The following is a 56,498-nucleotide window of genomic DNA, read 5'->3' on the forward strand; positions in this document are numbered from 1 at the left end:
TCGATTTCATCCAGCATGATCTCCCAGGGAATCCAGCTATCTCTGACAGCGCCCCGGTCCGGCGCTGAGATATGAACGTAGTTTAGCCGGTTTTGCTGTGCTGCCCGGGCGACATTTTTCCTGAATATTGCCGGCCCCTGGCTTTCCATCACGACCTGAGCCGTATCGATCGTGACTCCACAGACCGGGATGTCGGCGCTTTCGAGAAAATCCAGCGCTTCCGAGACCATGGTCGGTCCGGGCGTTTCCCAATTCTTGACGGGTTCGATGGCGAGCTTCACCCTCTTCTCGGCAGAATATTGCGCCAATTCCTGGAAGATGGAGGCGGCCGCCGCATATCGTGGCTTCATCCAATCCTGAAGCGCGTCGCTCCAGATCCCTTCACCGGCATCCGTCAGCGGAAAGATCCCATAGGGGTACAGGAACGGCCCCGACATGATCGTATCTTCCCCGCCCAGCACAGAGGTAATGTCGACGCGGGATTTGAGATAGGACAAAGCCTGCTTACGCTGTTCCTCGTAGGGCGAGGTCGGATCGAAGGTTCGCGTGGTCCCCACATTGGTTGTGAACTTCACATCCCGGAAGCCTGCCTGATCGAACGCCCTCTTGAGGCTGATATAGCTTTCAACCTCAGCATGATGACCGACATGGGCCGGTCCTGGGGCGATATGCACATCGAAGCCGGTGTAGCCGATCTCGGTAAGAGCTTTCAGATGTCTGACGAGAACCTGGGTATAGCCCGCGTCATTCGGCCTCAAATCGGCTGTAAACATAAAGAAGCTGAAAAATATATCTCGCCTGCGTGCCTCTTCCATCTTCATCGCTCCAGCTGTGGCTATCCAGTAATGCGTGGTTCAGATGATGTCTCGACTGGCTTTGTAATGAGGCGGAGATCCGTCCCATCTCATTCACATTGCCGTAGGGCTGAAACAAACGGTCCGTCCGCGCAGGGCTACCATCCAAGCAGCTTGCGCAGATATTCGCGGCCCATCTTCGCGTATTGCAGCGGATTGGCCTTGGCCGGATCCTGCTCTGCCTCGACGCAGATCCACCCGGCGAAATCCGCCTCTGCTAACGCATCGAGTATTTCCGGAAAGGTTTCTATGGAGCCGTCGCCCGGCACGGTGAAGATCCCCGCCTCGATCCCTTGCTGGAAGGACAATTCTCCCCTGTGAATCTTCGTGACCACCTCGGCGCGAATGTCTTTCAGGTGAACATGCTTGATGCGGTGGGCGTATTTTCTGGCCAGCGCCAGCGGATCGACACCGGCGGCCGCCTGGTGCGCTGTATCGAGAAGCATGTTGACCAGGCGAGGATCCGTCTCGTCCATGAGCCGGTGGATCGCTTCCGTCTTCATCACCCCGGTTCCGAGATGCGGGTGATAGCAGAGCCGGCGGTTGCGGGCACTGGCTTTCTCTCCGGCTGCATGCAGGCCTTCGATCAGCTGTTTCCACTGGTCCTCGGAGAATTCGGGGCAATTGGGAAACAGGGCGACCGGAAGCGGATTGACCGCTCCGCCAAACTCGGCGACGACGAGATCGGCCCTGCGCGGATCGTCGCTGCCGCCTTCCATGGCTTCGAGGAAGTCGAGCTGAGCATCGACGCTTTCAAGCGTGTGACGATTCATCGCCTTGATGGTGAAGTAAGTGCTCACCCAAGGCTCGGAAATCCGCAATCCCCTGAGTTCGAGGACGGGGCGCAGGATTTTCGGATCCGTCGGATATTTATGGCCGACGCCGCACCCGACATAGCCGGCGAGCGCCATTTCACTCAGAGCCTGCTCATAGGGGATGCCAATGTCGATGTTGATGAAATCGTCATTCCACCAGAGCGTGGGGATGACGCCGAGCCAGACTTTGGCGGGCGTCAGTCGATGCAGATATTTCGTCATGGCAATGATCCAGTTCTTTGAAGACGAGCGGACGTGACGTCAGGTCAGGTTTTGGAAATCGAGAGCCGGAGCAAAAGCCGGAATCTTCGGCGGAAAGGCCCAGGAGCCGAAACCTTGCCCCTTGGCGCCTGCAGGGTGGGCTCCGATCGCCTTCCAGAGCAGCCCCTCGATGTAGGCATCGGGAGAAACGACGAAGGTGATATTCGCAGGCCTGGGGCCAAAGCGCTCCGACCAGGCGGAGGACAGCTCGAACCAGGTGCCGGAATACCAGAGCTTGATCAGCGCGCGGGCCACGTCTCCCAGCAATTCATTGCCGAGAATGGTCGTGCGAACTGCCTGGATACGCGCCTTACTTTCCGGCGGTGGCAGGGCGGTGAACGCGGCCAGCAGCGCGTCGGTGATCTCGCCGCCGACCACCTTGTCGAGCGTGGCGAGATAGGTTTCCGCCAGGCCGGTTCCCAGAAGATCGAAGTGGGAGAAGGCCGTCAATTCGGCGGAAAGACCCAGAAATGGCTCGAAACGGCTGGTCATGCGTTCACCTCCGCCTGCCGGGTGACGGCTGGTTGTTTGATGCCGCCGGGGATCTGATAGGTGGGGCTGCCGTTCTTACCGGGGTGCTTCGGCAGCGGATTGCGGATGAGTTCGAGGATCATGTTGCGGAATTCGAACATCATCGGAACGGCCTCCAGCAGCAGGCTGGGCTGGCCGTTAAAGGCTCGCGTCAAAAGCTGGAGAAATTCGCCATAGCGGGTGTTGAAGGCGATCGCCGCCTCACGCAGTTCCGAACCCTCGAATATGTCCTCCACTTTCAGGTTCTCTTTTATAGGATAGGCGCCCTCCCAATCGACCTGCAGGTGCGGACCCGTGGGCTGGCCGGGCTGGTCGCCCTTCTGGTAGTAACGGCCTTTGACCAGTTCCTCGAAACGATAGTAGTGGGCCAGTTCGTGGTCGTCATCTTCGTAGATACCGCCGCCGTCGCCCTCGCCCTGTTCGATGATGAGCTCGATGGCTTCCAAGGCGCTTTTCAGATCGGTCACGGGAAACAGCTCGCCGCCGCCGGAGTAATAATATTCCGAGGTGATCTGGCGCGACCCGTCGCCGGTAAAGATGGTTGTGCCCGCCCCATGCGCTTCCGCTTCCAGGTATTTGATGCCTTCCGCGATCGCCGAGTAGAACTCGCCGATACTGTAGAAATGGAAGTCCTCATGCCTCGGATGGCTGGCAAGCGCGGTGATATCAGGCGGAGTTTTGCGGTATATCAGGCCCTTGCCGACGAGATGTTCAGGACGTTGGGCCGGCCGCTCGATCTTCAGGAAGGTCGCTAGCGCCTCACGGCCGAAAGCCTGGATGCCGACCTTGAAATCGGTCTCGCCGTCCGGCAGGGCGGCGGGATATCTCGCTACGAAGTCCGGCCTGACAAGATCCGGCTTGCCGCCGATGGCATTGAGAATATTGGCCGCGATCGTCAGATGCAGCATTTCTTCCACGACGATCACGCGCAAAACCTGGGTTGCATCCTGGTTGGCGCCGGGCTTGATCGAGTAAAGCGCCGTCAGATACGGCGGAATCGTCGCATGTTCGAGCTGCATCGCCCGGTAGAGGAACTCTTTCAGCTCATCGAGCGTCTTGATACTGTAGGAATCCATGCTCATGCTCCGTGAAAGATAAGTTGGGTGCACCGGCCGGCTTCTTGTCGCTTGCATCGAACCATCGGTTCGTTTGCGCGCTGGATGCCGGCCTTCGTTCAATGCAGAGACTTGAGAATGTTGCGACCGCTTCGGAAGCAGATGGCGGCCAGCGTCAAGGTGACATTGGCCGTGCCGATCGTCGGCATGCTGCCGCCGCCCACAAGATAGAGATTTTCGTGGTCCCAGCTGCGCTGGTTCTTGTCCACGACGGAATTGGTCTTCGTCGTTCCCATGATATGGGTGCCGGCCAGATGATTGCCGCCGCGGATCGCATAGCCTTGTCCCTCATAGGCCACATAGCCGTAATCGTTGGGGTCGTAATGGGTATGGTCCCGCGCGCCGAGGCGCGCAAAGACGGTGCGCGCAAACTGGCGGCCATAGGCGGCACCCTTCATGGTATATTCCGGAACCGTGAAGGACAGGATGGGCCGCATATTGCCCAGAGCATCGGTATATTGCGGATCCACCGAGATGCGGTTGCTTTCGACGGGCATGACCTCGATCATGAACGCCAGCAGCAACTGCCGCGAAACCTGGTCGACCATGCCGCGCCGAAGATCCGCGCCATAGAGGTTGCGATCATCCACCAGTTCCAGAAGGTCGGAGGTCGGCGCACCCGTGGCCCAACCCCAGCCATCGTTATGGATATCGATGGCGAAGGCGGCCTGCTTTTCCCGGAAAGGGCCGTCCCGCAGGTCGACGATACCGCCCGTCGAACTCGTTCCGCGCATCGTGCCGCAGATCTCAGGCATCAGTGCCCAGTTCAGCAGGTAGGCGTGGTCCATCAGATTGCGTCCGACAAGACCGCTGGTGCTGCGCAGGCCGGAGGCCAGCATAAGACGCGCCGTTTCGATGGCGCCTGCCGCAAGCACGAAAATCTTGCCCTTCACGGTGATGGTCTCGTGGGCCGGTGAGGCCGGGTCCTTGTAAATCTTGACCGAGAGAGAGCGGACTTTCCCGCTATCCGGATCGATGTTGACTTTCGATGCGACCGCCTGCGGCAACAATTCGACAAGCCGCTCGCCCCTTTCCCCGCTTACAGCGAACGCCTTGGCAAGTGATTTGCCGGAGTGGTAGCGCGCTTGCACGGGACAGAGCGGTACGCAGTTGGTGTTGCCTTGGCAGCGACCACCCTCTTCGACCTGATGTGTATCGACTGCGCCGATTGGACGGTAGCCCTTCCCACCGTCATAGGCCGGGTTTGGTATGCCATTGCGCCCCTGCGGATAGGGCCTGACCTTCAGGGGATAGGTCTTGTCGTAAAGTTCGACGCTGGTGCCCTCGATGCCTTTGTTGACCTGCTGATCCAGATAGGAAAGCGGGATGCCGCGCATGGGAAAGACATAGTCGTCCGGGAACGTCTGCCCGAGATATTGCTGATCCTCGACATTTGCCGATACGCCGATTTCCCGCTCGGCCAGGCGGTAATCCTCCTCGACTTCCTCAAAGCTCAGCGGCCAGTCCAGCCCCTGGCCAAAAAGCGTGCGCGTTGTGAAATCCGAGCGAAGCAGACGGGGCGTTTTCGCCTCCCAGTGCATGGTCGTTCCGCCGAAAATACGGGTATATACCGTATCACTGACATAAGGGCCGGATTGAACGATATAGTTCGAGCTATCGGTTTCCCCCGCCTGCAGCTTGCGAAGTTGCGGGCTGCGGGGTATGGCCGCGTTCGCATTCAGCGGAAAGGGCGACTGGTTGTCCTTGGAGGCTGCCGAATAAAAAGTCGTCAGCAGATTGTCATAGCCTGCCAGAGTACTATTGGCACCGGTTCCGGCTTCAAGGATAAGGACACGTTTGCCCGCTTCCGCAGCCTGCTTGGCAATGATTGCTCCGGAAATGCCGCTGCCGACGATCACGATATCGTAGTCGCCAGACTCTGCGACGGTCTTGGCATCGGCTCTTATTGCCGATTCGAGGGGAAAAAGCACTTTGATCCTCCATTAATCCCAAGCCGCATCAGGGCTTTGCGAACGATGCCGTTCTGGACTCAATCGAGATTTCAGGCCCTAGGGCCTTCCATCGTCATGATTTCGCGCCGCGAGGGTTTCGGGGCTTGGACTTGGCGGCCGGCGCGACGGCGCGGGCTCTGACTGCCGAGAGAAAGGAGGCATAGCTCCAGGTCAGATTCCGGACGCTTTTCTCGTAGCCGAAGGTTCCATCGAACTGTTCGCTGAGCTCATAGTGATCGCTGTGATAGACGATGGCGCGCAGCATGGCGTCAGACGAAGCCCGCAGGGCAGCCGACGCTTCGGCGGCGCTGCTGGATGCGCCAAGTCCGAGTTCCGCGAAGAAGGGTTCGGAGAACTGATCGAGGGGGATGGCGCCGCTGGCATCGATGGCATTGGCAAGCCGATATTGAAACTCGGCGAAGTTGGCGGTGCACAGAGCCCAGGGATGCCCGCCGACCACTGGAGCTGCCACATCGCCATCGTAATGGTCACCTGGATAGCGCCCGAAGAGTGGTCCGAGCCCTTTGGCCGCGTCGGCGCCATTGACCGGGTAATAGTTCGAAGACGAAGGATCGGCCCACTGGCGCCGCAGAATGGCCGCCGTTGCCAGAAGCTTGGTATCGGTCGGCTCGATCCCGCCATAGCAGACCGAAGAGACGATATCGATGTTCGCGTCATAACCGGCTTGCTCCGCGGCATCCAGAATGCTGACATAGAGCTGCCCGTTCCAGTGGGTCGCCAGCTGGCTTTCCAGCCACGAGATGGCATCGGCCACCCCGGCAGGCACCGCAATACCGATCGTGTTTGTGGAAATTTCCCGGAAAAAGCGCAGCTGTACGGCTCTGGCGAAAAACGAATAGCCTTCATATTCCTCCCAGAGATTTGTGGTCTTGTTCTGGTAAACTTCGAGAAGATAAGCGAGGTTGGCCTCGACCAACTGTTTGGCGATCGTCTGCGTGGCGCCATCCAACTGATCGAACAGCGTCATGATCGCGATCGACTGAATGGCCGGCCCGTCATTCTGCTCCGACCACGGGCGAACCTCGCCGGCGATGGTGAAGCAGGCGCGGCCAAGTGTGACGGTCGCGGAATTCTTGGCATTCGCTTGGCAGAGCGCGGCGAAGTTTACATAGTCGACCAGGCTCGGCGAAACTCCGCCCGGGACGGGCAGCAATCCGGCTAGCGCGATCTCGATGGCCGTAATGGCGCCGTCGCGGACCCAGTTGAAAACATAGTCCTGGTCGACACCCGGCGTGTTCGCTGGATAGGAGGGTGCGGCGATGACGCAGCCGGGGGCCGAAAAGACGCCGGGCGATGTGGGATCCTCGATGACATAGCCATCGCTTGTGATGTTGCGCATCATAAGAAGAGAAAAATAGCGCGATAATGCGACCAGATCGGTCTGCGCGAAGGCAGGCCGCGGTTTTACCGTAGGCGCATTGGCGCCGATATGGGTCGGGTTCGCACCCGTCATTGACTGACTCCAAAGCGCAACTGTCATCGACTGACTCCAAAATCGGTTGAGACTTGCCGTGACCAGATCAAGGAAACGTTCCGGACCCGGATGAGAGAAATATTGCGGTCGAATGGGCGTTGAGAGTGAACACAAGGTCTCTGAGGAGGGCAGGGTGGCTGGCCGTCTACCCTCGCTTCAGTTGCACCTTTAACTGGAAAGATCGTCGACGTTTTGTATTTTGGCAACCTGAACGTGTTGATCTCAGGTCAAAAAATCTCAGGGAATTGCGCTTGGCTTTACGGGTGCTCCGGCGGGATGGATTCGACCAGCCCAACGAGATTGGACCGTGTTGCCGCAGACCGGTTGCGCAACGCCAGGATCATTTGCAGTTCCGCGGGGGAGATCGCGCTGTTCCTATGCCAGTCCATAGTGCCACGCCCGAGCAGCAGCCAGTCGAGGGAGACATCCAGCAGGTCAGCGAGCGCGCAGGCGCTCTCCAGCGAGGTATGACCGCCATTCTGCCAGCGTGAGACGGCGGCGACGGACACGTCTAATTCGGCCGCCAAGGCGTGAACTTTCCGGAACTTGCCCCGGGATATTGCCTCTCGAATACGTCTGCCGCGTGCCATGTCGTAGGTCATCAAGAATCCTCCCTCTTCTTGCTCGGGATAACCAAGAGCTTTCGATCGACGAACATCAGAAACTTCTTATGGAAGGGGAAGGCAAAGCCAGGCACTGGTCAACCTGGTGAAATATCCAGATTGCCCCCGCTCGGCCTCCTGTTGTGAAACGTCAGCACATCAGGAGGGACGGATATGTTGCGGATACTCACCAAAGACATGCTCGATACCGATCGACGTGCTTTCGATGAAATGTTTCGGGCTCGCGCCGCCGTTTTTCGCGATCGGCTGGGATGGCAGGTGGATGTCCGGGATCAATGGGAGAGGGACCGATACGACGAGGCCGAGGATCCCGTCTATCTCGTCACGCATCACCCTTCCGGCACGCTGACGGGTTCGCTGCGCCTGCTGCCGACCACCGGAGCGACGATGCTCAAAAGCGAGTTCCGGCATTTCTTCGATCAGCCCATCGACGTCGATAGCCCGACGACCTGGGAATGTACCCGCTTTTGCCTTCATCCGCATGTCGGGCAAATGGAGCAATCGCGCGCAGTCGCCACGGAGTTGCTCTCAGGGCTTTGCGATCTTGCGCTCGACACCGGTATCGAGAGCATTGTCGGCGTCTATGACGTCGCAATGATTGCTGTGTACCGCAAGATCGGCTGGAGGCCAACGGCGCTTGCCCGATCCCGGCCGGAGATCGGCAAGCTGTATGTTGGCCTGTGGGATGTGACGGCGGAGAACTGTCGAGCACTTCGGGCCAACCTGTCCCGACTTCTGGAGCAAGCCTCTCCCAATCCTGCCGGAGCCCTTGTCGATGGCGGCATGCGGTAAGCGCAGCCGCTGTCCCGCCGCCATCAAGTGGGATGGTCAGCCTTTAACCTGTTCTTCATGTCGCGCCATGGTTGCTAAAAAATACCCTGTTCTCGGCTCTCGCGAAATGTTACCAATGCGAGAAGTTCGGAAAACACACAACCACGAGTCCACTCATGCTGAGCAGTTCTCGTTTTTTCTATAGTTTGGACCGGATCTCCGCATCGCCCACAATGCGAGATCTGGAGGCAACGCTGGACGAAGTCCGCCACATCTACGCCATCTCGCATATGGTTCTGCATGTGACCCGCTCCTCGAGCGGCAATGCCACCATCCCGTTGCTGATGCTGACCTATCCGCCCGAATGGGTGAAACAATATCTTGAGCGGGACTATTTCAGCATCGATCCTGTCGTGCGTCTCGGCCGGTGCGGCTTCCTGCCTGTGGAATGGTCCGCTTCGAAATGGGATTCGGGCCGGGTGCACGGCTTCTTCAAGGAAGCCATGGCCTTCGGCGTCGGCCGGCAGGGTGTGACCCTCCCGGTGCGGGGCCCGCGGGGGGAGCGGTCGCTGTTTACCGTGACATCCACGCATCCTGATGCCTACTGGCGGCAGTTTCGGATGGACAGCATGCGGGACCTTCAGTATCTCGCCCACCACCTCCACGACCGGGCAATGGTCTTGTCGGGGATGCGTGAGGCTGCGGATGTTCCGCAATTGTCGCGCCGCGAGGTTCAATGCCTGGAGATGACCGCCAATGGCCTTCTGGCAAAGCAGATCGGCGCCCGATTGTCCATTTCGCTCAGCGCGGTGCAGCTCTATCTCGCCTCGGCGCGCCGGAAGCTGACGGTCGCCACGACGAGCGAAGCCGTCGCCAAGGCGATTGCGCTCGAACTGATATAAGCTTTCCTGGTCTCAGCGTTTGCCTCTGCCGCGCGTTGCCAGGACGTTTCGAATCGAGAAGCTGGAGTGAATCCTGAGGACGCCTGGCATGGCCGACAATATTTCCTTGTGGATCCGTTCGAATTCGCCGGCATTGGCGACTTCCACGCGCAGTAGATAGTCGGATCCTCCCGTCATCAGGAAACATTCGCGGATCTCCGGATGGCGGCGGACGGCCGCCTCGAAACGGTCGAGATAGTCCTCCGTCTGCCGTTCGAGAGTGATGTTGATTATAACGGCAATCATCGCATCCGCATTGCTGGTATCGAGAAGCGCCGTATAGCCCCGGATCACGCCAGTCGTTTCCATGATCTTGATGCGTCTGAGGCAGGCCGATGGCGAAAGGCCAACCTCAGCGGCAAGCTTGGCATTGCTCATCCGGGCGTCGAGGCGCAGCAGCCTCAGGATGTTGCGATCTGTCGTGTCAAGGGCGGGCATGATCGATTGTTCCAAATTTTCGTCAATCATGCGCATAAACTGCAAAGATTGCAATAAACGGTCACAGATTGACCGGCAATGTCGCTGATTCTTCCATACACTGTCTGGAAATAAGAGGGTGAACATGGACGGCGATATTTTGGATTCCCATGCACGGACTGCCATGATCGCGCAGGGAGCCTCAGGCTATCTTACGATTGATCTTGCCGCACTCGGCCGCAATTATCGGAAGCTCGTGTCGATGCTGGCTCCGGTTCGCGCTGGCGCCGTCGTCAAGGCCGATGCCTATGGCCTCGGCGCGGAACGGGTGGCGAAAACGCTATACGGCCAAGGTTGCCGGCATTTCTTCGTTGCCCAACTCGTCGAAGCCGCGAGGCTGCGGCCGGTGCTTGCACAGGACGCCCAGATTTTCGTGCTGAATGGCCTGCAGCCGGGCAATGAAATTGCCTGCGCCGAGATGGGCATTGTTCCGGTTCTCAATTCGCTCGCCCAGTGGCAGCAATGGTCGTCAGCGGCGTGCGCGCTGAAGCGCTGCCTGCCTGCTGTCCTGCAATTCGACACCGGCATGTCGCGGCTCGGCTTTCCCCCGGAAGAAAGGGCGGAACTGGCGACAGCCCTTCGCAACGGCACCAACATCGAAGTCCTGTTCATCATGAGCCACCTGGCTTCGGCAGATGACACCGAGGGCCAGCAGAACAGCGATCAACTGGCAGTAATGTCCCGCATCGCCGACGAATTTCCAGGCTTCGATATTTCCTTCGCCAATTCCGGCGGCGTTTTCCTTGGCAAAGCCTATCATGGCGTGCTCGCCCGGCCGGGCATCGCACTTTACGGCGGCGCTCCAGGCGCCGGCGCGATAAACCCGATGGAGCCGGTCGTCAGCCTCGATGTTGCCGTCGTACAGACGCGGACCGTATCATCAGGCACGAAGGTTGGTTACGGCGGCGCGCATGTCGCGCAACGGCAAATGCGTCTCGCCACCATTGCCGCCGGCTATGCCGACGGCCTGCCGCGCTGCCTCAGCGACCGCGGCGCCGTCTATTACGAGGGCACGCGCCTGCCGATCGTCGGCCGCGTTTCGATGGACAGCATCACCGTCGATATGTCGGCGCTGCCCGAAGGCGCGCTGACGCTCGGCAGTCTTGTCGAGGTGCTCGGTCCGCATCAGACGCTTGAGGATATTGCGCGCGATGCCGACACCATATCTTATGAAATTCTGACCGGTCTCGGCGATCGGTATCACAGGCAATATTGCTGAGAGCCGGCTGGCTCCATCCTTTTGGGGACATCATGAAAGTCATCGTTCTTGGTGCCGGCATCGTCGGTGTCACATCCGCATATCAGCTGGCCAAGGCAGGCCATGAGGTTACCGTCGTCGACCGGCAGTCTGCGCCGGCGCTGGAGACGAGCTTTGCCAATGCCGGCGAAGTCTCCTTCGGCTATTGCTCGCCATGGGCGGCCCCTGGCATTCCGATGAAGGCGATGAAGTGGCTGTTCATGAAACATGCGCCGCTCATCCTTCGCCCGAAATTCGATGTGGCCATGCTCTCCTGGATGGCGAGGATGTTGTCGAACTGCACCTCCGAACGCTACGCGATCAACAAGAGCCGCATGCTGCGCCTTGCCGACTACAGCCGTATCGCGCTCGCCGAGCTCCGCGCCGAAACCAGCATCGCCTATGACGAGCGCATGCAGGGAACCCTGCAGCTGTTTCGCACGCAGCAGCAGCTCGATGCCTCGGCTAAGGACGTCAAGGCGCTCGCTGCCGACGGCATTCCCTATGAGGTGCTGGACAGGGACGGCTGCATTCGCGTCGAACCGGCACTGAAGCTTGTACGCGACAAGATCGTCGGCGGCCTGCTGACGCCGAAGGATGAAACCGGTGACTGCTTCAAGTTCACCAATGCGCTCGCCGCCAAGGCCGAGGCGCTCGGCGTCCGTTTCACCTATGGGACGACGATCAAGGCGCTCGACGTCGAAGAGGGCCGCATGCGCGGGATTATCACCGACCGCGGGCGAATGGATGCGGAGGCGGTGGTGGTCGCGCTCGGCAGCTATTCGCCGCTGCTGCTCAAGCCCTTGGGCATCGGCCTGCCGGTCTATCCGGTCAAGGGCTACTCCCTCACCATCCCGATCAGCGATGTGTCACGCGCGCCGGAATCGACCGTCATGGACGAAACCTACAAGATTGCGATCACCCGGCTCGGCGACCGGATCCGCGTCGGCGGCATGGCTGAGATTTCAGGCTATACCAACGATCTCGGTCTCGCCCGCCGCAGCACGCTGGAGCATTCCGTCACCGATCTCTTCCCCGGCGGCGATGTTTCCAAGGCTTCCTTCTGGTCCGGCCTGCGTCCGATGACGCCGGACGGTACGCCGGTCATCGGTCCGACGAAGATCAAGGGCCTGTTCCTCAATACCGGTCACGGCACGCTTGGCTGGACCATGAGCACCGGTTCGGCCCGGCTGATCAGCGACCTCGTCGGCGGCCGCACGCCCGATATCGACGCCAGGGATCTTGCCGTTAGCCGATACGGCTGACGCGAAATGGACGACAGGAGGAATGAACGATATGGTACATGCTTGTCACTTGCGGGCATCACTGTAGGAGGTCACGAATGTCCGTTAGCCCCGATCGGCATGCCCCTGGCAGCGTGGTCCAATCGTCGGCCGTAGCGAATATGTCGTTTCGGGCAATGGTGCAGAACGGAACCGACGCGGATCAGCTCGCGGAAGCACTGTCGACGCCGAGATCCACGATAAGGGTCTCGACCGAAGGCACGATGCCCATTGCATATCGCTGCAATTTCATTTCGATGGAAGATGTCAGCGTGGCCGATTGCTCTTATGAAGGCACGATTTTCTGCAAGCGGGAAGGGGTGGCCGATAAACTGGCTATGTTCCTGCCGAAGCAGGGGATGATGTGGTTCGGCGGCAAGCAAGAGCCGATATATTCGGTACCCGGTCGCGGCGTGATCCTGGAACAGGGCAGCGTCAGTGGAACGAGGATCGTCGGCCCCCGCAGTCATTTCTGCCTCTTCATCGACCGCGGCAAGATCGCCGCGCAGCTCACCCATATGTGCGAGCGGACGATCAACGGCGATGTCGGCTTCCATACCGACATCGATCTGACGGCCGGTCCGGGATTCCTCCTGCAGCAACTCGTCTCGAACCTCCACAGCGGTCTCAGTGGCAACGGCTTGCTGCAACGCTCGCCACTGGCCGTCAGATCGCTCTGCGATGCGGCAGTGTACCTGCTTTTGGAGACATGCCCCCATCACTATTCGGAGGAACTGGCGCGTGCCGCTCCGCTCCCGGCCCCGCGCCATGTGAAATGGGCCATGGATTTCATGCAGGAACACATCGCGGAACCGATCTCGCTCAGCGAGATCGCCATGGCGGCCAAGGTAAGCGTTCGGACTTTGCAGCAAGGATTCCGTCAGTTCAGGAACACCACTCCGACCGCCTATCTGCATGAAATCAGGATGGTTGCCGCCCATCGCGAGCTGCTGGAATCAGACGGAACGCAGGCCATCGCCGAAATCGCGTTGAGATGGGGCTTCACCCATCTCGGGCGATTTGCAGCCGACTACAGGAAGCGCTTCGGCCAGTTGCCGTCGCAGACCGTGAAGCGCTAGAAGGGCCTTGAAGAGACATGCCGCGAGGGCGCGGTGAACCTATAGAGTAGTCGTGCGGCGGCTGGTTCACCACCGCGTCGGTTGGAGCAAATCCAGGAAAAGTGCGAAGCGGTTTTCCCAGGCAAAGCGCGAAGCGCTTTTGCCGGCAATTGCGTAAAGCTAGAGCGGTTCTGCGCTTCCTTGAAAAGCTGAACCGCTCCTATTGTCGGCAGACTATGCCGCGCGCTTCAGCGCATCGGCGATCGTCGAGACGATCGTGTCGATCTGGTCTTTCTCGATCATCAGCGGCGGTGACAGCGCAATGATATCACCGGTCACGCGGATCAGCAGGCCCTTCTTGAAGCAATCGACGAAGACGTCGTAGGCGCGGGTTCCCGGTGCTCCATCGCGAGGCGCCAGTTCGATCGCGCCGACCAGTCCGAGATTGCGGATGTCGATGACGCTAGGCAAGCCCTTCAGCGAGTGGAGCGCGTCCTGCCAATATTCGGCTAGGTCCGATGCACGCGTCAGCAGCCTTTCTTGCTCGTAGATTTCGAGGGTGGCGAGCCCCGCCGCGCAGGCGACCGGATGGCCTGAATAGGTATAGCCGTGGAAGAGCTCGATCGCATTGTCGGGTCCGATCATAAGTTCGTCATGAACTTTACGGCTGGCAAAGACCGCGCCCATGGGAATGGCGCCGTTGGTCAGGCCTTTTGCCGCGGTGACCAGATCGGGCACGACGCCGAAATAATCCACCGCGAAAGCTGTGCCGAGACGTCCGAAGCCGGTGATGACTTCGTCGAAGATCAGCAGGATGCCGTACTTGTCGGCGGTCGCGCGCAGCTTCTCCAGATAACCCTTCGGCGGCAGGATAACGCCCGCCGATCCCGACATCGGCTCGACGATGACAGCGGCGATGGTTTCGGCGCCGTGCAACTGCACCAGGCGCTCGAGATCATCGGCCAGTTCCACGCCATGCGCGGGAATCCCTCTCGAAAAAGCATTGCGCTCGACGTCGAGCGTGTGGCGCATGTGGTCGGCGGGTATATGGGGGAAGACCCGCCGATTATTGACCAGGCCGCCAACGGAAATGCCGCCGAAGCCGACGCCGTGATAGCCTTTTTCGCGCCCGATGATCCGTGTGCGTGTGCCCTGGCCGATGGCGCGCTGGTAGGCGATGGCGATTTTCAGAGCAGTATCGACCGATTCCGAGCCCGAGCCGGTGAAGAAGATCCTGTCGAGCTTGGCGTCAGCCCCGCCTGGCGCGGTTGCGGCGAGCTTCGCGGCGAAGTCGAAGGCGATCGGATGGCCCATCTGGAACGTCGGGGCATAGTCGAGGGTGGCAAGCTGCCGCTCGACCGCCTGGGCGATCTTCCTGCGGCCGTGACCGGCGTTGCAGCACCAGAGCCCGGCCGTCCCGTCCAGCACCCGGTTTCCATCGACGTCGGTGTAGTACATTCCCTCCGCCGCGGCCAAGAGGCGCGGCGCGGCCTTGAACTGCCGGTTCGCCGTGAACGGCATCCAGAAATTTTCGAGTACGGGCGCGTTCGTCTTGTTCAGCTGGTCCATTCTGGCCTCCCCGGGATGGACCGAGAATGATGATTTCCTCCTTGCAAACAAGTCCTTTTCTTACCCGCCGCAAACCATTGAAAGGTAGCAGCTCATCTGACAAGTTTTAGCTATTCTGGACAACGCAAACGGACGCATCATGTCAATAAACATCGGCAGCCGCCTTCGTCATCTTCGCCTCGCCCACAAGCTTTCCCAGCGTGAGCTCGCCAAACGCACCGGTGTGCCGAACTCGACGATCTCGCTGATTGAATCGAACGCCTCCAATCCGTCGGTAGGCGCCTTGAAACGAATTCTCGACGGCATTCCGATCGGTCTGGCGGAATTCTTCGCGTTCGAACCCGAGCGTCCGAAAAAGGCCTTCTACGCCGCCGAGGAGCTCGTGGAGATCGGCAAGGGTGCCATTTCTTACAAGCAGGTTGGCGAAACCCTGTTCGGGCGCAGCCTGCAAATGCTCAAGGAGTGCTACCAGCCGGGCGCCGATACCGGAAAAATCCCACTTGTTCACGAGGGAGAGGAGGGCGGGATCGTGCTCTCTGGAAGGCTCGAGGTCACGGTCGGCGACGAACGGCGCGTGCTGGGGCCAGGCGACGCTTACTATTTCGACAGCCGGCGCCCGCACCGGTTTCGCTGCGTGGGGCCGGTGCCCTGCGAGGTCATCAGCGCCTGCACGCCGCCTACTTTTTAGAGCAATTTCGGCAAAGTGCTTGCTGGTTTGGAAAGTTCGGGGCGGATCGACGAACGGCCCGCCTCCCGCAGTGGCGATTTGAAACGAATCCTGGGCTTAATCGTTCGCCGATACCTTGACGCCGAGACCAAAGGAATGGTGTTCGGCGCGCCCATGGCGGCGCCCACAATCATCGGAACGGGAACCGGTTTTTCCGGGGCGGCGCTGATCGTCAGGCTCTTCGGTCCGTCAAGCAGGTGCTGACGGCGGCCGATACCTGATTCTGCAGCTCCGGCATGTTGAGCTGCGCCATCAAGATCTGCACGAGCGCCTTCAGCGGTTGCGCCAGCTCGCTGCCCGTGACGCCCTGCCTCGAGCCGGCATAGTCGAGCGCCTTCTGGGTGATCGAGGCGTCATCGAAGCGGATTGAGGCGCTGTTGAACATCAACTGCGGCCGAAATGTTACGGTTGCACCGATAGCTAATTGGGGGTGATGAGATGGGGATAAGCCGGCACAAGCAGGCCGGAGGAAGATTGTCATTCTTCCGACCAATGGGCCGCAAGTTTTTCTCTATCAAGAGTAGTTTTCGACTATCGTCAGACCTGAATTGTGTTCCTTCGATTCTTGCAACCCGAGTCTGGAATGGGCAGAGCTAATCGCCCTTGCCGACAGCCCCGACGCATTCGAGAGTTGTCGTGCGCACACCCCCGCCTCCTTCTGCGGATGAGGTCGTGTGCGCCAGTTTTGGTAAGCGATGCGGAGTTCAATATTTTTGTAAAACTAGGTTGTGGCCTTACGGTTCTGGCGGCTCAGTTCCAAGGCATCCAGGCACGCGTTGAAAGCACGGCGCCGAAGATGATCATGGATGCGAGAAGCATGTTGCAGGACCTGTTTGCATCTATGAGCGCAATCTTAGGCATTTTCGCTGCGGATCGACGTTATTCAGCTGCTGCGGCCCTCGATGCGGGCGAGCACGCCATCAAGGGCGGCGGTCAGCGCGGCGATGCCGCCCTTCCTGCCGAAGTCGGAGAGAACTTGCTCGTTCAGGCCGCCCCTGGTCGCGAATTCGCGGCTCAGCGTGCTGAAGGGTTCGGCGCTAGGGCCGCTCGCCTTCTGCGCCAGGCTTGCAAAAAGCGGGGCAATGTAGGCGTGGCCCTTTGCTCTTTCGAGGCCGTTCCCTTCAAGCCAGCCGGCCACCGTCTCCATGATCCCGAAATAGGTCGACATCATCGAACTCGCGGCCGCGAGAAGATCGTATTCCTTTCTCGACTGGCATTGCACGGCCGTTCCAAGTGTGTCGAACAGCGCTGCGACTGAGTCATCAGGCGGATAGATTGCAGTCACGCCCTGGCGAGCTGCCACGAAGGGCAGGGGGATCGCCTGCACGAGGCGCACGTTCGCGCCGACCCAATCGATGAGGGCCTGGCGCTCCGTCGCCGCGACGACGCTGACGACCATCTGTCCGTCCGTGAACGAAAGCGCGCGCACGACCTCCTCGGCGATCTGTGGCCGTATTGCCAGGAACACCATGTCGCTGCGATCGACGACGTCCTGATTGTCCTTGGCAATCTTCACGGCGGCGAATTCCCCTGCCAGCGTTTCCGCGATGTGGGCGCTTCGTGGAGAGACGTGAATCTCCAAAGCATAGGTCGGTTCAGCGAGAAGCCCGCGAACCATCGCCTCGGTGATGACGCCGGTTCCGACAAATCCGATGCTTTTGATGTTCACCTGATCACTCCGTAGCTCTAAGCGGTCCTAGCGCGACATCCATTATGGTCGCGACAGGCAAGGAGCGGAAGCCCTGCTCCGCAAGATCGACGGAAACGGACTGATCGCTCAGGCCGATCTCTCCGGTTCGACGGCGCCTTGCGTTGTGGCGTGATGCGCTCGCAGCGGCGGGGCGCATCCACGCCGCGTCAACAATGCCGACATCCGCACCTCGGTCGATGCCGATCCCTCCGACTGTCTGGCCGCCTGCCGGGAGGAGCTCCAGGTAAATTTCATCGCGGCGGCTGACCTCTGGTATGAAGCGCTCATGCAGTTCCGGGAGAATGGCGGCGGGCGGATCGTCAATATGGCAAGCCGCGCCGGCCAACGCGGTTATGCCCTATAGCGCGACCAGGGCCGCCCTGATCTATGTTGCCAACTCGAGCTTTGGGCGCGACGGCGTCGTCGTCTCCATTGCGCCGGGATAAGAGTGCGGACCGACATGGCCGAGGACTTGGTTGCGAAGATCGGCGCATCCCCGATTGACGAGTCTGCCGGCGCAAAGCCGTTCTGCATGCGAAAGGCGAATTGCCGCTCAACCAGGACTTCCGGCATCAGGGAATCCAAGACCTGTGGCGGCGAGATCCCGCTTTCGTTCCGGGCGCCATATGTTTACAAGCGGAAGCTGTAAACAAAAACATCCGACCGAACGGAGGCATCGATCTTGCATATCCTGCGTCGCGCGCTTTTGGGGTCCCTATGGACCATGATCGGCTGGAAACCGTCTTTCGCCGGGCAAGCCAGTCCGGAAACGGTGACCCAGGAGGAGGCGTCGTCGGTGACGCCCCGGCATGTCCTGTGTTTTCTCGGGCGGGATCGCGACCTCAGCCGCTTGTCCGAAGCGGCAGGGCAAGCGATTCGTGACTTTGCCACCGGATTCAGCGTCGACGAGGATTATTCGCAAGGCGAGCCGGACGAGCGTATGGGAAGGTCATTCGACGTCTGCTGGGATCGGGTCGAACCCGATGCATGGAGCGAGACGGACGAGCATTCCGTCGCCGATCATCAGTCCGTCCTCTATGTCCTCGGGCCGAGCATGGCGAAGGCAGAAACTGTGAAGGTGTCGATGACGGCGCTGCGTCTCGTCGAGCGGCTGATCGAGGCGGGAGCGGTTGCCGTCAAGGGAGAAAGTGCGGGCATCGCGCATGGGCTGGATCGATGGAGAGAGCTGATCCGGCAGGGAGCCGAAGCGCACGGTGCCGGCGATCTGCTCGCCCAGCGGCGCATCGGCCGCCTGGCCTTTGCGAAGCGGCCGCTCTCGGCGCGCGGATATCTGGAGAGCGTCGGCTTCCACCTGGTGGGGCTGCCGGAGGTCTATGTCCCGGTGACGGCCGGCAGCGAAAGGCAGGTCGTTGCCATCATGGATGCAGTTGCCGACGAAATCGGCAAGAAAGGTCTCGATCCGACGCTCACGGCGCGCGGCGCAAGCCTCTCCTTCGATTCCGTCTATGAAGTAGACGAGTTCAAATTCAATCCCTACGGCATCGTCAAGCTCGCTGGGTGAACCGGTTCGTTCTCGGCGGGCAGCTCAATAGAGGCCGTGGTGATAGTCGTAGCTGCGCAGCCGGAGCTGGGGCTTTTTCGGTCCGGCGAAATTGAGCTGCAGCAGTTTCCGCGGGTGAGCGGTATCGATGATCAGCTCGTCCCCGGTCTCGAGGCTGCCGGCCTGCGAGAGGGCGAAGCGCTGGAACGCGAGGCGCGCCCACTTCCACCAGTCCGGATTGTTCGGCAAAAGCGCGCACCCATTATATCAGCGGTCGCGACCGGTCATCGAGCGGAGCGGAAATCGGGCCCATGTCGCGCACGGTCCATCTTTTCGAAAACGATCCGAGGATTCGAGCTAAGCCAACTGATCGTTGAGGGTAGATAACCGACAATATTGCCGGCCAGATCTTATCGGTTCCGCCGCTTGCCTCATCCAGGCGAATTCCCGGCAAGGCGAAGCGGAATGCAAAGCGGTCTGCCATGGACGGGATCGGTGATGATCCTCGCCTGTACGCTGAAAACCTCGGCGACCCTCTCTTCGGTAACGAGATCGGCCGGCGCGCCGGCGGCGACGATCTCCCCGCCTTTGAGAAAGACCAGCCTATCGCCGTAGCGTGCCGCGAGATTGAGATCGTGCAGGACGAGCACGACGGTTCTGCCGAATTGTTCCTTGAGACGATGAACCAGTTCCAGGCATTCGAGCTGGTGGGCGAGGTCGAGATGGTTGACCGGCTCATCCAGGCAGATGATGTCGGTCTCCTGCGCCAGCACCATCGCAATCCATGCTCGCTGCAGCTGTCCTCCCGAGAGCGAGCCTAGCCTGCGATCGCTGAGATGCCCGACGCCAGTGCCGGCCATCGCCCGCTCGATCGCCTCTCCATCGCCGGCACTCCAGGGCTGCAGCAGCGTCTGGTGCGGATAGCGGCCGAGGCGGACGAGCTCCTGCACCGTCATGTCTTCGGGTGCCGAAGGGCTCTGGGTCAGCAGCCCGATTTTCCTGGCGAGCGCCTTTTCGCCGAGGCTGTGAAGGTTCAACTCCTCGAGGAGGATATGGCCCTTGCTCGGTTTGTGAAGTCTGCGGATTGCTCGGAGCAAAGTGGATTTGCCGCAGCCGTTTGCGCCCGCAAGCACCGTGATCTTGCCCCTGGGGATGGCAAGAGATAGGGAGTGGAGGACGTTGAGCTTGCCGTAGTCGAGGCTGAGCTCCTCGATTGAGATCACGTTGTCGATGGCGGCGGCGTCAGTCATGGCGCTGGTTTCTCATCAGGAGATAAAGGAAGTAGGGGGCGCCGATAACGGCCGGAACCGTTCCGGCGGGTACTTCGGTCGGCGAAAAGAGCACTCGCACGAGGAGATCCGCGCCGACCAGCATCGAGGCCCCGATGAAGAAGCTGCCGATAAGACCGAAATGGACGGTTCGCCCGATCAGCCGGCGCGCGAGATGCGGCGCTATCAGGCCGATGAAGCCGACACCGCCGACGAAGGCAGCGGAAAGCGCGGTCATGGCCGCCGCAAGGACGAAGATCTGGATGCGGAAGCTCGGCAGGTCGAGACCGACGCTTCTCGCTGATGTCTCGTCGAGATCGGCCGGCGGCAGCCTGCGGGCCACGATCAGCACGATCAGCACGAGCGGAAGCATACCGACCGCGGTGATGCGGATTTCATTCCAGTTGATCTCGTTGACGGCGCCGGCAATCCAGCGGGCCGCCTGTCCTGCCTGGTAGACAGGACCGACGAGCATGGCGATCACGGTCAGCGATTTCAAAACCGCGGCGACGGCGGTGCCGAAGAGAAGCAGACGGATCGCCGACGCCGCCTGCCGGCCTGCAAATGCGAAGACGGTGAAGATTGCAAGCACCGATCCGACGACGGCGGCGACCGGCTGATAGGCGACCGATGTGACGAGGGCGTTGGATTCGTTGGAGAGTGCGGCGAGGAAGCAGACGACCGCCAGCGCCGCGCCGTCGACGACGCCGAGTATGCCGGGCGACGCAAGTTCATTGCGGGTGACGCGCTGGAGAAGATAGCCTGCGACCGCAAAGCCGCCGCCTGCCAGGGCGGCGATCACCACGCGTGGCAGGCGGAACTGCAGGATGATGACCGTCTTGCCGCGGATGTCTGCGCCGAAAAGCACGTCCCATACTTGAGCGAGCGGGATCCAGGTGGATCCGAAAGCGATCCCCGTCAGCGCGAGAGCCACGAAGAGGAGGATGATTGCCGCGAGCGTCAGCGGCGCTCTGGAGGCGGCGAGCGAGCCGGCCCGGGCCATCATGCCGCTCTCCGCTTAAGCAGGACGAGCAGAACCACCCCGCCAACGGTCGAGGTGATCGCGCCGACAGGCGCCTCGGCCGGGTAGATGATGAACCGCGCGAGAATATCGGCCGCCGTGGCGTAGATGGCGCCGATCAACGCCGAGGTCACGATGAGGCGGCGATGGTTGAGGCCGACGAAGCGTCTGGCCACATGCGGCACGACGAAACCGACGAAGCCGACCGGGCCTGCCATGCAGACGCTGGCGCCGGTCAGCAGCGAGATGGTGAGGAAGCCGGCCCAGCGCACCACGGCGAGCGGCACGCCGAGATTTGCCGCCGTCGTGTCGTCAGCCTGCAGCGCATCGAGCGGCTGCGCTAGCATCCATGCGACCGAAAGACCCGCCAGAACCACGGGCGCGCCCCCGAGGGCAAAGGCGATCGGTCGGTCGGCGAACGAGCCAGTGAGCCAGAAGAGCAGCTCTTTGAGCTGGGCTTCGTTGGTGGTCAGGATGATCTGGACGATCGAATAGCCGAGGCCTCCGACGGTGACGCCCACCAGCACGATGCGGATCGGCGAGAAGCCTCCGGAGCTGGCGGCGACGCCAAAGACGAGCAGGCTGGTGGCGAGTGCACCGGAGATGGCAGCCATCGACATCCCGGCGACCGAACCGACACCGAACCAGACGCTCGACGCGACCACCGCGAGCGCGGCGCCGCCATTGATGCCGAGCGTATCGGGAGAAGCGATGCGGTTGCGTGCCAGTGTCTGGGTCAGGACGCCGGCGACCCCGAGAGCAGCGCCGACGAGCGGTGCGAGAAGGGCGCGGGGAAGGCGCAGCGTGGTGATGACAACAGAGCTTTCCGAGCCGTCGAAGGAAAAGATCGCGTTCCAGATCGCCGCCGGCGAATATTGCCGGTAGCCCAGCGCCACGCTCGCAACGATGGTAACCGTCAGCGCCGCCCATAGTGCGATCGTCAGCGATATCACGGGACGGGAAGAAGTGGAGAGGGCAATCGGGCGCACGGTTTCAGCTTGACTTTAAGTGGATAATACATCTCATCTTATGGCCCGATCGATTGGTCGGAAAATCATCCGATTGTCAAGTTCGAGGCGTTTGTGCGTACGAGATCCATCCTGTTCGCGGCCATCGCGGCTTTCCTGTCCCTCATCACCGCCGCCGCGGCGAGTGCACGCGAAGTCACCCATGCCATGGGTGTAACCGAAGTGCCGGACGCGCCGAAGAGGATCGTCGTCCTGACCAACGAGGGAACGGAAGCGCTGCTTGCGACCGGTATTACGCCGGTTGGCGCCGTGCGCTCGTGGCTGGGCAAGCCCTGGTACGAGCACATCGCAAAGCAGATGGACGGCGTCACCGTCGTCGGCGACGAGTCGGCCGTTAACCTCGAACTGATCGCCTCGCTGGAGCCCGATCTCATCCTCGGCACCAAGTTCCGGCAGGAAAAGATCTATTCCCAGCTGTCGGCCATCGCGCCGACGGTTCTTTCCGAGCGGATCAGGAGCGATTGGAAGGGCAATATGAAGCTCTACGCCACGGCCGTCGGCAAGCTGCCGGAGGCCGATGCGGCCTTCAAGGCCTATGACGATCGCGTCGCGGCGATCAGCAAGGCGCTGGGAAATAAGAAGGCCGAGAAGATTTCGCTGGTGCGCTTCATGCCCGGCCGCACCCGGATCCTGCTGAAGGATACTTTTGCCGGTAATATATTGAGCCAGGTCGGTTTTAACAGGCCGGCAAACCAGGACCGGATGGAATTCGCCGACGAGGTGACTAAGGAGCGCACGCCGGAATTCGAGGGCGATCGGCTGTTCTACCTCGTCTATGATACCGGGGACGGCAAGACCGCCGCTGCCGCGGCCGACTGGACCTCCGATCCGCTGTGGAAGAACCTTGCCGTCGTCAAGGCAGGCAAGGTCGAGGCCGTCAGCGACGCCGTCTGGAATACGGCCGGCGGCATTATCGCGGCAAACCTGATGCTCGACGATATCGAGAAGATATACGGCCTGCCCGCCTCGCGTTGAGGTGTCGAAGCAGGCGCGTGCTGTTGCTGGACTTCACGATGTCTGGCGAAGAGCTGTGATGACGCGGTCTCCCATGGAGGCGCAGCGGGCGCCGTCGAAGGGGAACAGGGCCGAGAATGCGCCGGAGAGCTTTTGTTCGATTGACTGGCGCATCATCTTCCGCGCCCGGTGCAGCCGTGTCTTCACGGTTTCGGGTTTGATGCAGAGGTAAGATGCGGCCTCCTCCGTGCTCATGCCCTCGACGTCCCGCAGCACGAAGACGGCGCGAAACTGGTCCGGGAGTTCGTCGACAGCCTGTTCGAGGAGATGCCGCGCCTGGCTTCGCGAAAGCTCGCTTTCCGGATCTGTCGCGGAGAGCGACGAGGGGAATTGGAGGACTTCGCCCCCTCGCGATGTCGTCTGCAAGTTGATTTCCTCGAGCCCGGAGGTGTTCTTTCGGCTGCGCACCCGGCCCAGCGCCTCGTTGAGCGTAATCCGCGTCAGCCATGTCGAAAGCTCGGCGTCGCCGCGGAATGTCGCGAGATTGGTGAAGGCCTTGACATAGGCGGCCTGCACGACGTCTTCCGCTTCCCAATCGCTGCGGATGACGGCGCGCGCGGTGCGGAACAGGCGCTGATTGTGGCGCTGGACGATGGCGCGGATGGCAGGTTCATCGCCCTGCTTTGCAAGAGGCACGAGCTCGGCGTCGGGGAGCGTCGATATGAGCTGCCGGCGTCGCTCAATCGGAACCGCTATGGCTGTCATGGCAATCTCCGCTTGCATGAGTCGGAGCCCGGTCCTACGGCCGGACCTCCAGTTTTCCCGTCATGGCAGGATGAAAGCGGCAATAGAAATCGACCGCTCCCGCCCGGCTGACCGTCGTCCGCGCCTGCGATTTCGGCGGCAGATCAATGTCGAAGCTCTTGTCGCGAGCCGTCGCCGTGTGCCGGAATATATCACCGTTTCGCCAGACGATCACATCGCCGACATGTAGATCTGCTGGCGCTTGGCCAAACCTCATTCCGGAGATGGTGACCTGATATTCCGCCGCAGAGGTGACCCCGCTGCCTCCCCAGAGCAGCGCCAACATCAGCGGCGGCAATTTCATCAGCGATCCCATCGCAAGCCTACTTGATCATCGAAGCGAGATGCTCGGCATGCGCCTGGTGTTGCTTGAACAGAGTCAGGCCCGTTTCCAGGAGCGATTTCAGCTCCTTGTTCTGAGCCGAAGGGATCAGCACCTTGGCAAGGGCATCGTTGACCGACTTATGGTAGGCAACTTCGTTTTCGACATAAGCCTTGTCGAAGGCAGCGCCGTCCAGGGCGTCAAGCGTCTTCAGTTCCTTGCTCGCCTGGGTCGAGAGCGACCGGCTGATCTCGTTGTCCTCAGGCTTCACTTTCAGCTTCTTGACGAGGGCGAGCGCCTGATCGTTGACGGCCTTGTGGTCGCGCTCCATGGTCTTGGCGAATTCGACGACTTCGGGATTTTTGCTCTTCTTCAACGCCTGCTCGGCGGCGGTGATATCGATCTGCCCCGCCGTATAGGCGATGTGGGCGATCTGAGGGTCGGTCGGTTTGGCATCGGCGGCGATGGAAGCCGTACCGAGCGACGCCGCGATGAAGGTTGCGCCGAGAATTCGTTTGAACATGATCTGTCTCCTTGTGTCCTCGCTTGACGCCCTGCCTGTCGGCGGCGGCGCGCCTTGGTAGCGAGCATTGGATGCAGATAGGTCGAAAAGGTTCCCGAAATTTGGCCGGAAGTGACTTCGCTCGACGGGGTCGGAGCCCATTGGCCTTGCGGCTGCGAACGCAGCGACAGCACCGCCTGCGTTCGGCAGCGGCGTGATCGGGCCGTTTCTAGACAGCTAAGTCAGCGCCCCCATAACCCTCTGTTTCAGAGACGGGCGCGTCATCTCGCATCAGGCAGAGAGATTTCAGGTCCTCCCACAGTTCGCGAGGGATATGTCGGTTACGTGCGCGGTCGTTAGACGCCACCTGATCGATTGACTGGCCACCCGGGATGACGGAAACGACAGCGGGATGAAAAAAGGGAAAGTTGAGAGCCGCGTCTGAGAGAGCGACATTGTATTTCAGGCAGACTTCCTCAATTCGCCGGACTTTGTCGAGGATGTGTGACGGGGCGTCAGAGTAATTATATTGCGCGCCGGCAACCGGGCCCGTCGCCAGTATGCCGGAATTATACGGTCCGCCGAGCACTATGCCGATGTTGCGGGCGGCGCACAGGGGAAGAAAGGATTTCAAGGCTTCCTGCTCAAGCAGAGTATAGCGTCCGGCAAGCAGAAACAGGTCGAAGTCACCACGCTCGGCAAGCGTCTGACACTTCTCCCACTCGTTTATTCCGCCACCGACCGCCTTCACGACTCCCTGGTCGCGTAGCGAGGTCATGGCCTGATACCCACCGTTCATGAATTGCTCGACATAGTGATCGCAGGCCGCCTGGGTGCCGTGATTGAAGACATCCAGATCGTGCACGAACAGAATATCGAAGCTGTCCAGCCCGGTCCGCTCGAACGAGGCTTCGAAAGATCGCATGACTCCATCGTAGCTGTAGTCGAAAACTTCTCGGCGATTTGGAGTACCGAAGAACTTGCCGATGCCGGTCCGCTGTTCGGGTCGGCAGACCTTGAGGAGCCGGCCAACTTTTGTCGAGATGACGAAGTCATTACGCTGCTTCGTTGCAAGGAAGCGGCCAACCCGCCTCTCGGCGAGGCCAAGCCCGTAGAGCGGCGCAGTGTCGAAGTAACGGATGCCGTGTTGCCAGGCCGCATCCAAGACTGCTGCCGCCTCCTCATCGGTTATCGCCCGATAAAGATTGCCGAGAGGCGCGGTGCCGAACCCGAGTTCGGTAAAGGTCAGCCCGCCGTCGCCCCTGCGATCCCAATGTCGCGTCTTCATGTCAAGGATACGCATTCCATATTCGTTTGCTGCTCGTGCTGGAACTGCATTCTAACCAATAACGCTCTTGGGTGGAATCGAGCCTGAAGTGAGAAACCTCGGTCTGCGATGGTCCCGGCCAGGGGCGCCCCATCCAGCCGAATCCCGCAGAAGAGCGGTATATCCGGTGCATTAACCGGGTGAGTTGCGTAACCAGTTGACCGACTTAACGAAGCCCAAACCAGTGTTGTCGTATGACATGTTTATTACATGGTTTGGAAGGTGGACCCAACGCGGTGAATGGCATCTGGACGCAATTTGGCGGCAACCTTTCCTTCGTGTCTCTGGCGATGTCGCTCTGGGCGCTCTTTTCGATCCAGTTTCAGCGCCGTTCCTTCCGGCAGGAGAAAATCGCTTTCGGAATCATAGCCGGCGGCGCCTCCATCGGATCCATATTGCTTTCGATCGAATTCCATCCCGGCATTTATATCGATCTGCGATTTTCACCGCTTGCATTGGCCGGCATGTTCGGGGGGCCGATTGCTGCGGCTATTGCAGCATCGCTGGCGATCGCCTTCCGCTTTGCGGTCGCCGGCACGGCGATGGTCGATGGCATCATCACCATGGCCTTCGCGACCGGCATCGGCGTGGCCGGCCATTTCTGGACCCGCAAGAGATCTCCCGGTTTCACCGACGTTATTCTGCTTGGCCTTGCCCTTGGTGCTACACTGATTGCAGCCATGGCCTTGCTTCCCACACTCGTGACTGCCCATCTATTGGCGGGAGCGGGATTTCCCTTGACGGCCTTGAATTGTCTGGCGACCGTGCTGGGTGGCATCGTCCTCCTCAAGACGCAGCAATGGGAGCTCGAAAGAAGCATTCTGGTGACGGCATTTTCGCAATCGCCGGACTATCTCTATGTGAAGGACCGGAACAGCCGCTTCATCACCGTCAATGAAAACATGACGCGCCTCTTCCGTTTCAGGACGATCGCGGAGATGACCGGATTGTCGGATTTCAATCTGATGTCGCAGCCGGTCGCTGAAGAATTATATCATCTCGAGCAGCAGGTGATGGAGACAGGGACGCCGCTGATCGACTCCAATGAGCGGATCGGAGGCCGTTTCCTGCTCGCTTCCAAGGTGCCGCTCAGGGACAAGCAGGGAAGGATCATTGGTCTTGCAGGCGTAACTCGTGATGTGACCGAGCGCACAGCGCTGGAGCGGGAGTTGCGCGAAAGCAAGAATCTGCTGTCGCATGCAATGGCGAACATGTCCGACGGCATCGCCATGTACGACAGCAAAGGCTTTCTTCTCTTTTGCAATGATCAGTACCGTGACGCTTTTCCGCTCTCCGGAGACGCCCGCGTGGTCGGCGCGCACATCAGTGATATCTTGCGCCGCGTCGTCGAAACCGGCGAGCGGCCGGCCATCGCAGAGGGTGATCCGGAAGAGTGGATCAAGACCGCCAGCGCGACTCTGCACAGCAATAAGGATGAGGAGGTCCAGCTTCACAACGGCGATTGGCGCAGCATCCGCACAAGGATTGCAGGAGACGGCACGGCGATGGCCGTCGTCTCGGATATTACGGCGACGAAGCAGGCGGAAATCGCGCTCAGGCTGTCGGCGGAGCAGTTGAAGAATCTCGCCGAGACTGACGGGCTTACCGGGATCGTCAATCGCCGCGCTTTCGACGAAGCCTTCGCCCGTGAGACTGCGGGCAGCGCCAGGAAAAATACGCCTTTCAGCCTGTTGATGGTCGATATCGACCGCTTCAAAGCCTATAACGATACCTATGGCCATCCCGCCGGCGACCAGTGCCTGCGCGTCGTCAGCAAGTGTCTGCGCCAGTCTGTCAGCCGGCCGGCGGACATCGTCGCGCGTTACGGCGGGGAGGAATTCGCCGTGTTCCTTCCCGACACCAGCGCCAGGGGGGCGATGATCGTTGCCGAGCAATTCGCGCGTCGCCTGGCCCAGGAGAATATCATTCATTCCGGCAGCGAGTTTGGCCGGGTCACCGCCAGTATCGGCATATCCTGCGCGACAGGCGCGACCCTGCGGACCAGCCCGAGCCGTCTGCTGGCCGAGGCCGATGCCGCGCTCTACGAGGCCAAGACGCAAGGCCGCAACCGCATCCTGGCACACTCCCGCGAGAACGGGCATGCCATGAAGGAAACCGGTTAGACTCGAATCCCGACAGGGCCTCACTCTGTCGATAGGATTCTTCTATCGAGCCATGGAGCGCACGCCCTTGATGTTTATCGCAGTTCGACAATACAGGGCGCATGGACACAAAATTCATTGGGAAGAAATCGGCGGCAGCCGGCGGCTGGGGCGCTCTGAAAAGCTGCGGCAAGCAATTGCTGCAAAGCGGCATGCCCATCTCCGGGGCGCGGGCGATGCTGAAGGCGAACCAGCCGGACGGCTTCGATTGCCCGGGCTGCGCCTGGGGCGATCCGGAACACGGATCTTCGTTCGAATTTTGTGAAAACGGCGTGAAGGCCGTCGCCTGGGAGGCCACGGAAAAGCGGGCGACCCCTGCCTTCTTCGCGGCGAGGACGGTCTCCGAGCTTCGCAAGTTGTCGGATTACGAACTGGAACTCAATGGCCGCCTCACCCATCCGATGCGTTACGATGCTGCGAGCGACCGTTACCTGCCGGTGGCGTGGGAGGATGCTTTTGCCGAGATCGGCAGCATTTTGAAGGGCCTCGATAATCCCAATCGGGCGGAGTTCTACACGTCCGGCCGCGCCAGCAACGAGGCTGCCTTCCTCTATCAGTTGTTCGTGCGGATCTACGGCACCAATAATTTTCCCGATTGCTCCAACATGTGCCACGAGGCGAGCGGCATCGGCATGCGTCAGGCGATCGGTGTCGGCAAGGGCACTGTGCTGCTGGAGGATTTCGAAGAGGCCGACGCGATCTTCGTGATCGGGCAGAACCCCGGTACCAACCATCCGCGAATGCTTGGCGACCTGCGCCGGGCGGCAATGCGCGGGGCGCGAATCGTCGTCCTCAATCCCTTCCGCGAGCGCGGACTGGAGCGCTTCTCCGATCCGCAGGACAAGATCGAGATGCTGCGTGGCGGCTCGACCGACATTGCCAGTCTTTATCTGCAACCGCAGCTCGGCGGCGACATGGCTGCTGTGCGTGGAATGGCAAAGGCGGTGCTGGCCGCGGAAGACGCTGCGGTTGCGGCCGGTCTGCAGCCGGTTCTCGACCATGCGTTCCTGGCCGAACATTGCACGGGTTTTGCAGAATACCGGGCAGCGGTCGAGGCGACGGCCTGGGCTGACATCGAAGACCAATCGGGACTGAGCCGACGGGACATCGAACAGGCGGCCGATGTCTATATCAGGGCCGAACGGGTCATCTGCACCTGGGCGATGGGTGTGACCCAGCACCTGCATTCGGTGGCGACGATCCGGGAGATCGCCAACTTCATGTTCCTGCGCGGCAATATTGGCAAGCCTGGCGCCGGCCTTTGCCCGGTTCGCGGTCATTCCAACGTGCAAGGCGACCGAACCGTCGGCATCAACGAAAAACCGTCCGAGAATTTCCTCTATGCGCTGGAGAAGCATTTCCGCTTCTCCGTGCCTCGTGACCATGGCCACAATGTCCTCGCGGCGATCGGGGCGATGCTCGACGGCTCGGCCGAGGCCTTCATCGGGCTTGGCGGCAATTTTGCCCGCGCCACGCCTGACAGCGCGCTGGTCGAGAAAGCGCTTCGGCGGTTGAAGCTGACGGTGCATATCGCCACCAAACCCAATCATTCGCATCTGATGCCCGGCGAGGCGTCCTTCATTCTGCCTTGCCTCGGCCGCACCGAGATGGATCTGAATTCTGCCGGCAATTCCCAACTCGTCAGCGTCGAAGATTCGATGAGCATGGTGCATGGTTCCGCCGGCATCAACCGCCCGGCCTCGCCGCATCTCCTCTCTGAGGTCGCCATCATTGCCGGCCTTGCGCAGGCGACGGTTGGCTCCTCCGTGGTCGACTGGGCAGAGCTTGCCGACGATTACGACCGTATCCGCGATCATATCGAGGCGACCATTCCAGGCTTTGAAAATTACAATGCGCGTCTGCGCAAGCCGCGCGGATTCCATCTGCGCAACGCGGCTGCCCATCGGGAGTGGGAGACGCCGGCGGGCAGGGCGTCATTCTCCTTCCAGCCGCTTCCAGAGGAGACGGTGCACCAGCGTGCCCGAAGGGGCGAGGGGCGTTTCGCCCTGCAGACGTTCCGGTCGCACGATCAATACAATACGACGGTCTATGGTCTGGATGACCGATATCGCGGTGTCTACGGAGAGCGGCAGGTCATCTTCATTCATCCGGCGGATCTGAAGGCGATGAATGCCGAAGCCGGTGACTGCGTCGACGTGATCGGCGAGCACGACGACGGCATCGAGCGCGTCGCGCGGGATTTCCGCTTCGTGCCCTATGACATTCCGCGGGGCAGCATTGCCGGTTATTACCCGGAATTGAACGTGCTCGTGCCGCTCGGCAGCGCCGGCGAGGAAAGCGATACGCCGACCTCGAAATCGATCATGGTTTCCTTACGCAGACGAGACGCCGCGTGAGGAAAGAGCCTTCCGGCGCCGACAGGTTTCTTGGCCTTGTCGCTTCGGCGCAAGACAGGGACAGCGAACTGACCTCCATACAGGCCGGTCTGCTCGTTGCTGCCGAGCTCGGGATCGCATTCGACAGCCGCACCTTTGCGCGCATGCTGGGGATCGCGCATGCCCTTGTGTTGCGGGAACTCAGCGCCCTGACAGTTCGGGATGATAAGCTTGAAATCGTCAGACGGGATCCGCGGACCATGCGCGTGCACTACAGGCTGGCCGCGCTCTAAAACACAGAGGGCGCAAAGAGCGAAAGGGGAAGATCGCGAGGCGCGTCAGATGCTGGTTACCCGCGGCTCGCGCGCTTTCTCGTCTCGGACGGGTATTCGCCATATGTTGTCTTGTAGACCGCTGAAAAGCGGCCGAAATGAAAGAAACCCCATTTCAGACAGATGGCCTTCATCGTCTTCGTGCACTCGGGATCGAGCAGATCGCGGCGCGCCGCACGCAGACGAAGCGTCAGCAGGTAGGCGGCGGGGGATGTCCCCTTGAACGCTCGGAAACCGGTTTCGAGTGCTCTGCTGGAGACGCCGGCCGCTTCGGCCACCTTTGGCATGGTGATCGGCTTATCGATATTGGCCTGCATGAATTCGATCGCCCTGCGCACATGTCTCGGCGCAATCAGGGCCGGCCCCTTTTCCAGGAAATGCGACAGCCGGTGCGGCACCATACGCACGACAAGTTCGGCCAGCGCCTGCGTCATATGCGCCATGGCGATCGGGGACTGCAGCAAAGGGCCGTCGTCGCGCATCCCTGATATGATCGTTTCCGTGAGGTTGCCTATCGTACGGCCCGCCGGCGACGACAGATCCAGTTCCGGCAAAAGGTCGAGCGAGCCGCTGAACGGCATTTCGAAAGTCTGACCGATGGTCTGGAGGATAACGGGCCAGTTGATCAGCAGTTCGTCGATGACGTTGCCTTCCCCATGCATGAGAACGCTGTCGGGTTCGAAATTGTTGTAGAGAAGCAGTTTGCCTTGGCCGGCCTCGGCCTTGCGCGCGCCATAAGTGACTCCCATGCCGCCGCGACGCGGCACGACGAGCGACAGATACTCCGCCGTGCTGACAGTCGGCTCGATGTTGAATTGGAACTCCGCCTCGTGATAGCCCGTCAGCAGGACGGCACTCTCCGCCACTGAAAAATTCAATCCCCAATGGAAGTCCTTCGCGCGGCCGACCGGCTCGGCATCAAACGCCCCGAAAGCGCCGCCGAGAGTTTCCACCATGTTGTCGAAGGACGAACCATGGAATCGGAAGGAGAATGGCTGGGCGCTGTTTTCCGTCATGCTGTCCCTCGCTATTTCCGCTGGCGGCGGATAAGGCATGACGCCCCGCCGGCATCGCCATCAGATGAGTGCGTCCTTCTTTTTGGGTTGGGCGTCGGCGATTCATCTTTCTTCTCGCGCCTTTCAGGACCCGATGAAGGGCAGGATGAACGAGGCTTGGCTGTATATTAGCGAATAAGAGGCCAAGGCGCATTAAGCGTCAGCGAAACGGGCAGGTTTCAGGTGATGCGGGTGTCGGCATCGCTGGTTGGAGCAAGCAGGTTCAGGCCGAGCCACAGTGTGGCCTATGAACTGGCGGATCTTGGCCGGCAGGAACTGACAGAAGCGGCAGCACTCGGCAAGGTCGCGGAGCCGCCGCTTTGATGGTAGTCCGGTGATGAAACGTTGAGCCAGCGTGGGCAAATGGCGCGTTCGGGTGCGCTAGCCAAAAGTCGCCTGCCGAAGGTTCTAAAGTGGACCGCTCGAGATAGCCTTCGGCAGGCTGACAGGCAGTTGGCATACGCACGGGATGGGGTGCGTATGGATGTAATCCCCTTCCACCATTTTGGGGTGAGTGATGGAGGGGGCTTCCGGACCGTAGCCATCATGGCTCCGATCGGGTCTACTTTAGTATTCCGTAGCGATGGAGCAATTGTCGGGCGCCGATATTGTCGGCCAATCGGCTTTTCGTGACGCAGTCTGGACTAGTCCTGCGCAAAACGTATAGGCTTGGCGCTATCTGCCCTTCTTTTTAAGGCACGGGATCAAAGCTCCAATCCGAGTCGCCGGCCGGAAATGAGGGACCACGCTGTCGTCACCGGGACGAAAAATTCGGTGGGTCAGTATGGCGGCGAAATGGGCCGGCATCGACTCAGACCACGATCATCCCGGCGCCGCCGATGGCGCGTCGGCGTGACGTGTTCGTCACCCGGCACGCCGTTCTTGGCCAAGTTTGTGCTATGCGCTCCGAAGACGATCCTGTTGCCCAAGCTGCGCCCGCGCACACTGACGAGCGAAATCAGACGCGGAAAAAGCTTCGACATGGTGGTCCCTCAGGCAGTCGGCTTGCCCGTTGCAGTGCGTGGTGACGTGCCGACCGTCATTGTCGCCGGGCAACCGAGAGGCGTACGTGGACCTTCAGAGCGCGACCGAAAGGGCGCTGTCGCGCTGGGGAGCCACCTCCTGCGAGTTCACCATTGCGCCGGCGAGCTGGCGGAAGGTAACAAGCCCCAATGTTTCCCCCGACGGGGAAACCACCCTGGCATTATCGTCCGGCGTCGAAGCCAGCATCCGGACGGCCTCTTCGACCGTCGTGCCCGCTGCGATCGTCAACCCGCCCGCTGCCGCGGCGGAGTGCAGAGGTGTCATGATGGCTTCGACATGAACGACCCGGCCTCGGTTAACCTCCTTGACGAAGTTGGCGATGTAGTCGTCCGCAGGGCGCAGCACGATGTCCTGGCTGGTGCCCTGCTGGATGACTTCGCCGTCGCGCAGGATTGCAATCTGGTCGCCCAGGCGCAAAGCTTCGTCGAGATCGTGGGTTATGAAGACGATGGTCTTCTTGATCTCCTTCTGAATGTCGAGAAGGACCGTCTGCATGTCCGTGCGGATCAAGGGGTCCAGAGCCGAATAGGCTTCGTCCATCAATAGAACCGGGGCGTCGTTGGAGAGCGCCCGCGCCAGGCCGACGCGCTGCTGCATGCCGCCGGAAAGCTGGTTGGGATATCTCTGCTCGAACCCTTTCAGGCCAACCCGCTCCAGCCAGCGCATGGCGACGTCGACCGCTTTTGCCCGCTCCATGCCCTGCACTTCAAGGCCGAACATGGTGTTGTCGAGAACGTTGCGATGCGGCAGAAGCGCGAACTTCTGAAACACCATGGCGGTCTGCTGCCGGCGGAATGTCCGCAATTCGGTCTCGTTCATCTTGACGACATCGACGCCGTCGACCAGCACTTCGCCGGCGGTTGGATCGATCAGCCGGTTGATGTGCCTGATGAGGGTCGACTTGCCCGATCCGGAAAGGCCCATGATGACCTGGATGCGGCCGGAGGGGATCTCGATATTGATATCCCGCAAGCCCAGCACATGACCGTACTTTTCGTTGAGTTCGGCTTTCGTCAGGCCTTTCTGCACCGCTCCGACATGGGCGGCCGGGTTGGGGCCGAAGATCTTGTAGAGATTGCGGATCTTGATGCCGCCGAAACGATGCTCAGCCATGGACAGTCTCCCGATGCTTCTGGAGCCTCTTGCCATATGCCTGGCTGACCCGGTCGAAGATGATGGCGATGCCGACGATGGCAAGCCCGTTGAAAATGCCCAGCGTGAAGTACTGGTTGGCGATCGCTTTCAGCACCGGCTGGCCAAGACCCTGGACGCCGATCATCGAAGCGATGACCACCATGGCGAGCGCCATCATGATCGTCTGGTTGATGCCGGCCATGATGGTGGGAAGCGCCAGCGGCAGCTGGACCTTGAAGAGCTTCTGCGATCGCGACGTCCCAAAGGCATCGGCAGCTTCGAGCACATCCTTGTCGACCAGACGGATCCCGAGATCGGTGAGCCGGATCATCGGCGGAATGGCGTAGATGACGACGGCGATCAGGCCTGGCACCTTGCCGATACCCAAGAGCATGACGACAGGAATGAGATAGACGAAGCTTGGCATCGTCTGCATGACGTCGAGGATCGGGTTGACGACACGCTGCAGCCGGTCGGAGCGGGCCATCAGAATGCCGATGGGAATGCCGATGGCGATGGAGAGCACTGTGCAGACAAAGATCATCGAGACCGTCCGCATGGTATCGTCCCACATATCGAAATAGCCGATCAGCAGCAGAGTAACCAGACAGCCGAGAACGATCTTCAGGCTGCGGCTCGCAAACCAGGCAATGACGAGGATGATCAAGGTGATGATCGGCCACGGCGTCTGTGTCATGAAGCGCTCAGCGGCGATGAGGAAATGCTGAAGCGGAACGAAGAGGTTTTCGATGCTCTCGCCATAGCTGCGCGTGAAGGCACGAAAACCGTCGTCGATCGCTTTCTTCAGATTTCGAAGCGCGTCGTCGTTCATGTGCGGGAATTTATAAAACCATTCCATTCGGATCCCCTTTTTCTTCAAAGAGCCGTGGCAGTCTTTTTGATTTTATCGGCAGCGAGAGGCGGTGCGCTCTCGCGCACCGCGGTAGTCAATGTTAGAGCGCAGCTTCGATCTTCTTGGCCGCCTCGGGCGAGACCCACTTGGTCCAGATGTCCTTGTTTTCTTCAAGGAAGTGCTTGGCGCCGTCTTCGCCGGTCGCCTGATTGTCAGTCATCCATGCCATCAGCTTGTTGACCGTTTCGTTGGACCAGGAGCGTTTCGCCAGATAGTCCATGACTTCGGGGCCGGCCTTCTCCGAGAAGGGCTTGGCGACCAGGGTCACGATCTTGTCGACCGGCCATGCATTCGGCTTCGGATCAGGGCAATCGGCGACGGTGTTGCAACGCTTCCATTCGGCAGCGTCGTTCGGCACGCCGGCTTCGAGCTTGACCATCTCATACTTGCCGAGTAGTGCCGTCGGAGCCCAGTAATAACCGACCCAGCCTTCCTTGCGTTCGTAGGCTTTGGAGATCGAACCATCGAGCCCAGCGGCCGAACCGGTATCGACGAGGGTAAAGCCCGCCTTCTCTGCCTCAAACGCCTTGAAGAGCTGCGTGGTCACCACGGTGCCGCCCCAGCCCTGTGGCCCGTTGAAGATGGCGCCCTTCTTCGGATCTTCGGGATCGGGGAAGAGTTCCGGATGCTTCAGCACGTCGCCAATGGTCTTGATGTCGGGATGGGCGTCGGCAAGATATTTGGGAATCCACCAGCCCTGCACGCCGCCGTCCGGCAGGGGCGAGCCGACCTGAACGATGCGGCCTTCATCCGTTCCCTTCTTGACCACGTCGGGCAGCAAGTCGATCCATGCTTCGGGCGCGATATCGGGCTGTCCCTTTTCGGCCATGGAGGTGATCGTCGGAACAGTGTCGCCAACGGTGATATCGGCGCTGCAACCGTAACCTTCGTTCAAGATGAATTTGTCCAGGTTCGAGAGAACTTCGGCGCTCTGCCAGTTCATGCTGGCGATGGTGACGCTGCCGCATTCGGCGGCGCCGGCGAAGGACGCGCCGCCGATCAGGCCGAACGTCAAACATGTCGATGCAAGTAGTTTCTTCATTCTCGTTCCCTCTATTTAGCGGCTGATCTGGCTAGGCGGGGTGCCGCAGTACCCGCCCTCGACGGTCGTCAGGAAGCAGCTCCCATACTCACCGATTTCTTGAATGCTGATGATAATCCTTCTGCCACCGCCGCGTCGAACCCGGCGGTGCGCATGCCTTCGATGGCTGCCGCGGTGGTGCCGCGATAGTCGAGAAAGGTTTGAACGACGTCGTCGGGACATTCGTTGCCGCGCTCTAGCAGCCGGCCGGCGCCTGATATCACCGTGTTGACGGCGCGGCGCGCAACCTCGGCCGGCAGGCCCCGGGCGACAGCGTCGCGCATCATGGCCGCGGCAAGCATTGCCGGGAATGCCGGCCCGGAGCCGGAAAGGCCCGTGAGATAATCGATGTCGCTTTCGCTTGCGACCTCGTCCTCAATTCCGCAGGTCTCGAAGATCGCCCGGACGACGGACCGGTCATCTCTCGTGACATCGTTCGCGCCGATCCAGGGTGTGTAGGATTTCCCCACTTCGGCAGCGGCATTCGGCAGCGCGCGGACAACGCGGCCGGTCTTGTGGCGCTCCGAAAGGGCTGCCAAGCGAATGCCGGCCATGACCGAAATCACGAGCCTGCCGGAAGCATCCACCTCGAGCGGACGCCAGTCATCGGGGCGGACGGAGAGAAGGATCACATCCGAGCGATCGGCAAGCGCCTGGTTGTCGGTGGTCCAGAAGGAGTTCGGGAAACGTCGCGGCTGTTCGTTTCGATAGGAGAGGCCGAGATTTTCAGGATTCACCAGGCCGGAATCGAGGATCGATCCGGCAATCGCCCCGCCGAGCCAGCCGCCGCCGCCTATAATACCAATCCTCAGGGAAACGCTCATCTGGGTTTCCTTCAACCGGGCCGATAGCCATGCCGGGCGAAGAAGCGATCAAGCTCCCTCTGCTGCGGCACTTCGCCCGTGTAGATCGCGATATATTCCGGAATCCGTTTCATGCGGACGGCGATATCCTCCTTCGACTGCATGGAAATATAGCCGATCTGAACGAGATAAGTTGTCCGCGCTCTGACATCCGATGTCGTTTCTGGTACCCCGAACCGCATAAACATGCGTTTGAGCGCCTCCAACCGGATCTGATCGGCCTGCTGGACCTCGGCCAGAAGTTCGTCCGACTGCAGCGCCCAGCTGCGAACGGCAAACTCGAACTTGGCGTCGAAGAGATCGGTGTTCAACCAGCAATCGAAGACGTTGAGCATCGCTTCGGCCAGCGACTCCGCATAGGCTTCGGCCTGCTTGACGATATTGCCGGTGTTTTTCTCGCGCCACCGCGCCACCAGTGCGCTCAACAGTTCCTCCCGGTCCTTGAAGAACCAGTAGAAGCTCGTTCGCGAGAGATTGAGCTTCTTTGCGAGCGGCAGAATTTTCACAGAATCTACGCCGGATTCCAGCAGCGATTGGTAGGCTGCTTCCAGCCAACCTTCCTGTGATCCGCGCCAACCGGTGTCGTTTAGAGCCTGGTCCATAGACTATCCCCTATCAAATTATGGAGCGGCGTACAAGAAAAATGTACATCGCTGTCGAAATATACGACTCCACTGTTTTCCGCGTTGACACATATGTACATTGAGCTTAGCGTCTGCTTCAACGTTTTTAATCCGGAACCGCGGCCCATGTCGAATGATCCCCTCCTTCAGCCTTACCAGCTCAAGCACCTCACGCTGCGCAACCGTATCATCGTGACCGCTCACGAGCCGGCCTATCCGGAAGACGGCATGCCGAAGGGGAAATATCGCTCCTATACGGTGGAGCGCGCAAAAGGCGGGGTTGCCTTGACGATGACGGCGGGCTCGGCCGCGGTTTCGCGGGACAGCCCGCCGGTCTTCAACAACCTGCTGGCCTATAAGGACGAGATCGTCCCCTGGATCAGGGAAATGACGGACGCTGTGCATGAGGAGGGTGCGGCGATCATGATCCAGCTTACCCATCTCGGTCGGCGTACGCGCTGGGACAAGGGCGACTGGCTGCCGGTCTTGGCCCCGTCGCATCACCGGGAAGCTTCCCACCGCGCCTTCCCGAAGAAGATTGAAGATTGGGACATCGAGCGCATCATCAAGGATTTCGCCGACGCGGCCGAGCGGATGAAAGCGGGCGGTATGGATGGGATCGAGCTGGAGGCCTATGGTCACCTGATCGACCAGTTCGCATCTCCGTTGACCAATGAGCTCGAAGGCCCCTACGGCGGGGCGCTCGAAAACCGCATGCGCTTCTGCCTCGATGTGTTTGGGGCAATACGCGAAAGGGTGGGGGAAGAGTTCATTCTCGGCGTGCGCTATACTGCGGACGAATGTCTGCCCGGCGGCAACGGGCGGGCCGAAGGCATGGAGATCTCCAAGCGGCTGCGCGATAGCGGTCTCATCGATTATCTGAACGTCATTCGCGGCCACATCGACACGGATCCTGGCCTGACCGACGTCATCCCCATACAAGGCATGGCCAACTCCCCGCACCTCGATTTTGCCGGTGAGATCCGTGCCGCGACCCAGTTTCCGACCTTCCATGCGGCGAAGATTCCCGACGTCGCCACCGCGCGCCACGCGATCGCTTCCGGCAAGGTCGATATGGTCGGCATGACCCGTGCCCACATGACCGACCCGCATATTGTTCGCAAGATCATTGAAAAGCGGGAGGAAGACATTCGTCCCTGCGTCGGCGCCAACTACTGTCTCGACCGCATCTATCAGGGCGGAGCCGCCTATTGCATCCATAACGCTGCCACCGGCCGCGAGCTGACAATGCCGCATATCGTGGCAAAGGCCGACGTAAGGAAGAAGGTCGTCATTGTTGGCGCCGGCCCTGCCGGGCTGGAGGCGGCGCGCGTTGCGGGAGAGCGCGGCCACGAGGTGGTCGTTTTCGAAGCGGCGAACAACCCGGGCGGTCAGATCCGCCTTACAGCTCAAAGCGAACGCCGCAGGGAAATGATCAGCATCATCGACTGGCGCATGAGTCAGTGCGAGAAATATGATGTCACCTTCCACTTCAACACCTGGGCGGAAGCGGACACGATCGAGGCGGAGAAGCCCGATGTCGTCATTATCGCGACGGGCGGCCTGCCGCATACCGAGGTTCTCTCGAGCGGCAACGAGTTGGTGGTTTCCTCCTGGGACATCATCTCTGGCGACGTGAAGCCCGGAACCAACGTCCTGATTTTCGACGACGCCGGCGACCATGCCGGCCTTCAGGCGGCGGAGTTCATCGCCAAGGCGGGCGCCAAGGTCGAGATTATGACGCCCGACCGTTCCTTCGCACCCGAAGTCATGGCAATGAACCTGGTGCCCTATATGCGCTCACTCCAGAAGCATGACGTGACCTTCACCGTCACCTACCGCCTGGAAGCCGCCGAAAAAAGCGGCAACCAGCTCGTCGCCCATGTCGGCAGCGATTACGGCGGGATTGCGCGGCAGCAAAACTACGATCAGATCGTCGTCAATCACGGGACCATCCCCCTCGACGAACTTTATTTCGAGCTGAAGCCCAGATCCAGCAATCTCGGCGAGATGTCGCACGATCAACTTCTCGCGGGGAAACCGCAATCCGTCATCCGCAATCCCGAGGGCAAGTTCCAGCTGTTCCGGATCGGCGACGCTGTCGCTGCCCGCAACACGCACGCCGCTGTCTATGACGGTCTGCGCATCGCGAAGGACATATGATTGCAAGAGAGGCCGCCGGTCGGCAGATCGGGAGGGAATAATATGAGTTTGCGTAACGAAAGCCTCCAGCATTTCCTGGAAGCTGCTTCGGTCGCTTTCGGCCAGTTCGCCAACGCTCCAGAAGCCCGCCGCTCGGTCGGGCAGTTTTTCGCGGCGCTGGAGCGTCCGGGGACTGCGCGCGTGGGAGACGGAAGCCGGTTGCCCGTCTGCGCTCATCTCGATATGGCGCTCGCGGTCGATACGTCCTATGCTTCGTTGGCGCAGATGATCGAGACGTTCAAAGGCATCGAGCCGATGCTTGAATGGCGTCGGCGCACCAAGTATGACCGCTCGGCCAGCGACAATTTCGTCGATGGGCATGCCAATGCGATGATCACCGGCCCCGGCGGATTGGAGGAGCGGAGTGACCTCTGGTTCGGCGTGACGTTGATGGCGCCGCATGTGCGCTATCCGGATCATGATCATGCGCCCGAGGAAGTCTATCTCGTACTGTCCGAGGGGGAGTTCAAGCAGGGGGAGGGGGACTGGTTTTCGCCGGGCATTGGCGGATCCTTCTATAATATCCCAGGGATCAAACATGCCATGAGGTCGGTCCATACGCCGCTCTTCGCCTTCTGGGCGTTGCTTGCCGAACGGCCGCACCAGTAGCGTGAGACGCGCAGAAAAACGTTCGGCGCGGTAAGGGCCAGCATTCGGAATAACAAAGGGGATTTGCAAATGAAGATTCTCGTGCCCGTCAAGCGGGTTGTCGACTACAACGTGAAGATCCGCGTGAAGCCGGACGGCACGGGTGTCGAGCTTGCCAATGTGAAGATGTCGATGAACCCGTTCGACGAGATCTCGGTGGAAGAGGCGCTGCGGCTGAAGGAGGCCGGCAAGGCGGAGGAAGTGGTGGTGGTGTCGATCGGCCCGGCCAAGGCCGAGGAGACGCTGCGGACGGCGCTCGCCATGGGCGCCGACCGGGCGATCCTCATCGAGACCGACGACGCCGTCGAGCCGCTCACTGTGGCCAAGATCCTCAAAGGGGTGGCCGAAGCCGAACAGCCGGGGCTTGTTATAACAGGCAAGCAGGCGATCGACGACGATTCGAACCAGACCGGCCAGATGCTGGCGGCATTGCTGGGCACCGCCCAGGCGACCTTCGCCTCGAAGATCGAGATCGGTGACGACAAAGCGACCGTGACCCGCGAGGTCGATGGCGGCCTGCAGACGATCGAGATCAAGCTGCCGGCGGTCGTCACCACCGACCTCAGACTGAACGAGCCGCGTTATGCCTCGCTGCCGAACATCATGAAGGCGAAGAAGAAGCCCCTGGAGAAGAAGGTTCCGGCCGATTTCGGCGTCGACACGACGCCGCGGCTGAAGGTGCTGAAGACCGAGGAGCCGTCTGGCCGCAAGGCCGGCGTCAAGGTCAAGTCGGTCGCCGAACTCGTCGACAAGCTGAAGAACGAAGCCGGCGTGCTGTAATCGGGCAGGAACAGGAGCAACTATCATGACCATTCTTCTTCTGGCCGACCATGACGGCAATCACCTCTCCGACCAGACCGCCAAGGCGCTGACGGCAGCCTCCCAGATCGGCTCGGATGTGCATGTTCTCGTTGCCGGCAAGGCTGCCGAGGCTGCCGCCGATGAGGCGGCAAAACTCTCCGGCGTCTCCAAGGTGCTGCTGGCCGAAAGCGATGCGCTCGCCAACAATCTCGCCGAACCGCTTGCCGACCTGATCGTCTCGCTCGCCGGTTCCTATGACACGATCGTCTCGGCCGCCACCTCGGTCGGCAAGACGGTGCTGCCGCGGGTGGCAGCCCTCCTCGATGTCGCCCAGATCTCGGAGATCGTCGAGGTCGTCAGCCCCGACACCTTCAAGCGGCCGATCTATGCCGGCAACGCCATTCAGACGGTGCAGGCAAGCGATGCCAAAAAGGTGATCACCGTGCGCACCGCCTCCTTCGCCTCGGCGCAGGCAAGCGGTTCTGCCTCGGTCGAGGCGATCCCGGCTGTCTCCGATCCGGGTCTGTCGCGGTTCGTTTCCGATGCGCTGTCGGCCTCGGAACGTCCGGAACTGACCTCGGCGAAGGTCATCATCTCCGGCGGCCGGGCGCTCGGCTCGGCCGAGAAGTTCAAGGAAGTCATCCTGCCGGTTGCCGACAAGCTCGGTGCCGCCGTCGGCGCCAGCCGTGCCGCGGTCGATGCCGGTTATGCCCCGAACGACTGGCAGGTCGGCCAGACCGGCAAGGTGGTGGCGCCCGATCTCTATATCGCCTGCGGCATATCAGGCGCCATCCAGCACCTTGCCGGCATGAAGGATAGTAAGGTGATCGTCGCCATCAACAAGGACGAGGAGGCGCCGATCTTCCAGGTCGCCGACTACGGCCTCGTCGCCGATCTCTTCGAGGCACTGCCGGAATTGCAAAAGGCGCTCTGACTGGGGAGACCAAACGTGGTGCGTGTGGTGGGACGTCCGATCAGACCTGGTGCCGACCTTCTCCTGAACGATGAGGAAAAGCCGGCCTATGTCAGGCTGCACGACATCGGACGGGAAAGGCGACCTCGGCCGCTGCAGGAATTCCTAAACGATATCGGCGGGCTGATGCTGTCGCCGGAGGCTCCCGCCGTTGCCAGTTTCGTTGCGGGCAAGGTGCTGCAGAGGCTGCTCAAGACAGGCAAGGTGCGGCCGGAGGGCGGCCCTCTTCCCGGTGTGCCCGAAGGGCTGGATGACGCCATCGGCCATCTGGCAAAATCCGGACTGAAATATGAGGCGATCGCCGGCCAGTTCGAGAGTCTCGCCGACAAGCTGCTCTGGAGACGCGGCCGGACCGGCCCCTTTGCAAGCCTGAATTTCGGCAACACGCACTCCCATGCGGTCCTGGTCGGGCCGGGCGGCCTGGAGGAGCGGGCCGATCTCCGGGTGGGCGTGATTTATATGGATCGCTACACCCGCTTTCCCGATCATGTTCAGACGCAGCCGCGCGCCTTCATCTTGCTTTCGCCGGCGGAAATCTGCCTTGGCGATTCCCAATGGTTTTCCGCCGCGACCGGAACAGTCTTCGCGAACGATGCGGGGCAATCCTTCGCGATAAGATGTACGGCCCAGCCGCTTCTTGCGGTCTGGTGTCAGGTCGAGCCGGGGTGATCGAGAGGGAGGCCGAATCAAATCGTTCCGATCTCTCGGCTGTATCTGCATATCTAACGCTAAAATTGAATTTAATAGGGAAGGATTATCAAATGGACGTTCGCGCCGCCGTAGCCGTTCAGGCCGGAAAACCGCTTGAAGTGATGACCGTGCAGCTCGATGGCCCGAAGGCCGGCGAAGTGCTGGTGGAGGTCAAGGCGACCGGCATCTGCCACACCGACGATTTCACCTTGTCGGGCGCCGATCCTGAGGGGCTGTTTCCGGCCATCCTCGGCCATGAGGGCGCCGGCATCGTCGTCGATGTCGGCCCGGGTGTGACCTCGGTCAAGAAGGGCGACCACGTCATTCCGCTCTATACGCCGGAATGCCGCGAATGTTATTCCTGCACGTCCCGCAAGACCAATCTGTGCACCGCGATCCGCGCCACTCAGGGTCAGGGCCTCATGCCGGACGGCACCTCGCGCTTCTCGATCGGCAAGGACAAGATCCATCACTATATGGGCTGCTCGACCTTTGCCAATTACACGGTGCTGCCGGAGATCGCGCTTGCCAAGATCAACCCGGACGCGCCCTTCGACAAGGTCTGCTACATCGGCTGCGGCGTCACCACCGGCATCGGCGCCGTCATCAATACGGCCAAGGTCGAGGTCGGATCGACGGCGATCGTCTTCGGGCTCGGCGGCATCGGTTTGAACGTCCTGCAGGGCCTGCGCCTTGCCGGCGCCGACATGATCGTCGGCGTCGATATCAACCCGGACCGCAAGGCCTGGGGCGAGAAGTTCGGCATGACGCATTTCGTCAATCCGAATGAGGTCGGCGACGACATCGTTCCCTATCTGGTCAACATGACCAAGCGCAATGGTGACCTGATCGGCGGCGCCGACTACACCTTCGACTGCACCGGCAACACCAAGGTCATGCGCCAGGCGCTGGAGGCCTGCCATCGCGGCTGGGGCAAGTCGGTCATCATCGGCGTTGCCGGCGCCGGCCAGGAAATCTCAACGCGGCCGTTCCAGCTGGTGACCGGCCGCAACTGGATGGGCACGGCCTTCGGCGGCGCCCGCGGCCGCACCGACGTGCCGAAGATCGTCGACTGGTACATGCAGGGTAAGATCCAGATCAATCCTATGATCACCCACACCATGCCGCTCGAAGACATCAACAAGGGCTTCGAGCTGATGCACAAGGGTGAAAGCATCCGCGGCGTGGTGGTGTACTGAGAATGAAGACGATCGCGACCGACAAGTCTCACGGCGGCACGCAGGGCGTCTATCTCGAACGCTCCGAGGCCTGCGATTGCGACATGACATTCGCGGTGTTCGTGCCGCCACAGGCCGCCGCGGGCAATCTGCCGGTTCTATGGTATCTGTCCGGCCTGACATGCACGCATGCCAATGTCATGGACAAGGGCGAGTATCGGCGGCTTGCCGCCGAACTCGGTCTCATCATCGTCTGCCCGGATACCAGCCCGCGCGGTGACCACGTTCCCGACGAGGCCGACAACTGGCAGTTCGGCAAGGGCGCTGGATTTTACGTCGACGCTACCCAGCCGCCCTATTCGGCCAATTATCGCATGTACAGCTATATCGTCGACGAGCTGCCGCAGCTTCTTGCTGCGGAATTTCCGGCCGACATGGACCGCCAGGGAATTTTCGGTCACTCGATGGGCGGACATGGCGCAATCACGATCGCGCTCAAGAACCCGGACCGCTTCGGCAGCTGCTCGGCCTTCGCACCGATCAGCCATCCCTCGGTTTCCGGCTGGTCGAAGCCGGCCTTCCGGAAATATCTCGGCGCCGATGAAAAGACCTGGCGGGCCTATGACGCCTGCTCGCTGATCGAGGACGGACATCGTTTCCCGGAACTGCTCGTCGACCAGGGAACGGCTGACAGCTTCCTCGAGGATGGATTGCGCCCCGACGAGCTGAGACAAGCCTGCGAGGCGGCTGATATCAACCTCAGGCTTCGCATGCAGGAAGGCTACGGCCATTCCTACTTGTTCATTTCCACATTCATGGAGGACCATCTGCGCTGGCACGCGCAGAGGCTGGAAAGGTAATTGCAGAGCTCGGCCGGGCATAACGCAAACGGCCAGGGAGGGAAGGAGAGAAGCAATGACCAGCATAGCCATACATCCGGCAGTGGATTCAGGCTTTGGAGCGACTGACGCTGCTTTCGCAGGCGGAACGCTTGTGTGCAACTGCGCGAGCAATCCAGTTAAGGTAAGGATCAAGGGTGACATCGCCCACAACCACGTCTGCGGCTGCACCAAGTGCTGGAAGCCGAAAGGTGCCGTCTTCTCGGTCGTGGCTGTGGCGCCGACCGAAAGCATCGAGGTGCTGGAAAACGGCGATAAGCTTGCGGTCGTCGATTCCGCCGCCTTGATCCAGCGGCACGCCTGCAGGGAATGCGGGGTGCATATATACGGCCCCGTCGAGCGCGAGCATCCCTTCCAGGGATTGTCCTTCGTCCATCCGGAGCGCTTCGAGGAAGGCGGTTGGGCAAAGCCGACCTTTGCGGCCTTCGTGTCGTCGATCATCGAAAGCGGCTTCGATCCTTCAAAGATGGACGCCGTCAGGGCGCAGCTGAAGGCGTCAGGCCTGGAGCCCTATGATTGCCTTTCGCCCGCCCTGATGGACTACATCGCAACCTGGACCGCCAAGAAGAGCGGCGCTCTCGCCGCCTGAACTTTCCGGGGAGCGGCGGTGTGCCGGCGCTCCCCGACCGGGCATTGGACGATAGATCGTCCACGACGGCTCCGCTCCGCCACATGGATCTGCGGCTTCCGGCGCCCGACAGTTCGCCTCGCCGGCCTCCGCACCATGCTACCGATCATTAGCCTAGAAAGGCCCCGCGCTGGCGTCAAGCGCGGCGATCGGGATCAATCATGTCCGCCTACGACCAGGCAGAGGCTCTCGGGACGACGCCGGCAAAATGTTCTCTATCCGCTTTCCCGTTGTGCTGCCCAGCGTCATTGCGAGTATCAACCAGAACGCGATGATGGCTTTCGAAATGGCAATTATCGCTGGCATTGTGGCTTCGGGCGAGTTCCGAGAAGCGATCTACGACGCGATCAGGACGCTCGATATCGCGCTTTCTATCAATGCCTCGGTCGCTATCGTGGTATTGACCATGGTGATGGACCGAATAGCGGAGAGCGCCTCTTGCTTGGGAACGGGAAGAGTCATGAATTCTTGGCACCTTTTGCCGCCATGCTTCCGAGCATCGAGACTTGGCGCGGGTGATCTGGCACAACACTATCTTCGTCGACGATCATGGCTCGCTGGCGTACGGTATCGCATTCGATGAGCGCGTTTTGAGGGGCAGGAAATGAATATGCGACCTGAGCAGCATCGGTTGGTAGACAATAGCGCAAAGCCGGCGGCCAGGCTCAAGGTGGGGTTCGTTCTGTCGCGGTGCTTCACGCTGTCGGCTTTCGCGCTCTTCGTGGACACGCTCAGGCTGGCCAGCGACCAGCAGGATCGTTCCGGCAGGGTGCTGGCCGACTGGCAGGTGATCGGCAGCACGCGGCATCTGATCACCTCGAGTTGCGGCGTCCAGGTCGCACCGACCTCCGATTTCGTCGATCCTTCACGATTCGACTACATCGTGGTCGTCGGCGGACTCCTGACTGTGGAAAATCCGGTCGACCAGCAGACAATTGCCTTCCTGCGGCAGGCAGATGCGAAGAAAGTGCCGCTGATCGGCGTGTGCACCGGCTCGTTCATCCTTGCTGCGGCGGGCCTGATGAAGCGGCACGAATCCTGTGTCAGCTGGTTGCATTACAAGGAGTTTCGGGAGCGCTTTCCCGAGCTTGCCGTCCGCTCCGACCGGCTCTTCAATCTCGACCGGCAGCGTGGATCCTGCGCCGGGGGCAGCAGCGCTGCCGACATGGCAGCATTGCTGGTGAGGAAATACATCAGCCGAGATGCGGAACGAAACGCGCTGGAGGTCCTTCAGATCGAGAAGGCCAGAACGCCAGCGGATGTTCAGCCCCGGCGTCCGCTTTATGACGATTATGACGACGCCCGCGTGAAGGCGGCGATGATTACCATGGAGCAGTTCGTCGACGGCAGCATGCCGATCGAGAAGCTTGCCGCCATGGTCGGGCTCTCAAGGCGGCAGCTGGAGAGGATCTTCATCGAGAAGACCGGAATGTCGCCCGCCAAGGCCTATAATCGCGTCCGCATGGAGCGGGCAAAATCGATCCTGGCCCAGTCGAAGGCGCCGCTGATCGAGATCGCGCTCGATGTCGGCTTCGAAAATGCCTCGCAATTCACGAGGACATTCAAGCGCACATTCGGGCAGACGCCCTCGCAGCATCGCGCCGCCGCTTTGAGAGCGCACTGAACTGGCCGACGCTCAGCGCTCGATGACGAGATCGCTGAGCGGCTTGGAGCAGCACGGCAGGAAGAAACCGGCGTCGATTTCCCTCTGGCGGATCCCGCCATTGTGGTTCATGTTGACGCTGCCCGAAGTCAGCTTCGACTTGCAGGTCCCGCAGACGCCGTTCGCGCAGGAGGATGGAATTCTGACGCCCGCCTTCTTGGCGCGCGAAAGCACGCTCTGATCGCCCGAGACGTCGATGCTGCGGGCCTGCCTCGAAAAGGTGACCTGAAAGACTTTGACGGCCGCCTCCTGCACCGCGGGAATCTCCGGCTCGTTGATGACGGCGGCATCGAAGCTTTCTTCCACATAGTGCGAAGCAGGCACGCCGAGTTCCCCGGCAATGCGGCGCGCCGCCGCCATGAACGGGGCGGGGCCGCAGCACATCACGGTGCGCTCGGCGATATCGGGAACCGCCAGCCGCATATACTCCGCCGAAATACGGCCGGTGAGGCCTGGCCACGATGCTTCGCCCACGACGGTCTCGGGAAGAAAGTGCAGCCGAAGCCCCTTAAGTCTTCGGGCGATGCAGGCGAGTTCATCGCGGAAGATCAGGTCCTGCGGCGTGCGGGCGGCATGCATGAAGACGACATCGGCGGGTTCGCAGCTGTCGGCGATCTCTCTGAGAATGGACATCACCGGCGTGATGCCGGAGCCGCCCGAGAGCAGCAGGAGCTTTTGGCCCGTATCGGACCGCACGAAATGGCCGAGCGGGCCGTTCGCCTTGACCGATGCCCCGGCAACCAGCGTGTCGTGCAGCCAGTTCGAGATCTTGCCTCCGGGAATGCGTTTCACCGTGACGGAGAAAGCGTTCGTCCGATGCGGCGAAGAGGAGATGCTGTAGCAGCGGCTCTCGGCCTCGCCATTGTGTTCGAGGTCGAACAGGAAATACTGCCCGGCCTTGAACGCGAACCGTTTGCCCTCGCGCGAGGCGAATGTGAAGGTCCTGACGTCATGGGTTTCCTGCTGGACGTCGAGGCAGACGAGCGCGTCGTCTTCCTCGGGATTCCAGAGGTCGGCGACCGTGGCTTTCCCTGTCAAGGCCTGCGGGCTCCTAGTATCCATGGGCGCGCATCCGATCGATGTACCAGGTGGCGAACTTGTTGAGGTTCGTCTCGGAGAAGCGGGAATAGGGGCCTGGCTGATAGGCGGGATCGAGCGTGCCGGCATGCGAGCGGGCGACGAGATCGGCATCCTGGTCGGTCGTTGCAATCCAGACATCCGTCAGCTTGTCGAGATCGTAATCGACCCCTTCGACGGCATCCTTGTGGACGAGCCATTTGGTGCGGACCAGCGTCTTGCCCGCCGAAAGCGGGATGACGGTTGCCACCACCGCATGGTCTCCCATGAAATGGTTCCAGCTGTTATGGCCCCACAGATGCGTGTCGCCGAGATCCTTGCGAGTCATGTGACCGAGCAGCTTGGAGGATGCGGCGGTGGCGTCACGGGTCTGGGATTCGCCGGCGCCTGATATGATCAGCCGCTGCGTACGGAAGTTTGTGGCGCAGTCGGTGAGCTGCTCGATGGCAGCCGAGGGGAAACCGTCTGCCTCCCATGCCTGCGTGCGCTCCTCGTAAAGCCGAAAATGCTCTTCCGCCTGTTCTCGGTCTTCCGGGCTCAGCGTTTCGGGATCGAAGCCGAAGTCGAGATCGACGAAGGAGACGCAGAGTTCCGGATGGTTCGCTGAGCAATGATAGCACTCGCGGTTATTCTCCATCGTCAGTTTCCAATTGCCGTCCTCGATGACGTCGGTCTGGTGGGCGATCTTGGCATTGCGGATGTCGTAGGGGGCGAGCCGCTCGGTCATCGTCTGCTCGAGGAGAGCGATGTCTTCGGGCGGATTGTCGGAGAGACACACATAGATCAGCCCGCCGATCGACTTGAAGGTGACGGGTTTCAGGCCGCGACAGTCCTTGTCGAAATCCTTGCCCATATGGGGAGCGTAGCTGAGCTCTCCCGTAAGCTCATAGGTCCAGGTGTGATAGGGACAGACGAGCTTCGACACGATCGTCTTGCCCGGATCGAGAAGGCGGGCACCGCGATGGCGGCAGACATTGTGCAGGACGCGAAGTTCGCCGTCGTCGTCGCGCAGGAGGATCAGGCTCGTCTTGCCGATATCGATCACCGTGGCGTCGCCGGGCTCTGGAACGTCACAGTCGAGGCCGACGCAGATCCAGTGCTTGTGGAAGAAGACGTCGATGTCCGCCTCGAACACATCTTCTCTGGTGTAAAGGCCGGCCGGCAGGGAGTGGCCATCGGCGCGCGCATCGAGAAGAGCTGAAAGGGAAGATGGAAGCTTGTTTAGCATGAGAACCTCTTATGTAAGAGTTCCCCAGATTGCGCTTGCAGTTGCGGGGTTTCAACGGCATAAAAAATCACGTTCGCATAATGTTTGTTCATGCGAAGAGGGGCAAGATGCAGTTTCGAAGACGGCTTCCCTCGCTGACTGCGCTGGTAACGCTGGAAGCGGTGCTCAGGCGCAAAAGCTTCACGCTTGCGGCAGGCGAACTCGGCGTCACCCAGGCGGCGGTCAGCCGGCAGATTGCCGTTCTCGAGGAGGAGTTCGGTCAGCCGCTTTTCCTGCGCAAGCACCGGGCGATCGAGCCGACGGCCGCCTGCGTCAACCTGGGCGTGACGCTCGCCAAGAGTTTCGCCGATATCGCCGCGAGCGTGGAGGCGATCCAGTCGCGCGGCCAGGATGTCGTGACGATCGGGGCGACAATCGCATTCTCGTCGTTCTGGCTGCTGCCGCGGCTGGCGGAGTTCCGCAAGGCGAATCCCGGAATTCTGGTGCGGGTGATCTCCCAGGACAGTCCGATCGCTCTTGATGACGGCGAGATCGACGTCGCCATCCGCTACGGCATGCCTCCCTTCAGAGATGGAACCGTCATTGCCTCGCGCGGCGACGTCATTACTCCCGTCTGCTCACCCGATTATCTCAGGCGTCGAGGGAGTGGCCCGTTGGGCGCGGCCGACGAATTCATCGAGACTGATGTTCTCGACCGTTCCTGGTACAGCTGGTCGCAATGGGTTTCGCTCAGCGGCGCCGGTATCGAGATAAAACCGTCGCTCCGCTTCAACCACTATACCGAGACCATCGCCGCCGCGCGCGCGGGGCAGGGAATTGCCCTGGGATGGCGCATGCTGATCGGCACTTTTCTGGAGGACGGAACCCTGGTGCGCGCCGAGGCAAGCGAGCTTGCCGCCGAAGACCGCTACAACGTGATCGTGCCCGTCAAAGCCAAGCGAAACAATGCGTGCAATCTCGCCGCTGCCTGGCTGACGGCCGCGCTGCACGATTGATCACAGGCCGAGCCCGGGAGTTGCCGTCCGGTGCACGCCCTTGGGAATGAAGGCGAACTGGTCCGCAAGGCCGAGGAATTCAGCCGCCAGGTGAATGACCGAGAGCCACATCTCCGTCCCCTGCAGGCTCGGCTCGCCACCATCGGCGAACGCGAATCCTTCGCCATCCCGCCATCTGTCCAGGGCTCTTGCTATGAGGGTACGGGCGATCGTCTCGCCGTCGGCCCGCCGGTAATCGGTCTGCCGGGCAATCAGCAGGAGAGGATGGATCGTATCGAGAAGATTGCATGCATTATATTTTGCACCGGCGAAGCCGTTGTGGTTGCGATAATTGAGGTGAACGGTTTCGAGCGAAGCGTGCGGGTGCGGAAGCGCAATGCCGAACTGGGCGTAGGTGCCACGCGTCAGGCGGTAGAAGCCGTTCACCGGCTGGAGCCATCCCTCCAGCGCCGTCGGCTCGCCCCATAGTCCGGAGACGCTATTGGCATTCCTCTTCAGCCATTCGAAGAGTGCCTGGCGTGATTGCCTGATGCCAAAATACCGGGCGTTGAAATAGATCGCGGTTCCGACCGCATCGACCACGCTGCCGGCGTGCCACGCCCTGTTTTGCCAAGGCAGCGCGCTCAGCCATTTGTCGAGCTCGCCGGCGTCGAGATCAGCTGCCTGGACCGGGTCGCGCGGGCTGGAGCCGAGCAGTTCAAGCGCATAGCCGACCGAAAGGACGTTGTAGAGCGCCTTCGGGTCATCCCGCAAAACGCGGCCGCCTACAAGCGCATGTTCTTCCGGGAAAAGGCCGGTCTCCCGGTCCTGCAGTCCTTGCAGGCGCTCGACGGTTTCCGCCGGATCGAGGCCCGGCGGCAGGTCGCCGAAGCCGGCGGCGATTTCGATCGCGTCGCAGAGATGCCGGATCGCCGGTCGCCTGATACCGTCCGCCTCCAGCGATTCATAGAATCCTTGCGTTTGCCAGCGCGCAAGAATGTCCGGCCATTGCTCCTTCGCCTTCTGCCCAAGCCTGACGAGTCGTTCTTCAATATCTCCCGCGCCGGATTTCCTGGGCACCGAGCCTCGGTTGCGTAGCACTCGGGCAGGCACGCCGCCGGCAATCGCCATCGCGGGAATGTCCCCGGTGACGACCGCCCCGGCGGCAATAACGGCGCCGTTTCCAATCGTGACGCCGTCGAGGATCACGCAATTGGCGCCGACCCACACATCGTCGCCGATCACGATGCCCAGGCTGACGACCCCCTGGCTGTGTATGGGCAGAGCGGGGTCGTCGAAGCCATGATTGAAGCCTACGATCGACGCATGCGAAGCAATCCGGACCCCATTGCCGCATGTACCTTGCCGGAAACGCAGGCATAGGGATTAACGGAGCAATCGTCGCCGAGGATAATTTCGCCGCGCACGAGGGCTTGCCCCGCAATCCACGACCGTTCGCCCATTGTGAGGCTTTCGGCGAAGATCGCGGCGTTCTCGGCGATATAGGAAGTCTCGGCCAGCTCTGCGCCGCAGGATTGCCTGAGCGCGGCTTTGCGGGCGAGGTGAGCGGGGTGATCAAGGTCCGACGCGACGCGTTCCCACGGAAGATATTGGAGCCGGCGGGCTTCCTTCTCTTCGTTCGCCGATGCCTGCGGGCTGTTGGCGTGATCCATCCTGCTCCTCGTTCGCGGCTTCAAATGCCGATTGTTGATTTAGCAAGATTGTCGGCCATCGCCACCCTTCACGAAAGACTCGAACCGAACTTGTCCCAGCCTTCCTTGATCGTCTCCATCGCGACGTTGGTCGAGGTGTTGGCAACGTGCGGCAGCGTCGAGATGCGCTCGCCGAGAACGCGGCGGTAGCGGCCGATGTCGCGGGTGCGGATCTTCAGGAGATAATCGAACCTGCCGGCGATCATGTGGCACTCCTCGACTTCCCTGATCTTCTTGATGGCGTCGTTGAAGCTTTTCAGCGCATCCTCACGGGTATCCGAGAGCTTCACCTCGACGAACGCGATGTGGTCGAGCCGCATTTTCGCGGGATTGAGAACGGCCTTGAACCCTTCGATATATCCGTCGTTGATCAGTCGCTTGAAGCGAAGCTGGCACGGCGTCTTCGAAAGCCCCACGCGCGCCGCCAGATCGGTGATCGACAGTCTCCCGTCCTCGACCAGGGCCGCGAGGATCTTTCTGTCGAACTGGTCCAATTCACTAAAGATGTCGGTTTCTGTGGCCATTTTAACTCCCGGTGATCACTTCTTAAGTTCATACAGCTTGAAAATCGCTGAAATCAAGGAAGATCGTGATTTGTGATTGTGGTAGATTATATCCCGACGATGGGACGGCGTGAGCGCTTGGCGCATTGCCGTAATCACTATCCGGCATCGCACTAATGGGGATCATGAATGCGCGGGAAAAAAGCGGATGACGATCAGAAACCCGACTTGCTCGTTCACTACAGGCCGGTGGCGATAAGAGCGGTTGCAGCGGCATTCACCCTCAAGCGCGACAAATCGGATGCGCGTCCACTTAGCGAGACGGAATATTCCGGCCCCGTTTTTATGGATGATGCGCTCTGGGACGACGAGCCCGGTGTTCCATTTATCCGCTAAACAGCCATTGATTACTCAGGGACTCCCATGTTGAACGCAGCGACCGACCCCGTATCCTCCAATGATCCCGCGCCATTCGCCGCCTTCGCGCCGCCGATCCGGCCGCAATCCGAGCTTCGCCAGGCAATCACGGCCGCCTATCGCCGCCCGGAAACCGAATGCCTGCCGCCGCTCGTTGCCGCCGCCCGCGTTTCCGAGGCGAAGCGTTATGATATCCGCAACACGGCCCGCACTCTGATCGAGGCGCTGCGGGCCAAGCACAAGGGCACCGGCGTCGAAGGGCTGGTGCAGGAATATTCGCTTTCCAGCCAGGAAGGCGTGGCGCTCATGTGCCTTGCCGAGGCACTGCTGCGCATTCCCGATACGGACACCCGCGACGCGCTGATCCGCGACAAGATCGCCGAGGGCAACTGGACCTCGCATATCGGCGGTGGCAAATCCATGTTCGTCAACGCCGCCACCTGGGGGCTGGTCGTCACCGGCAAGCTCACCTCGACGGTCAACGACCGCAGCCTGTCGGCGGCGCTGACGCGGCTGATCGCGCGCGCCGGCGAGCCGGTCATCCGCCGCGGCGTCGATATGGCGATGCGCATGATGGGCGAGCAGTTCGTCACCGGCGAAACCATCGAGGAGGCGCTAAAGCGCGCCCGGCCGCTGGAAGCCCGCGGCTTCCGCTATTCTTACGACATGCTGGGCGAGGCGGCGACGACCGCCGCCGACGCCGAGCGTTATTTCAAGGATTACGAAAAGGCGATCCACGCGATCGGCAAGGCGGCGGATGGCCGCGGCATCTATGACGGCCCTGGCATTTCGATCAAGCTTTCGGCCCTGCATCCTCGCTATAGCAGAGCTCAGGCCGGCCGAGTGATGGGCGAGCTGCTGCCGAAGGTTAAGGCGCTCGCCGCTCTCGCTAAGTCCTATGATATCGGCCTTAATATCGACGCCGAGGAGGCCGACCGGCTGGAGCTGTCGCTCGATCTCCTCGAAGAACTCTGCTTTGCTCCCGAGCTTGCCGGTTGGAACGGGCTCGGCTTCGTCGTGCAGGCCTATGGCAAGCGCTGCCCCTTCGTGCTCGACTACATCATCGATCTCGCGCGCCGCTCCGGGCGCCGGATCATGGTGCGTCTGGTCAAGGGCGCCTATTGGGATGCGGAGATCAAGCGCGCCCAGTTGGATGGTCTCGACGATTATCCGGTCTATACCCGCAAGATCTACACCGACGTCGCCTACATCGCCTGCGCGCGCAAGCTGCTGGCCGCCGCCGATGCCGTCTTCCCGCAATTCGCGACCCACAATGCGCAGACGCTCGCCACGATCTATCATTTGGCAGGGCCCGACTTCGCGGTCGGCAAATACGAGTTCCAGTGCCTGCACGGCATGGGCGAACCGCTCTATGACGAAGTCGTCGGGAAAGAGAAGCTCGACCGGCCCTGCCGCATCTATGCGCCAGTCGGAACACATGAGACGCTGCTTGCCTATCTGGTACGGCGCCTGCTCGAAAACGGCGCCAATTCCTCCTTCGTGCACCGCATCTCCGATCCGAACGTTTCGGTCGAAGCACTGATCGCCGATCCGGCCGAGACTGTCGCGGCCATGCCCGTCGTCGGCGCCCCGCATGTGCAGATCGCAGCACCCAAGGCCCTTTACGGCAACGCCCGTCCCAATTCGAGCGGCCTGGATCTGTCGAGCGAAGCCACCCTTTCGGACCTGGCGCAGACGCTCGCCTCCACGGCTGCGACGCCATGGCATGCGCTTCCGATCCTCGCCGACGGCTCCACGGACGGCGTGACCCGCGATGTCCTCAATCCTGCCGATCACCGCGACGTGGTCGGCACGGTGACCGAAGTGAAGGTCGAGGACGCAGCCCGCGTCGTTGCGATGGCCGCGGACTATGCGCCGCAATGGGCGGCCGTCCCGCCGGTCGAGCGCGCCGCCTGCCTCGAACGGGCGGCCGACATCATGCAGGCCCGCATCAAGGTGCTGATGGGCATCATCATGCGCGAGGCCGGCAAATCCGCCGCCAATGCAATTGGCGAAGTGCGCGAGGCTGTCGACTTCCTGCGCTACTACGCCGATCAGGCCCGCAAGACCCTTGGGCCGTCGCATCTGCCGCTCGGACCGATCGTTTGCATCAGTCCGTGGAACTTCCCGCTGGCGATCTTCACCGGCCAGGTTGCGGCAGCCCTGGTCGCCGGCAATCCTGTGCTGGCCAAACCCGCCGGCGTGACACCCATCATCGCCTCGGAGAGCGTGAAGATCCTCCACGAAGCCGGTGTGCCGGTCGGCGCGCTGCAGTTCGTGCCCGGCAGCGGCCGCCTTGGCGCCGGCATGGTCGGTGCTCAGGAGACCGCCGGCGTCATGTTCACGGGCTCGACCGAGGTCGCGCGCATGATCCAGGCGCAGCTCGCCGAGCGCCTGTCGGCAACCGGCAAGCCGATCCCGCTGATTGCCGAAACCGGGGGTCAGAACGGCATGATCGTCGATTCCTCGGCGCTCGCCGAACAGGTGGTGGCCGACGTTGTGACATCGGCTTTCGACAGCGCCGGCCAGCGCTGCTCGGCGCTCCGCGTTCTCTGCCTGCAGGATGACGTGGCCGACAGGACGCTCGCCATGCTGAAGGGCGCCTTCCGTGAATTGACGATCGGCCGCACGGATCGGCTGAGTGTCGATGTCGGACCTGTCATCAACGATGGCGCAAAGGCGGAGATCGACCAGCATATCGAAGCGATGCGCGGTGCCGGCCGCAAGGTGGAGCAGCTGCCGTTGCCGCAAAGCGCGGCAGCAGGCACCTTCGTTCCTCCGACGATCATCGAGATCAAGTCGCTCTCGGACCTGACGAAGGAGGTCTTCGGGCCGGTCCTGCATGTAGTCCGCTTCAAGAGAAACGGCCTCGATCGCCTGATCGACGACATCAATGCGTCCGGCTACGGCCTCACATTCGGGCTTCACACCCGGCTTGACGAAACGATCGCCCATGTGACGAGCCGCATCAAGGCCGGCAACCTCTACGTCAACCGTAACATCATCGGCGCTGTCGTCGGCGTGCAGCCTTTCGGCGGCCGCGGCCTGTCGGGAACCGGGCCGAAGGCCGGCGGTCCGCTCTATATCGGTCGCCTGGTGCAGCGCCCCCCCGTGCCGCCGCAGCAGGACTCCGTTCATACCGACCTTGCCCTTCGCCAATACATCGTCTGGCTCGACAAGAAGGGACTGTCGAGCGAGGGCGAAGCGGCGAGAGGATATGCGAGCCGCTCAGCGCT

The 56,498-nt window shown here is 61.0% G+C and carries 51 protein-coding genes and 4 pseudogenes (2 of these 55 cut by a window edge); 26 read left to right on the top strand and 29 right to left on the bottom strand.

Annotation, left to right across the window (positions count from 1 at the left end; translation table 11 throughout):
* The 7 genes from J2J98_RS22790 to J2J98_RS22820 all read right to left on the bottom strand — a co-directional run.
* Positions 1-821, bottom strand: the 5' portion of a protein-coding gene (locus J2J98_RS22790) for a sugar phosphate isomerase/epimerase family protein (RefSeq protein WP_207603211.1). The gene continues 208 nt to the left of window position 1, outside the view; only the first 821 of its 1,029 coding nucleotides appear in the window; its start codon is at positions 819-821; its stop codon lies off the left edge, out of view.
* Positions 822-952: 131 nt separating this feature from the next.
* Positions 953-1,891 carry a myo-inosose-2 dehydratase gene (gene iolE, locus J2J98_RS22795; protein ID WP_207603212.1) on the bottom strand — a complete coding sequence of 313 codons (939 nt, stop codon included), beginning with the start codon at positions 1,889-1,891 and terminating at the stop codon, positions 953-955.
* A gap of 39 nt (positions 1,892-1,930) precedes the next feature.
* Positions 1,931-2,422 (bottom strand): hypothetical protein, encoded by a 492-nt coding sequence (locus J2J98_RS22800; protein ID WP_207603213.1) that lies wholly within the window; start codon positions 2,420-2,422, stop codon positions 1,931-1,933.
* On the bottom strand, positions 2,419-3,537 hold the full coding sequence (locus tag J2J98_RS22805) for a ferritin-like domain-containing protein (protein WP_207603214.1): 1,119 nt from the start codon (positions 3,535-3,537) through the stop codon (positions 2,419-2,421). The genes J2J98_RS22800 and J2J98_RS22805 overlap by 4 nt, the downstream gene beginning before the upstream one ends.
* A gap of 98 nt (positions 3,538-3,635) precedes the next feature.
* Positions 3,636-5,507: a GMC oxidoreductase gene (locus J2J98_RS22810; RefSeq protein ID WP_207603215.1), complete on the bottom strand. Its 1,872-nt coding sequence runs from the start codon at positions 5,505-5,507 to the stop codon at positions 3,636-3,638.
* A gap of 94 nt (positions 5,508-5,601) precedes the next feature.
* Complete coding sequence (locus J2J98_RS22815; protein WP_207603216.1) at positions 5,602-7,029, bottom strand: glycoside hydrolase family 15 protein; 1,428 nt, start codon at positions 7,027-7,029, stop codon at positions 5,602-5,604.
* A gap of 251 nt (positions 7,030-7,280) precedes the next feature.
* Positions 7,281-7,625 carry a helix-turn-helix domain-containing protein gene (locus J2J98_RS22820; RefSeq protein ID WP_064708525.1) on the bottom strand — a complete coding sequence of 115 codons (345 nt, stop codon included), beginning with the start codon at positions 7,623-7,625 and terminating at the stop codon, positions 7,281-7,283.
* 174 nt (positions 7,626-7,799) lie between these two features.
* Between J2J98_RS22820 and J2J98_RS22825 the strand changes: the two genes are divergently transcribed.
* Both J2J98_RS22825 and J2J98_RS22830 read left to right on the top strand, forming a co-directional pair.
* Complete coding sequence (locus J2J98_RS22825; protein WP_064708526.1) at positions 7,800-8,438, top strand: acyl-homoserine-lactone synthase; 639 nt, start codon at positions 7,800-7,802, stop codon at positions 8,436-8,438.
* A gap of 155 nt (positions 8,439-8,593) precedes the next feature.
* Positions 8,594-9,319, top strand: a complete 726-nt coding sequence (locus tag J2J98_RS22830) for a helix-turn-helix transcriptional regulator (RefSeq protein ID WP_207603217.1) — start codon at positions 8,594-8,596, stop codon at positions 9,317-9,319.
* A 12-nt stretch (positions 9,320-9,331) separates the two neighbouring features.
* Here the strand turns inward: J2J98_RS22830 and J2J98_RS22835 are convergent, their stop codons facing one another.
* Positions 9,332-9,796, bottom strand: coding sequence for an Lrp/AsnC family transcriptional regulator (locus J2J98_RS22835; RefSeq protein WP_207603218.1), 465 nt, complete (start codon positions 9,794-9,796; stop codon positions 9,332-9,334).
* Positions 9,797-9,920: 124 nt separating this feature from the next.
* Between J2J98_RS22835 and alr the strand changes: the two genes are divergently transcribed.
* From alr to J2J98_RS22850, 3 genes are all read left to right on the top strand, one after another.
* Entirely contained in the window at positions 9,921-11,054 is a 1,134-nt protein-coding gene (gene alr, locus J2J98_RS22840; RefSeq protein ID WP_207603219.1) for an alanine racemase, read from the top strand.
* Between the two features lie 32 nt (positions 11,055-11,086).
* Positions 11,087-12,337 carry a D-amino acid dehydrogenase gene (locus J2J98_RS22845; RefSeq protein ID WP_207603220.1) on the top strand — a complete coding sequence of 417 codons (1,251 nt, stop codon included), beginning with the start codon at positions 11,087-11,089 and terminating at the stop codon, positions 12,335-12,337.
* 77 nt (positions 12,338-12,414) lie between these two features.
* Positions 12,415-13,434 (top strand): AraC family transcriptional regulator, encoded by a 1,020-nt coding sequence (locus tag J2J98_RS22850; protein ID WP_207603221.1) that lies wholly within the window; start codon positions 12,415-12,417, stop codon positions 13,432-13,434.
* A gap of 213 nt (positions 13,435-13,647) precedes the next feature.
* Here J2J98_RS22850 and aptA read toward each other — a convergent pair whose 3' ends face one another.
* A complete protein-coding gene (gene aptA, locus J2J98_RS22855) occupies positions 13,648-14,982 on the bottom strand; it encodes an omega-aminotransferase AptA (protein ID WP_207603222.1) in 1,335 nt (444 codons plus the stop codon).
* A 139-nt stretch (positions 14,983-15,121) separates the two neighbouring features.
* Here aptA and J2J98_RS22860 point away from each other — a divergent pair, with 139 nt between their 5' ends.
* The gene (locus tag J2J98_RS22860; protein WP_064712285.1) at positions 15,122-15,670 is read left to right on the top strand and encodes a cupin domain-containing protein; all 549 of its coding nucleotides are present in this window, start codon (positions 15,122-15,124) and stop codon (positions 15,668-15,670) included.
* 96 nt (positions 15,671-15,766) lie between these two features.
* On the opposite strand, the pseudogene J2J98_RS22865 reads toward J2J98_RS22860, so the two are convergent.
* Both J2J98_RS22865 and J2J98_RS22875 read right to left on the bottom strand, forming a co-directional pair.
* Positions 15,767-16,100: pseudogene (locus J2J98_RS22865) on the bottom strand (hypothetical protein); the annotation flags it as partial.
* A gap of 492 nt (positions 16,101-16,592) precedes the next feature.
* Complete coding sequence (locus J2J98_RS22875) at positions 16,593-17,378, bottom strand: pyrroline-5-carboxylate reductase (RefSeq protein ID WP_064708533.1); 786 nt, start codon at positions 17,376-17,378, stop codon at positions 16,593-16,595.
* Between the two features lie 37 nt (positions 17,379-17,415).
* On the opposite strand from J2J98_RS22875, the pseudogene J2J98_RS22880 reads away from it, so the two are divergent.
* Positions 17,416-17,889: pseudogene (locus tag J2J98_RS22880) on the top strand (SDR family NAD(P)-dependent oxidoreductase); the annotation flags it as partial.
* Positions 17,890-18,081: 192 nt separating this feature from the next.
* Positions 18,082-18,921 (top strand): hypothetical protein, encoded by an 840-nt coding sequence (locus tag J2J98_RS22885; protein ID WP_207603223.1) that lies wholly within the window; start codon positions 18,082-18,084, stop codon positions 18,919-18,921.
* Positions 18,922-18,945: 24 nt separating this feature from the next.
* Here J2J98_RS22885 and J2J98_RS22890 read toward each other — a convergent pair whose 3' ends face one another.
* From J2J98_RS22890 to J2J98_RS22905, 4 genes are all read right to left on the bottom strand, one after another.
* Entirely contained in the window at positions 18,946-19,149 is a 204-nt protein-coding gene (locus J2J98_RS22890) for a hypothetical protein (protein WP_207603224.1), read from the bottom strand.
* A 182-nt stretch (positions 19,150-19,331) separates the two neighbouring features.
* Positions 19,332-20,150: an ABC transporter ATP-binding protein gene (locus tag J2J98_RS22895; RefSeq protein WP_064708537.1), complete on the bottom strand. Its 819-nt coding sequence runs from the start codon at positions 20,148-20,150 to the stop codon at positions 19,332-19,334.
* On the bottom strand, positions 20,143-21,174 hold the full coding sequence (locus tag J2J98_RS22900) for a FecCD family ABC transporter permease (RefSeq protein ID WP_138394518.1): 1,032 nt from the start codon (positions 21,172-21,174) through the stop codon (positions 20,143-20,145). The genes J2J98_RS22895 and J2J98_RS22900 overlap by 8 nt, the downstream gene beginning before the upstream one ends.
* The gene (locus J2J98_RS22905; protein WP_246569436.1) at positions 21,171-22,178 is read right to left on the bottom strand and encodes a FecCD family ABC transporter permease; all 1,008 of its coding nucleotides are present in this window, start codon (positions 22,176-22,178) and stop codon (positions 21,171-21,173) included. The genes J2J98_RS22900 and J2J98_RS22905 overlap by 4 nt, the downstream gene beginning before the upstream one ends.
* Before the next feature lie 93 nt (positions 22,179-22,271).
* On the opposite strand from J2J98_RS22905, the gene J2J98_RS22910 reads away from it, so the two are divergent.
* Complete coding sequence (locus J2J98_RS22910) at positions 22,272-23,192, top strand: ABC transporter substrate-binding protein (protein ID WP_246569437.1); 921 nt, start codon at positions 22,272-22,274, stop codon at positions 23,190-23,192.
* Between the two features lie 33 nt (positions 23,193-23,225).
* Here the strand turns inward: J2J98_RS22910 and J2J98_RS22915 are convergent, their stop codons facing one another.
* The 4 genes from J2J98_RS22915 to J2J98_RS22930 all read right to left on the bottom strand — a co-directional run bounded on the left by J2J98_RS22915 (position 23,226) and on the right by J2J98_RS22930 (position 26,087).
* Entirely contained in the window at positions 23,226-23,936 is a 711-nt protein-coding gene (locus J2J98_RS22915; protein WP_207603225.1) for an RNA polymerase sigma factor, read from the bottom strand.
* A 34-nt stretch (positions 23,937-23,970) separates the two neighbouring features.
* Positions 23,971-24,291 (bottom strand): cupredoxin domain-containing protein, encoded by a 321-nt coding sequence (locus J2J98_RS22920; protein ID WP_064708541.1) that lies wholly within the window; start codon positions 24,289-24,291, stop codon positions 23,971-23,973.
* Positions 24,292-24,298: 7 nt separating this feature from the next.
* Complete coding sequence (locus J2J98_RS22925; RefSeq protein WP_207603226.1) at positions 24,299-24,820, bottom strand: DUF4142 domain-containing protein; 522 nt, start codon at positions 24,818-24,820, stop codon at positions 24,299-24,301.
* 208 nt (positions 24,821-25,028) lie between these two features.
* Positions 25,029-26,087, bottom strand: coding sequence for an aldo/keto reductase (locus J2J98_RS22930; protein WP_207603524.1), 1,059 nt, complete (start codon positions 26,085-26,087; stop codon positions 25,029-25,031).
* A gap of 233 nt (positions 26,088-26,320) precedes the next feature.
* Between J2J98_RS22930 and J2J98_RS22935 the strand changes: the two genes are divergently transcribed.
* The 3 genes from J2J98_RS22935 (at position 26,321) to J2J98_RS22945 (ending at position 30,917) form a co-directional block, all read left to right on the top strand.
* Positions 26,321-28,249 carry a diguanylate cyclase gene (locus tag J2J98_RS22935; RefSeq protein ID WP_207603227.1) on the top strand — a complete coding sequence of 643 codons (1,929 nt, stop codon included), beginning with the start codon at positions 26,321-26,323 and terminating at the stop codon, positions 28,247-28,249.
* A 101-nt stretch (positions 28,250-28,350) separates the two neighbouring features.
* Positions 28,351-30,645, top strand: coding sequence for an FdhF/YdeP family oxidoreductase (locus J2J98_RS22940; protein WP_207603228.1), 2,295 nt, complete (start codon positions 28,351-28,353; stop codon positions 30,643-30,645).
* A complete protein-coding gene (locus J2J98_RS22945) occupies positions 30,642-30,917 on the top strand; it encodes a hypothetical protein (RefSeq protein ID WP_207603229.1) in 276 nt (91 codons plus the stop codon). Before J2J98_RS22940 ends, J2J98_RS22945 begins: the two co-directional genes overlap by 4 nt.
* Before the next feature lie 56 nt (positions 30,918-30,973).
* Here the strand turns inward: J2J98_RS22945 and J2J98_RS22950 are convergent, their stop codons facing one another.
* Positions 30,974-31,972 (bottom strand): AraC family transcriptional regulator, encoded by a 999-nt coding sequence (locus J2J98_RS22950; RefSeq protein ID WP_207603230.1) that lies wholly within the window; start codon positions 31,970-31,972, stop codon positions 30,974-30,976.
* 231 nt (positions 31,973-32,203) lie between these two features.
* Here J2J98_RS22950 and J2J98_RS30710 point away from each other — a divergent pair, with 231 nt between their 5' ends.
* On the top strand, positions 32,204-32,335 hold the full coding sequence (locus J2J98_RS30710; RefSeq protein ID WP_259663980.1) for a hypothetical protein: 132 nt from the start codon (positions 32,204-32,206) through the stop codon (positions 32,333-32,335).
* Between the two features lie 753 nt (positions 32,336-33,088).
* Here J2J98_RS30710 and J2J98_RS22955 read toward each other — a convergent pair.
* The 5 genes from J2J98_RS22955 to J2J98_RS22975 form a co-directional block, all read right to left on the bottom strand.
* Positions 33,089-34,168 carry a quaternary amine ABC transporter ATP-binding protein gene (locus J2J98_RS22955; RefSeq protein ID WP_064708548.1) on the bottom strand — a complete coding sequence of 360 codons (1,080 nt, stop codon included), beginning with the start codon at positions 34,166-34,168 and terminating at the stop codon, positions 33,089-33,091.
* Entirely contained in the window at positions 34,161-35,048 is an 888-nt protein-coding gene (locus tag J2J98_RS22960; protein WP_064708549.1) for an ABC transporter permease, read from the bottom strand. Before J2J98_RS22960 ends, J2J98_RS22955 begins: the two co-directional genes overlap by 8 nt.
* A 94-nt stretch (positions 35,049-35,142) precedes the next feature.
* Positions 35,143-36,144: an ABC transporter substrate-binding protein gene (locus J2J98_RS22965; protein ID WP_064708550.1), complete on the bottom strand. Its 1,002-nt coding sequence runs from the start codon at positions 36,142-36,144 to the stop codon at positions 35,143-35,145.
* Positions 36,145-36,212: 68 nt separating this feature from the next.
* On the bottom strand, positions 36,213-37,007 hold the full coding sequence (locus J2J98_RS22970) for a pyrroline-5-carboxylate reductase family protein (protein WP_138394509.1): 795 nt from the start codon (positions 37,005-37,007) through the stop codon (positions 36,213-36,215).
* Between the two features lie 11 nt (positions 37,008-37,018).
* A complete protein-coding gene (locus tag J2J98_RS22975) occupies positions 37,019-37,648 on the bottom strand; it encodes a TetR/AcrR family transcriptional regulator (RefSeq protein ID WP_138394508.1) in 630 nt (209 codons plus the stop codon).
* Between the two features lie 147 nt (positions 37,649-37,795).
* Here J2J98_RS22975 and J2J98_RS22980 point away from each other — a divergent pair, with 147 nt between their 5' ends.
* The 10 genes and pseudogenes from J2J98_RS22980 to J2J98_RS23025 all read left to right on the top strand — a co-directional run bounded on the left by J2J98_RS22980 (position 37,796) and on the right by J2J98_RS23025 (position 47,312).
* Entirely contained in the window at positions 37,796-39,832 is a 2,037-nt protein-coding gene (locus J2J98_RS22980; RefSeq protein ID WP_207603231.1) for an NADH:flavin oxidoreductase, read from the top strand.
* A 42-nt stretch (positions 39,833-39,874) separates the two neighbouring features.
* Positions 39,875-40,480 carry a dimethylsulfoniopropionate lyase gene (locus tag J2J98_RS22985; protein WP_207603232.1) on the top strand — a complete coding sequence of 202 codons (606 nt, stop codon included), beginning with the start codon at positions 39,875-39,877 and terminating at the stop codon, positions 40,478-40,480.
* 69 nt (positions 40,481-40,549) lie between these two features.
* Positions 40,550-41,299, top strand: coding sequence for an electron transfer flavoprotein subunit beta/FixA family protein (locus J2J98_RS22990; protein ID WP_207601867.1), 750 nt, complete (start codon positions 40,550-40,552; stop codon positions 41,297-41,299).
* A gap of 25 nt (positions 41,300-41,324) precedes the next feature.
* The gene (locus J2J98_RS22995) at positions 41,325-42,254 is read left to right on the top strand and encodes an electron transfer flavoprotein subunit alpha/FixB family protein (protein ID WP_207603233.1); all 930 of its coding nucleotides are present in this window, start codon (positions 41,325-41,327) and stop codon (positions 42,252-42,254) included.
* Positions 42,255-42,269: 15 nt separating this feature from the next.
* Positions 42,270-42,962 (top strand): dimethylsulfonioproprionate lyase family protein, encoded by a 693-nt coding sequence (locus J2J98_RS23000; protein WP_207603234.1) that lies wholly within the window; start codon positions 42,270-42,272, stop codon positions 42,960-42,962.
* A gap of 92 nt (positions 42,963-43,054) precedes the next feature.
* The gene (locus J2J98_RS23005) at positions 43,055-44,182 is read left to right on the top strand and encodes an S-(hydroxymethyl)glutathione dehydrogenase/class III alcohol dehydrogenase (RefSeq protein ID WP_207603235.1); all 1,128 of its coding nucleotides are present in this window, start codon (positions 43,055-43,057) and stop codon (positions 44,180-44,182) included.
* A gap of 2 nt (positions 44,183-44,184) precedes the next feature.
* Positions 44,185-45,021 (top strand): S-formylglutathione hydrolase, encoded by an 837-nt coding sequence (gene fghA / locus J2J98_RS23010; RefSeq protein ID WP_207603236.1) that lies wholly within the window; start codon positions 44,185-44,187, stop codon positions 45,019-45,021.
* Positions 45,022-45,076: 55 nt separating this feature from the next.
* Positions 45,077-45,649, top strand: coding sequence for an S-(hydroxymethyl)glutathione synthase (gfa, locus tag J2J98_RS23015; protein WP_207603237.1), 573 nt, complete (start codon positions 45,077-45,079; stop codon positions 45,647-45,649).
* Between the two features lie 221 nt (positions 45,650-45,870).
* Positions 45,871-46,145, top strand: a pseudogene (locus tag J2J98_RS30455) (proline/glycine betaine ABC transporter permease); the annotation flags it as partial.
* 153 nt (positions 46,146-46,298) lie between these two features.
* On the top strand, positions 46,299-47,312 hold the full coding sequence (locus J2J98_RS23025) for a GlxA family transcriptional regulator (protein WP_207603525.1): 1,014 nt from the start codon (positions 46,299-46,301) through the stop codon (positions 47,310-47,312).
* A gap of 12 nt (positions 47,313-47,324) precedes the next feature.
* Here the strand turns inward: J2J98_RS23025 and J2J98_RS23030 are convergent, their stop codons facing one another.
* A complete protein-coding gene (locus tag J2J98_RS23030; RefSeq protein WP_207603239.1) occupies positions 47,325-48,413 on the bottom strand; it encodes an FAD-binding oxidoreductase in 1,089 nt (362 codons plus the stop codon).
* Positions 48,403-49,656, bottom strand: a complete 1,254-nt coding sequence (locus J2J98_RS23035) for an aromatic ring-hydroxylating oxygenase subunit alpha (RefSeq protein WP_207603240.1) — start codon at positions 49,654-49,656, stop codon at positions 48,403-48,405. Before J2J98_RS23035 ends, J2J98_RS23030 begins: the two co-directional genes overlap by 11 nt.
* Positions 49,657-49,763: 107 nt before the next feature.
* On the opposite strand from J2J98_RS23035, the gene J2J98_RS23040 reads away from it, so the two are divergent.
* Complete coding sequence (locus J2J98_RS23040) at positions 49,764-50,651, top strand: LysR substrate-binding domain-containing protein (protein ID WP_207603241.1); 888 nt, start codon at positions 49,764-49,766, stop codon at positions 50,649-50,651.
* On the opposite strand, the pseudogene J2J98_RS23045 reads toward J2J98_RS23040, so the two are convergent.
* Together J2J98_RS23045 and J2J98_RS23050 are read right to left on the bottom strand one after the other, a co-directional pair.
* A pseudogene (locus tag J2J98_RS23045) lies at positions 50,652-52,303 on the bottom strand (acyltransferase).
* Positions 52,304-52,371: 68 nt separating this feature from the next.
* Positions 52,372-52,866 carry an Lrp/AsnC family transcriptional regulator gene (locus J2J98_RS23050; protein ID WP_138396523.1) on the bottom strand — a complete coding sequence of 165 codons (495 nt, stop codon included), beginning with the start codon at positions 52,864-52,866 and terminating at the stop codon, positions 52,372-52,374.
* Positions 52,867-53,034: 168 nt separating this feature from the next.
* Here J2J98_RS23050 and J2J98_RS23055 point away from each other — a divergent pair, with 168 nt between their 5' ends.
* Together J2J98_RS23055 and putA are read left to right on the top strand one after the other, a co-directional pair.
* Positions 53,035-53,241 carry a hypothetical protein gene (locus J2J98_RS23055; protein ID WP_138396524.1) on the top strand — a complete coding sequence of 69 codons (207 nt, stop codon included), beginning with the start codon at positions 53,035-53,037 and terminating at the stop codon, positions 53,239-53,241.
* Positions 53,242-53,268: 27 nt separating this feature from the next.
* Positions 53,269-56,498, top strand: the 5' portion of a protein-coding gene (gene putA, locus J2J98_RS23060; RefSeq protein ID WP_138396525.1) for a trifunctional transcriptional regulator/proline dehydrogenase/L-glutamate gamma-semialdehyde dehydrogenase. 469 nt of this gene lie beyond the right edge of the window; 3,230 of the gene's 3,699 nt are visible here — the first part of the coding sequence; it begins with the start codon at positions 53,269-53,271; its stop codon lies off the right edge, out of view.

It is taken from the genome of Rhizobium bangladeshense, assembly GCF_017357245.1.
Lineage (GTDB): Bacteria > Pseudomonadota > Alphaproteobacteria > Rhizobiales > Rhizobiaceae > Rhizobium > Rhizobium bangladeshense.

What these genes read in the sequence shown, in the direction of transcription:
- iolE (WP_207603212.1), bottom strand. Translation starts at nt 1,891, where the DNA reads ATGACGAAATATCTGCATCGACTGACGCCCGCCAAAGTCTGGCTCGGC.
- J2J98_RS22800 (WP_207603213.1), bottom strand. Translation starts at nt 2,422, where the DNA reads ATGACCAGCCGTTTCGAGCCATTTCTGGGTCTTTCCGCCGAATTGACG.
- J2J98_RS22805 (WP_207603214.1), bottom strand. Translation starts at nt 3,537, where the DNA reads ATGGATTCCTACAGTATCAAGACGCTCGATGAGCTGAAAGAGTTCCTC.
- J2J98_RS22815 (WP_207603216.1), bottom strand. Translation starts at nt 7,029, where the DNA reads ATGACAGTTGCGCTTTGGAGTCAGTCAATGACGGGTGCGAACCCGACC.
- J2J98_RS22820 (WP_064708525.1), bottom strand. Translation starts at nt 7,625, where the DNA reads ATGACCTACGACATGGCACGCGGCAGACGTATTCGAGAGGCAATATCC.
- J2J98_RS22825 (WP_064708526.1), top strand. Translation starts at nt 7,800, where the DNA reads ATGTTGCGGATACTCACCAAAGACATGCTCGATACCGATCGACGTGCT.
- J2J98_RS22830 (WP_207603217.1), top strand. Translation starts at nt 8,594, where the DNA reads ATGCTGAGCAGTTCTCGTTTTTTCTATAGTTTGGACCGGATCTCCGCA.
- J2J98_RS22835 (WP_207603218.1), bottom strand. Translation starts at nt 9,796, where the DNA reads ATGCCCGCCCTTGACACGACAGATCGCAACATCCTGAGGCTGCTGCGC.
- alr (WP_207603219.1), top strand. Translation starts at nt 9,921, where the DNA reads ATGGACGGCGATATTTTGGATTCCCATGCACGGACTGCCATGATCGCG.
- J2J98_RS22845 (WP_207603220.1), top strand. Translation starts at nt 11,087, where the DNA reads ATGAAAGTCATCGTTCTTGGTGCCGGCATCGTCGGTGTCACATCCGCA.
- J2J98_RS22850 (WP_207603221.1), top strand. Translation starts at nt 12,415, where the DNA reads ATGTCCGTTAGCCCCGATCGGCATGCCCCTGGCAGCGTGGTCCAATCG.
- aptA (WP_207603222.1), bottom strand. Translation starts at nt 14,982, where the DNA reads ATGGACCAGCTGAACAAGACGAACGCGCCCGTACTCGAAAATTTCTGG.
- J2J98_RS22860 (WP_064712285.1), top strand. Translation starts at nt 15,122, where the DNA reads ATGTCAATAAACATCGGCAGCCGCCTTCGTCATCTTCGCCTCGCCCAC.
- J2J98_RS22895 (WP_064708537.1), bottom strand. Translation starts at nt 20,150, where the DNA reads ATGACTGACGCCGCCGCCATCGACAACGTGATCTCAATCGAGGAGCTC.
- J2J98_RS22900 (WP_138394518.1), bottom strand. Translation starts at nt 21,174, where the DNA reads ATGATGGCCCGGGCCGGCTCGCTCGCCGCCTCCAGAGCGCCGCTGACG.
- J2J98_RS22915 (WP_207603225.1), bottom strand. Translation starts at nt 23,936, where the DNA reads ATGACAGCCATAGCGGTTCCGATTGAGCGACGCCGGCAGCTCATATCG.
- J2J98_RS22920 (WP_064708541.1), bottom strand. Translation starts at nt 24,291, where the DNA reads ATGGGATCGCTGATGAAATTGCCGCCGCTGATGTTGGCGCTGCTCTGG.
- J2J98_RS22925 (WP_207603226.1), bottom strand. Translation starts at nt 24,820, where the DNA reads ATGTTCAAACGAATTCTCGGCGCAACCTTCATCGCGGCGTCGCTCGGT.
- J2J98_RS22930 (WP_207603524.1), bottom strand. Translation starts at nt 26,087, where the DNA reads ATGAAGACGCGACATTGGGATCGCAGGGGCGACGGCGGGCTGACCTTT.
- J2J98_RS22935 (WP_207603227.1), top strand. Translation starts at nt 26,321, where the DNA reads ATGACATGTTTATTACATGGTTTGGAAGGTGGACCCAACGCGGTGAAT.
- J2J98_RS22940 (WP_207603228.1), top strand. Translation starts at nt 28,351, where the DNA reads ATGGACACAAAATTCATTGGGAAGAAATCGGCGGCAGCCGGCGGCTGG.
- J2J98_RS22950 (WP_207603230.1), bottom strand. Translation starts at nt 31,972, where the DNA reads ATGACGGAAAACAGCGCCCAGCCATTCTCCTTCCGATTCCATGGTTCG.
- J2J98_RS22955 (WP_064708548.1), bottom strand. Translation starts at nt 34,168, where the DNA reads ATGGCTGAGCATCGTTTCGGCGGCATCAAGATCCGCAATCTCTACAAG.
- J2J98_RS22960 (WP_064708549.1), bottom strand. Translation starts at nt 35,048, where the DNA reads ATGGAATGGTTTTATAAATTCCCGCACATGAACGACGACGCGCTTCGA.
- J2J98_RS22965 (WP_064708550.1), bottom strand. Translation starts at nt 36,144, where the DNA reads ATGAAGAAACTACTTGCATCGACATGTTTGACGTTCGGCCTGATCGGC.
- J2J98_RS22970 (WP_138394509.1), bottom strand. Translation starts at nt 37,007, where the DNA reads ATGAGCGTTTCCCTGAGGATTGGTATTATAGGCGGCGGCGGCTGGCTC.
- J2J98_RS22975 (WP_138394508.1), bottom strand. Translation starts at nt 37,648, where the DNA reads ATGGACCAGGCTCTAAACGACACCGGTTGGCGCGGATCACAGGAAGGT.
- J2J98_RS22980 (WP_207603231.1), top strand. Translation starts at nt 37,796, where the DNA reads ATGTCGAATGATCCCCTCCTTCAGCCTTACCAGCTCAAGCACCTCACG.
- J2J98_RS22985 (WP_207603232.1), top strand. Translation starts at nt 39,875, where the DNA reads ATGAGTTTGCGTAACGAAAGCCTCCAGCATTTCCTGGAAGCTGCTTCG.
- J2J98_RS22990 (WP_207601867.1), top strand. Translation starts at nt 40,550, where the DNA reads ATGAAGATTCTCGTGCCCGTCAAGCGGGTTGTCGACTACAACGTGAAG.
- J2J98_RS22995 (WP_207603233.1), top strand. Translation starts at nt 41,325, where the DNA reads ATGACCATTCTTCTTCTGGCCGACCATGACGGCAATCACCTCTCCGAC.
- J2J98_RS23005 (WP_207603235.1), top strand. Translation starts at nt 43,055, where the DNA reads ATGGACGTTCGCGCCGCCGTAGCCGTTCAGGCCGGAAAACCGCTTGAA.
- fghA (WP_207603236.1), top strand. Translation starts at nt 44,185, where the DNA reads ATGAAGACGATCGCGACCGACAAGTCTCACGGCGGCACGCAGGGCGTC.
- gfa (WP_207603237.1), top strand. Translation starts at nt 45,077, where the DNA reads ATGACCAGCATAGCCATACATCCGGCAGTGGATTCAGGCTTTGGAGCG.
- J2J98_RS23025 (WP_207603525.1), top strand. Translation starts at nt 46,299, where the DNA reads ATGCGACCTGAGCAGCATCGGTTGGTAGACAATAGCGCAAAGCCGGCG.
- J2J98_RS23030 (WP_207603239.1), bottom strand. Translation starts at nt 48,413, where the DNA reads ATGGATACTAGGAGCCCGCAGGCCTTGACAGGGAAAGCCACGGTCGCC.
- J2J98_RS23035 (WP_207603240.1), bottom strand. Translation starts at nt 49,656, where the DNA reads ATGCTAAACAAGCTTCCATCTTCCCTTTCAGCTCTTCTCGATGCGCGC.
- J2J98_RS23040 (WP_207603241.1), top strand. Translation starts at nt 49,764, where the DNA reads ATGCAGTTTCGAAGACGGCTTCCCTCGCTGACTGCGCTGGTAACGCTG.
- J2J98_RS23050 (WP_138396523.1), bottom strand. Translation starts at nt 52,866, where the DNA reads ATGGCCACAGAAACCGACATCTTTAGTGAATTGGACCAGTTCGACAGA.
- J2J98_RS23055 (WP_138396524.1), top strand. Translation starts at nt 53,035, where the DNA reads ATGCGCGGGAAAAAAGCGGATGACGATCAGAAACCCGACTTGCTCGTT.